The organism is Aquirhabdus sp., from assembly GCF_046462495.1.
Classification (GTDB): Bacteria; Pseudomonadota; Gammaproteobacteria; order Pseudomonadales; family Moraxellaceae; genus Aquirhabdus.
In genome coordinates this window covers 115,343-173,013 of sequence record NZ_JBKGVE010000002.1, presented here as the reverse complement: position 1 = coordinate 173,013, position 57,671 = coordinate 115,343, and the positions used below count along the sequence as shown (strand labels likewise).

The 57,671-nt window shown below is 43.6% G+C and carries 56 protein-coding genes (2 of these 56 running past the window's edge); 35 read left to right on the top strand and 21 right to left on the bottom strand.

Features of this window, described 5'->3' with window-relative positions:
* The 8 genes from dusB to trxC all read left to right on the top strand — a co-directional run.
* On the top strand, nucleotides 1–948 hold the 3' portion of the coding sequence (dusB, locus tag ACLHG7_RS00975) for a tRNA dihydrouridine synthase DusB (protein WP_410209219.1). 69 nt of this gene lie to the left of the window's left edge; the window shows 948 of its 1,017 coding nt (coding positions 70–1,017); the start codon falls outside the window, past its left edge; its stop codon occupies nucleotides 946–948.
* 82 nt (nucleotides 949–1,030) lie between these two features.
* Entirely contained in the window at nucleotides 1,031–1,285 is a 255-nt protein-coding gene (locus ACLHG7_RS00970) for a DUF1244 domain-containing protein (RefSeq protein ID WP_410209218.1), read from the top strand.
* A 149-nt stretch (nucleotides 1,286–1,434) separates the two neighbouring features.
* A complete protein-coding gene (locus tag ACLHG7_RS00965; protein ID WP_410209217.1) occupies nucleotides 1,435–2,907 on the top strand; it encodes a glyceraldehyde-3-phosphate dehydrogenase in 1,473 nt (490 codons plus the stop codon).
* Nucleotides 2,908–3,163: 256 nt separating this feature from the next.
* Nucleotides 3,164–4,360 carry a sialidase family protein gene (locus ACLHG7_RS00960; RefSeq protein ID WP_410209216.1) on the top strand — a complete coding sequence of 399 codons (1,197 nt, stop codon included), beginning with the start codon at nucleotides 3,164–3,166 and terminating at the stop codon, nucleotides 4,358–4,360.
* A 350-nt stretch (nucleotides 4,361–4,710) separates the two neighbouring features.
* Nucleotides 4,711–5,925: a sialidase family protein gene (locus tag ACLHG7_RS00955; RefSeq protein WP_410209215.1), complete on the top strand. Its 1,215-nt coding sequence runs from the start codon at nucleotides 4,711–4,713 to the stop codon at nucleotides 5,923–5,925.
* Nucleotides 5,926–6,197: 272 nt separating this feature from the next.
* Complete coding sequence (locus ACLHG7_RS00950; protein WP_410209214.1) at nucleotides 6,198–6,845, top strand: YidC/Oxa1 family membrane protein insertase; 648 nt, start codon at nucleotides 6,198–6,200, stop codon at nucleotides 6,843–6,845.
* A 170-nt stretch (nucleotides 6,846–7,015) separates the two neighbouring features.
* Nucleotides 7,016–7,270, top strand: coding sequence for a DUF6868 family protein (locus tag ACLHG7_RS00945; RefSeq protein ID WP_410209213.1), 255 nt, complete (start codon nucleotides 7,016–7,018; stop codon nucleotides 7,268–7,270).
* Between the two features lie 198 nt (nucleotides 7,271–7,468).
* Nucleotides 7,469–7,888, top strand: a complete 420-nt coding sequence (trxC, locus tag ACLHG7_RS00940; protein WP_114899071.1) for a thioredoxin TrxC — start codon at nucleotides 7,469–7,471, stop codon at nucleotides 7,886–7,888.
* Nucleotides 7,889–7,966: 78 nt separating this feature from the next.
* On the opposite strand, the gene dapC is transcribed toward trxC, so the two are convergent.
* From dapC to map, 3 genes are all read right to left on the bottom strand, one after another.
* Nucleotides 7,967–9,151, bottom strand: a complete 1,185-nt coding sequence (dapC, locus tag ACLHG7_RS00935) for a succinyldiaminopimelate transaminase (protein ID WP_410209212.1) — start codon at nucleotides 9,149–9,151, stop codon at nucleotides 7,967–7,969.
* A 47-nt stretch (nucleotides 9,152–9,198) separates the two neighbouring features.
* Nucleotides 9,199–11,877 carry a [protein-PII] uridylyltransferase gene (gene glnD, locus ACLHG7_RS00930; RefSeq protein ID WP_410209211.1) on the bottom strand — a complete coding sequence of 893 codons (2,679 nt, stop codon included), beginning with the start codon at nucleotides 11,875–11,877 and terminating at the stop codon, nucleotides 9,199–9,201.
* A gap of 167 nt (nucleotides 11,878–12,044) precedes the next feature.
* Entirely contained in the window at nucleotides 12,045–12,848 is an 804-nt protein-coding gene (map, locus tag ACLHG7_RS00925; protein ID WP_410209210.1) for a type I methionyl aminopeptidase, read from the bottom strand.
* A 348-nt stretch (nucleotides 12,849–13,196) separates the two neighbouring features.
* Here map and rpsB point away from each other — a divergent pair, with 348 nt between their 5' ends.
* Complete coding sequence (gene rpsB / locus ACLHG7_RS00920) at nucleotides 13,197–13,973, top strand: 30S ribosomal protein S2 (RefSeq protein ID WP_410209209.1); 777 nt, start codon at nucleotides 13,197–13,199, stop codon at nucleotides 13,971–13,973.
* 290 nt (nucleotides 13,974–14,263) lie between these two features.
* Nucleotides 14,264–15,154 carry a translation elongation factor Ts gene (gene tsf, locus ACLHG7_RS00915; protein ID WP_410209208.1) on the top strand — a complete coding sequence of 297 codons (891 nt, stop codon included), beginning with the start codon at nucleotides 14,264–14,266 and terminating at the stop codon, nucleotides 15,152–15,154.
* Nucleotides 15,155–15,260: 106 nt separating this feature from the next.
* Here tsf and ACLHG7_RS00910 read toward each other — a convergent pair whose 3' ends face one another.
* The 12 genes from ACLHG7_RS00910 to ACLHG7_RS00855 all read right to left on the bottom strand — a co-directional run bounded on the left by ACLHG7_RS00910 (nucleotide 15,261) and on the right by ACLHG7_RS00855 (nucleotide 23,161).
* Nucleotides 15,261–15,581, bottom strand: coding sequence for a hypothetical protein (locus ACLHG7_RS00910; RefSeq protein ID WP_410209207.1), 321 nt, complete (start codon nucleotides 15,579–15,581; stop codon nucleotides 15,261–15,263).
* A gap of 134 nt (nucleotides 15,582–15,715) precedes the next feature.
* On the bottom strand, nucleotides 15,716–16,300 hold the full coding sequence (locus tag ACLHG7_RS00905) for a TetR/AcrR family transcriptional regulator (protein WP_410209206.1): 585 nt from the start codon (nucleotides 16,298–16,300) through the stop codon (nucleotides 15,716–15,718).
* 87 nt (nucleotides 16,301–16,387) lie between these two features.
* Entirely contained in the window at nucleotides 16,388–16,846 is a 459-nt protein-coding gene (locus ACLHG7_RS00900) for a hotdog fold domain-containing protein (RefSeq protein ID WP_410209205.1), read from the bottom strand.
* 139 nt (nucleotides 16,847–16,985) lie between these two features.
* Complete coding sequence (locus tag ACLHG7_RS00895; protein WP_410209204.1) at nucleotides 16,986–17,585, bottom strand: short chain dehydrogenase; 600 nt, start codon at nucleotides 17,583–17,585, stop codon at nucleotides 16,986–16,988.
* Nucleotides 17,586–17,758: 173 nt separating this feature from the next.
* Nucleotides 17,759–18,670: a LysR substrate-binding domain-containing protein gene (locus ACLHG7_RS00890; RefSeq protein WP_410209203.1), complete on the bottom strand. Its 912-nt coding sequence runs from the start codon at nucleotides 18,668–18,670 to the stop codon at nucleotides 17,759–17,761.
* Between the two features lie 143 nt (nucleotides 18,671–18,813).
* Nucleotides 18,814–19,227, bottom strand: coding sequence for a DUF6691 family protein (locus ACLHG7_RS00885; RefSeq protein ID WP_410209202.1), 414 nt, complete (start codon nucleotides 19,225–19,227; stop codon nucleotides 18,814–18,816).
* A gap of 13 nt (nucleotides 19,228–19,240) precedes the next feature.
* Nucleotides 19,241–19,651, bottom strand: a complete 411-nt coding sequence (locus tag ACLHG7_RS00880) for a YeeE/YedE family protein (RefSeq protein ID WP_410209201.1) — start codon at nucleotides 19,649–19,651, stop codon at nucleotides 19,241–19,243.
* 82 nt (nucleotides 19,652–19,733) lie between these two features.
* Nucleotides 19,734–21,011, bottom strand: coding sequence for an OmpP1/FadL family transporter (locus ACLHG7_RS00875; RefSeq protein ID WP_410209200.1), 1,278 nt, complete (start codon nucleotides 21,009–21,011; stop codon nucleotides 19,734–19,736).
* Between the two features lie 115 nt (nucleotides 21,012–21,126).
* Entirely contained in the window at nucleotides 21,127–21,507 is a 381-nt protein-coding gene (locus ACLHG7_RS00870; protein WP_410209350.1) for a VOC family protein, read from the bottom strand.
* Between the two features lie 29 nt (nucleotides 21,508–21,536).
* Nucleotides 21,537–21,752 (bottom strand): hypothetical protein, encoded by a 216-nt coding sequence (locus ACLHG7_RS00865; protein ID WP_410209199.1) that lies wholly within the window; start codon nucleotides 21,750–21,752, stop codon nucleotides 21,537–21,539.
* Between the two features lie 275 nt (nucleotides 21,753–22,027).
* Entirely contained in the window at nucleotides 22,028–22,402 is a 375-nt protein-coding gene (locus ACLHG7_RS00860; protein WP_410209198.1) for a thiol-disulfide oxidoreductase DCC family protein, read from the bottom strand.
* Nucleotides 22,403–22,459: 57 nt separating this feature from the next.
* Nucleotides 22,460–23,161 (bottom strand): TetR/AcrR family transcriptional regulator, encoded by a 702-nt coding sequence (locus ACLHG7_RS00855; RefSeq protein WP_410209197.1) that lies wholly within the window; start codon nucleotides 23,159–23,161, stop codon nucleotides 22,460–22,462.
* 228 nt (nucleotides 23,162–23,389) lie between these two features.
* On the opposite strand from ACLHG7_RS00855, the gene ACLHG7_RS00850 reads away from it, so the two are divergent.
* The 12 genes from ACLHG7_RS00850 to lpxA all read left to right on the top strand — a co-directional run bounded on the left by ACLHG7_RS00850 (nucleotide 23,390) and on the right by lpxA (nucleotide 35,964).
* Nucleotides 23,390–24,025 (top strand): glutathione S-transferase N-terminal domain-containing protein, encoded by a 636-nt coding sequence (locus ACLHG7_RS00850; RefSeq protein WP_410209196.1) that lies wholly within the window; start codon nucleotides 23,390–23,392, stop codon nucleotides 24,023–24,025.
* A 442-nt stretch (nucleotides 24,026–24,467) separates the two neighbouring features.
* A complete protein-coding gene (gene pyrH, locus ACLHG7_RS00845; protein ID WP_114899053.1) occupies nucleotides 24,468–25,199 on the top strand; it encodes a UMP kinase in 732 nt (243 codons plus the stop codon).
* 163 nt (nucleotides 25,200–25,362) lie between these two features.
* Complete coding sequence (gene frr / locus ACLHG7_RS00840) at nucleotides 25,363–25,917, top strand: ribosome recycling factor (RefSeq protein ID WP_114899052.1); 555 nt, start codon at nucleotides 25,363–25,365, stop codon at nucleotides 25,915–25,917.
* Between the two features lie 22 nt (nucleotides 25,918–25,939).
* Nucleotides 25,940–26,728, top strand: a complete 789-nt coding sequence (gene uppS, locus ACLHG7_RS00835) for a polyprenyl diphosphate synthase (RefSeq protein WP_410209349.1) — start codon at nucleotides 25,940–25,942, stop codon at nucleotides 26,726–26,728.
* Nucleotides 26,721–27,536 (top strand): phosphatidate cytidylyltransferase, encoded by an 816-nt coding sequence (locus ACLHG7_RS00830; protein ID WP_410209195.1) that lies wholly within the window; start codon nucleotides 26,721–26,723, stop codon nucleotides 27,534–27,536. Before uppS ends, ACLHG7_RS00830 begins: the two co-directional genes overlap by 8 nt.
* Before the next feature lies 1 nt (nucleotide 27,537).
* Nucleotides 27,538–28,794 (top strand): 1-deoxy-D-xylulose-5-phosphate reductoisomerase, encoded by a 1,257-nt coding sequence (ispC, locus tag ACLHG7_RS00825; protein WP_410209194.1) that lies wholly within the window; start codon nucleotides 27,538–27,540, stop codon nucleotides 28,792–28,794.
* 45 nt (nucleotides 28,795–28,839) lie between these two features.
* A complete protein-coding gene (gene rseP / locus ACLHG7_RS00820; RefSeq protein WP_410209193.1) occupies nucleotides 28,840–30,204 on the top strand; it encodes an RIP metalloprotease RseP in 1,365 nt (454 codons plus the stop codon).
* Between the two features lie 78 nt (nucleotides 30,205–30,282).
* The gene (bamA, locus tag ACLHG7_RS00815) at nucleotides 30,283–32,712 is read left to right on the top strand and encodes an outer membrane protein assembly factor BamA (RefSeq protein WP_410209192.1); all 2,430 of its coding nucleotides are present in this window, start codon (nucleotides 30,283–30,285) and stop codon (nucleotides 32,710–32,712) included.
* Between the two features lie 77 nt (nucleotides 32,713–32,789).
* Entirely contained in the window at nucleotides 32,790–33,293 is a 504-nt protein-coding gene (locus ACLHG7_RS00810) for an OmpH family outer membrane protein (RefSeq protein WP_410209191.1), read from the top strand.
* The gene (gene lpxD, locus ACLHG7_RS00805; protein WP_410209190.1) at nucleotides 33,294–34,376 is read left to right on the top strand and encodes a UDP-3-O-(3-hydroxymyristoyl)glucosamine N-acyltransferase; all 1,083 of its coding nucleotides are present in this window, start codon (nucleotides 33,294–33,296) and stop codon (nucleotides 34,374–34,376) included.
* 230 nt (nucleotides 34,377–34,606) lie between these two features.
* Nucleotides 34,607–35,083: a 3-hydroxyacyl-ACP dehydratase FabZ gene (fabZ, locus tag ACLHG7_RS00800; RefSeq protein ID WP_210009114.1), complete on the top strand. Its 477-nt coding sequence runs from the start codon at nucleotides 34,607–34,609 to the stop codon at nucleotides 35,081–35,083.
* Between the two features lie 80 nt (nucleotides 35,084–35,163).
* On the top strand, nucleotides 35,164–35,964 hold the full coding sequence (gene lpxA / locus ACLHG7_RS00795; protein WP_410209348.1) for an acyl-ACP--UDP-N-acetylglucosamine O-acyltransferase: 801 nt from the start codon (nucleotides 35,164–35,166) through the stop codon (nucleotides 35,962–35,964).
* 75 nt (nucleotides 35,965–36,039) lie between these two features.
* Here lpxA and ACLHG7_RS00790 read toward each other — a convergent pair whose 3' ends face one another.
* Nucleotides 36,040–37,341 (bottom strand): YhjD/YihY/BrkB family envelope integrity protein, encoded by a 1,302-nt coding sequence (locus tag ACLHG7_RS00790; RefSeq protein ID WP_410209347.1) that lies wholly within the window; start codon nucleotides 37,339–37,341, stop codon nucleotides 36,040–36,042.
* Nucleotides 37,342–37,589: 248 nt separating this feature from the next.
* On the opposite strand from ACLHG7_RS00790, the gene wrbA reads away from it, so the two are divergent.
* The 3 genes from wrbA (at nucleotide 37,590) to gspG (ending at nucleotide 40,097) form a co-directional block, all read left to right on the top strand.
* Nucleotides 37,590–38,195 (top strand): NAD(P)H:quinone oxidoreductase, encoded by a 606-nt coding sequence (wrbA, locus tag ACLHG7_RS00785; RefSeq protein WP_410209189.1) that lies wholly within the window; start codon nucleotides 37,590–37,592, stop codon nucleotides 38,193–38,195.
* Between the two features lie 164 nt (nucleotides 38,196–38,359).
* Nucleotides 38,360–39,571, top strand: coding sequence for a type II secretion system inner membrane protein GspF (gene gspF / locus ACLHG7_RS00780; RefSeq protein WP_410209188.1), 1,212 nt, complete (start codon nucleotides 38,360–38,362; stop codon nucleotides 39,569–39,571).
* Nucleotides 39,572–39,647: 76 nt separating this feature from the next.
* On the top strand, nucleotides 39,648–40,097 hold the full coding sequence (gene gspG, locus ACLHG7_RS00775; RefSeq protein WP_410209187.1) for a type II secretion system major pseudopilin GspG: 450 nt from the start codon (nucleotides 39,648–39,650) through the stop codon (nucleotides 40,095–40,097).
* A gap of 61 nt (nucleotides 40,098–40,158) precedes the next feature.
* On the opposite strand, the gene ACLHG7_RS00770 is transcribed toward gspG, so the two are convergent.
* Both ACLHG7_RS00770 and ACLHG7_RS00765 read right to left on the bottom strand, forming a co-directional pair.
* The gene (locus ACLHG7_RS00770) at nucleotides 40,159–40,572 is read right to left on the bottom strand and encodes a DoxX family protein (protein ID WP_410209186.1); all 414 of its coding nucleotides are present in this window, start codon (nucleotides 40,570–40,572) and stop codon (nucleotides 40,159–40,161) included.
* 47 nt (nucleotides 40,573–40,619) lie between these two features.
* Complete coding sequence (locus tag ACLHG7_RS00765; RefSeq protein ID WP_410209185.1) at nucleotides 40,620–41,342, bottom strand: pirin family protein; 723 nt, start codon at nucleotides 41,340–41,342, stop codon at nucleotides 40,620–40,622.
* Nucleotides 41,343–41,551: 209 nt separating this feature from the next.
* On the opposite strand from ACLHG7_RS00765, the gene ACLHG7_RS00760 reads away from it, so the two are divergent.
* Nucleotides 41,552–42,613 (top strand): CobW family GTP-binding protein, encoded by a 1,062-nt coding sequence (locus tag ACLHG7_RS00760; protein WP_410209184.1) that lies wholly within the window; start codon nucleotides 41,552–41,554, stop codon nucleotides 42,611–42,613.
* A 47-nt stretch (nucleotides 42,614–42,660) separates the two neighbouring features.
* Here ACLHG7_RS00760 and lnt read toward each other — a convergent pair whose 3' ends face one another.
* Entirely contained in the window at nucleotides 42,661–44,160 is a 1,500-nt protein-coding gene (gene lnt, locus ACLHG7_RS00755; protein ID WP_410209346.1) for an apolipoprotein N-acyltransferase, read from the bottom strand.
* A gap of 184 nt (nucleotides 44,161–44,344) precedes the next feature.
* Nucleotides 44,345–45,199, bottom strand: a complete 855-nt coding sequence (locus tag ACLHG7_RS00750; protein WP_410209183.1) for a transporter associated domain-containing protein — start codon at nucleotides 45,197–45,199, stop codon at nucleotides 44,345–44,347.
* A 154-nt stretch (nucleotides 45,200–45,353) separates the two neighbouring features.
* Here ACLHG7_RS00750 and tusA point away from each other — a divergent pair, with 154 nt between their 5' ends.
* The 6 genes from tusA to ACLHG7_RS00720 all read left to right on the top strand — a co-directional run bounded on the left by tusA (nucleotide 45,354) and on the right by ACLHG7_RS00720 (nucleotide 51,922).
* Nucleotides 45,354–45,602 (top strand): sulfurtransferase TusA, encoded by a 249-nt coding sequence (tusA, locus tag ACLHG7_RS00745; protein WP_410209182.1) that lies wholly within the window; start codon nucleotides 45,354–45,356, stop codon nucleotides 45,600–45,602.
* A gap of 136 nt (nucleotides 45,603–45,738) precedes the next feature.
* A complete protein-coding gene (locus ACLHG7_RS00740) occupies nucleotides 45,739–46,998 on the top strand; it encodes an NADH:flavin oxidoreductase/NADH oxidase family protein (protein ID WP_410209181.1) in 1,260 nt (419 codons plus the stop codon).
* Between the two features lie 1,471 nt (nucleotides 46,999–48,469).
* Nucleotides 48,470–49,087, top strand: a complete 618-nt coding sequence (locus ACLHG7_RS00735) for an alpha/beta hydrolase (protein ID WP_410209180.1) — start codon at nucleotides 48,470–48,472, stop codon at nucleotides 49,085–49,087.
* 2 nt (nucleotides 49,088–49,089) lie between these two features.
* Nucleotides 49,090–50,211: a cell division protein ZapE gene (zapE, locus tag ACLHG7_RS00730; RefSeq protein WP_410209345.1), complete on the top strand. Its 1,122-nt coding sequence runs from the start codon at nucleotides 49,090–49,092 to the stop codon at nucleotides 50,209–50,211.
* Between the two features lie 108 nt (nucleotides 50,212–50,319).
* The gene (locus ACLHG7_RS00725) at nucleotides 50,320–50,538 is read left to right on the top strand and encodes a DUF6500 family protein (protein ID WP_410209179.1); all 219 of its coding nucleotides are present in this window, start codon (nucleotides 50,320–50,322) and stop codon (nucleotides 50,536–50,538) included.
* A 25-nt stretch (nucleotides 50,539–50,563) separates the two neighbouring features.
* Nucleotides 50,564–51,922: a leucine-rich repeat-containing protein kinase family protein gene (locus ACLHG7_RS00720; protein WP_410209178.1), complete on the top strand. Its 1,359-nt coding sequence runs from the start codon at nucleotides 50,564–50,566 to the stop codon at nucleotides 51,920–51,922.
* Between the two features lie 49 nt (nucleotides 51,923–51,971).
* Here ACLHG7_RS00720 and ACLHG7_RS00715 read toward each other — a convergent pair whose 3' ends face one another.
* Nucleotides 51,972–53,093, bottom strand: coding sequence for an aminotransferase class I/II-fold pyridoxal phosphate-dependent enzyme (locus ACLHG7_RS00715; protein WP_410209177.1), 1,122 nt, complete (start codon nucleotides 53,091–53,093; stop codon nucleotides 51,972–51,974).
* A gap of 279 nt (nucleotides 53,094–53,372) precedes the next feature.
* On the opposite strand from ACLHG7_RS00715, the gene ACLHG7_RS00710 reads away from it, so the two are divergent.
* The 3 genes from ACLHG7_RS00710 to nirB form a co-directional block, all read left to right on the top strand.
* Nucleotides 53,373–54,668, top strand: coding sequence for an NAD(P)/FAD-dependent oxidoreductase (locus ACLHG7_RS00710; protein WP_410209176.1), 1,296 nt, complete (start codon nucleotides 53,373–53,375; stop codon nucleotides 54,666–54,668).
* Nucleotides 54,665–57,406 (top strand): molybdopterin-dependent oxidoreductase, encoded by a 2,742-nt coding sequence (locus ACLHG7_RS00705; protein WP_410209175.1) that lies wholly within the window; start codon nucleotides 54,665–54,667, stop codon nucleotides 57,404–57,406. The genes ACLHG7_RS00710 and ACLHG7_RS00705 overlap by 4 nt, the downstream gene beginning before the upstream one ends.
* 80 nt (nucleotides 57,407–57,486) lie before the next feature.
* Nucleotides 57,487–57,671, top strand: the 5' end (the start) of a protein-coding gene (gene nirB / locus ACLHG7_RS00700; protein ID WP_410209174.1) for a nitrite reductase large subunit NirB. The gene runs 2,371 nt beyond the window's last position; 185 of the gene's 2,556 nt are visible here — the first part of the coding sequence; it begins with the start codon at nucleotides 57,487–57,489; its stop codon lies beyond the right edge, outside the window.

Here is a 57,671-nt window from a genome sequence, read left to right as displayed (position 1 = left end):
CCGTTTCGTCAACTCTGTAAGCATTTCGGAGCAGGTCATGCGGTCAGCGAGATGATTACGGCCGATAAGTCATTGCATGCCAGTAAGAAGTCACTGCGTCGCGCAGACTTTACAGGGGAGCTTGCACCTATTTCAGTTCAAATAGCCGGCTCTGATCCAAAGCAAGTGGCGGAGGCCGCGCGCTATCAGGTGGCGAATGGTGCGCAAATCGTCGATATCAATATGGGGTGCCCTGTTAAAAAAGTCTGCAATAAACTTGCAGGCTCGGCACTCTTGCAAGATGAGGTTTTGGTTGGTGAGATTCTTGATGCTGTGGTCAATGCCGTCGATGTGCCCGTAACGTTGAAAACACGTCTTGGCTTTATTAATGGCGCTGAAAATATTCATCGCATTGCAGAGCGCGCACAGCAAGCGGGTATTGCTGCATTAGCCATTCATGGACGAACGCGTGAGGATATGTATTTAGGTCAAGCCCGTTACGCATTGATCCGAGAAGTAAAACGCAATGTGCGGATACCGATTATTGCTAATGGTGATATTGATAGTCCTCAAAAAGCGGCGTACGTTTTAGCAGAAACTGGCGCGGATGCCATTATGATTGGGCGGGCGGCTCAAGGGAGACCGTGGATATTTCGTGAGATTGCGCATTATCTTGCGACGGGGGAGCTATTGCCTTTGCCAGAAGTGACCGAAATCAAAGAAGTACTTCTCGGGCACTTAGATGACTTGTACCAATTCTATGGTGAGTATTCAGGTTGCCGTATTGCTCGGAAGCATATTGCTTGGTATACCAAAGGGCTGCATGCCAGTAATGAGTTTCGCCAAGCCATGTACGCAGTGGAATCGACTGTAGAGCAAGCGACTATTACGCGTAATTATTTTGATCATTTATTACAACGTGGCGAGCGCTTGATCTATGAGAGTGATCTTGTGGCAACAGAGGATTGAGCCGTTATTATCATATTTACAATTTTTGAATCCCTTTAAGGGACTACATTTTTAATGTGTCATTATTTATAAGGAATATTTTATGTCAAATTTAACACCAGCACAGCAAACTGAGCTTGAAGCCGCCGCATTTCGCCGACTTATGAATCATCTACAAACCCACACAGAGGTGCAGAATATCGACTTAATGAATATCGGTGGTTTCTGCCGTAATTGTTTATCAAAATGGATGCGTGAAGAGGCTGAAAAACAAGGAATCGCATTAACTGATCCAGAAGCTCGTCAGCATATTTACGGTATGCCATATGAAGAGTGGAAAAGTAAATATCAGAAATAATATCGTCATATTATCCTTCTCTATACACATTTCATCGCAAAATGATGACATTCACAGGCAAAACACGTCGTAGTTTGTTAGAATATGCGCCTCTAAACATTTCCCCCAGTTTGCCCAAATAAAAAAGGGCCTCAATGAAGGAATTATCCGTGACTGACTCGACACAACCAAACAATACCGTAGCACTGACTCAAGAACATTGGGGTCGCTGGAAAAATCGTGAAGAAATAGCCGAACGGATGATTGCGATTATTGGTCGCTTGTATCGCGAAAACGATGTTGTTGTTTCAGTTTATGGTCGTTCTTTGGTTAACATGTCTGTGATTCAGATTCTTAAAGCGCATCGTCGCGTACGGATGATCGCTGGTGATTTGTCTGTCGTTGACACTATGCCGATTCTTGAAGCTTTAGCAGAATGTGGCAAACTGACCTCATGTGAAGTTGACCTTGGTAAACTGGCTCGTGCAGCAGGCGAAACAGGCACCGCAGCGAAAGAATTACTCAGTGCTGCTTTAGCCGTATTACCCGCGCAGGGCGAACGTGCTGAACCTAAAGATGTTGTGCTTTACGGTTTTGGTCGTATTGGTCGTATTTTGGCGCGCTTAATTATTGAACAAGCGGGTCTTGGACGTGGTCTGCGTCTGCGTGCAATCGTCGTACGTAAATCTTCTGAAGGCGATTTGCAAAAGCGCGCATCACTTTTGCGCCGTGACTCTGTACATGGTTCATTCCAAGGTACGATTTCTGTTGATGAAGAAAACGAAGCGATCATTGCAAACGGTAACTATATTAAAGTGATCTATGCTGGTAGCCCATCAGAAGTTGATTACACCGTTTACGGCATTAAAGATGCGTTATTGATTGATAACACCGGTAAATGGCGTGATGTTGAAGGTCTGTCTGTTCACTTAGCCTGCCCTGGTGTAAAACGAGTCATTCTCACTGCACCAAGTAAAGGTGAGATGAAGAACGTAGTGTATGGTGTAAATCATACGGATATCATTGATTCAGATCAGATCATCAGTGCAGCAAGCTGTACAACCAATGCGATCACACCGATCCTCAAAGTGATTCATGATAAATTCACCGTATTAAACGGTCATGTAGAAACTGTTCACTCATTCACCAATGACCAAAACTTGACGGATAACTACCATAAAGCAGATCGCCGTGGTCGTGCTGCAACATTGAATATGGTTATTACAGAGACCGGTGCTGCTAAAGCGGTGGCAAAAGCATTGCCTGCGTTAAAAGGCAAGTTAACAGGCAACTCTGTGCGCGTACCTACACCAAACGTGTCTTTAGCGATTCTCAATCTGAATTTAGAAACCGAAACCACACGTGAAGAAATCAACGAATATATTCGTCAGATTTCTATTTACTCAAATCTGCAAGGTCAAATTGACTATACCAACTCGAGTGAAGTGGTTTCATCAGATTTCATTGGTTCACGTTCAGCAGGTGTGTTTGACGCACAAGCAACGATCGTCAGCGGTAACCATGCAACGCTTTATGTCTGGTATGACAACGAAGTTGGATATAGCTGCCAAGTTCTGCGTATCGTTGAGCAAATGGCAGGTGTACAGTACCCGCACTTTCCATTAGAGACGGTCAGTGCATAATTACTGAATGAATAAAGAAAACCGACATGTAGATGTCGGTTTTTTTTTAGATGATCATTGAAGGTCAGCTAATTTTAGTTCATATGTGCTTTTTAGAGGATTGATTTAGAGTTACATACGGATATATTTCATACACATAATAGAGATAAACTCTGGCTAAGCTAATGTAGGCAGCAAAAAAATTATTTATTGTATCGATAAGCTGTGTCTGTATAACCGTTACATCCATTGTGTTTAATTCACGGGAGCTGGTGCTATGAGATTTATTTCTTATTTTCTTATCTTGATGGCGATGTTTTTTGAGCAAGAGGTCTATGCGGATGGAATCCCGCTTCCGAAAGTTATCGTTAAACCGGGAATGCAATATAGTGATTCAGCACGTTCTTGGCAGGGGATTCCAGGTGTTGAACATTCACCAAGTGGGCGACTCTGGGCGACTTGGTATAGTGGTGGTCCAGTTGAAGGGCCGGGAAATTATGCAATGCTGTCTACCAGTAATGATCAAGGACAATCTTGGTCTAAAGCTAAAGTTGTTATTCAAGCTGCGCAGGGTTTCCGTGTTTTTGACCCGCTACCTTGGTTAGACCCTAAAGGAAGATTATGGATATTCTTTCAACAACAAGCGGCAACCCCACCGGGTGTTCCTACAACGTATGGCTGTTATGCGATACGTACAGATGATCCTAATAGCGATAATCCAAAATGGTCTTCACCGTTTTTGGTTGCTGAAGGGGGAATATTATTTGGTAAACCTATTGTTCAATCGAATGGCGGTTGGTTAGCTCCATTTTTTGTGATTGGTCAACCGTCTTGGATACAGAAGATCAATGGCAAAGAAACCGGCACGCTCTTATCTACAGATCAAGGCGAGTCATGGAATTGGCGGGGAGGAACGACGATTCCACAACCCATTCGAGAGTTTAGTGAAGCGACCATAGCTCAACGAAAAGATAATAGCCTGTGGATGGTTATTCGTACTAAAAAAGGTTTGTATAACAGCACATCAAATGACGGGGGAGTGACTTGGACTGATGCCGTGTCCATTCCAGGTTTTGAAGGACCATCTACTCGCGCAGCGATGAGACGCCTAGCGTCTGGTTCTTACTTGCTGGTTTATAATGATGCTTTGAAGTCACATCTACGTGAACGCCTCACCGCTTGGCTTTCAGACGATGAAGGTCGGACTTGGAAATCCAAGTTATTACTTGATGAGCGGCAGAATGTTACCTATCCAGATACGACGCAATTATCCGATGGACGAATATTTATCGCGTATGACTATGGACGCTATATCACTGGGGAGAAGCAGATATTAGTCAGTGTTATTCGTGAACAAGATATACGTGCTGGAAAATTGATCTCACAGGATGCGCATACAAAGATTGTTGTCAATCAGGCAACTGATTATGGCAATAAATTTGAGCAAGCTAATGATGCTGCTAAAGTGAAATAAATTTAATGAAGCATTCTTAATATGACGAGAATGTAATATACAGCCCTTATTAATCGTTACTGTTGATTGAAATATAGTCACTTATTAAAACCGACATAAATATGTCGGTTTTTTTATTGTCAATTAACAGTAATTATTTTTACGTATTGGTAGGAGTATGATTTCTTTGACTCAGCCATAACTACATCTTAAATCCACAGAATCGCGATAAATGCTGGATATGATTAATAAATTGAACTATGGCTCATAGCATAGCTACTTTCAATCCAATTTTTATCGATAGTGTGAATCAGTTATTCATTAAATGAGTAATCCATTCATGATGATTTTGATTCGCTGGAGCTGATTTAATGAAGTTTATTTCTTATTTTATTTTATTATTGATGACGATTTGCCATCAAGTGTATGCAGGAGGGCTTCCTCTGCCAAGTGTCATTATCAATCCCGGAGCGCAATACAGTAATCCTGCACGATCTTGGCAAGGGATTCCAGGAATTGAGCACTCTCCAAAAGGTAGACTGTGGGCGACTTGGTATAGCGGTGGCAAAGTAGAAGGAGCAGGCAATTATGCATTGTTATCAACCAGTGCCGATCAGGGCCTATCATGGTCAAAGGCCAAAATAGTGATTCAAGGTGCAGCGGGGATCCGTGTTTTTGACCCATTGCCGTGGCTCGATCCGAAGGGAAGATTATGGATTTTCTTCCAGCAACAAACTGCAACCCCACCAGGGGTGCCGACAACTTATGGTTGTTATGCAATACGTACGGACAATCCTGATAGTGAAAACCCAACGTGGTCTCCTGCATTTTTAGTTGCTGAAGGTGGAATATTATTTGGTAAACCTATTATTCAGGATCGCGACGATTGGTTAGCGCCATTTTTTGTGATCGGAAAGCCTTCATGGATGTCTGAAACCAAAGGGAAAGAAACGGGAAGCCTTTTATCTAGAGATGAAGGACAATCATGGAGTTGGCAGGGTGGAACGACAATTCCTCAACCCATTCGCGAATTCAGTGAAGCTACTATTGCGCCGCGCAAAGATTTTGGCCTGTGGGATAATAGTTTATGGATGGTTATTAGGACAAAAAGAGGCTTATATAACAGCACTTCTAGTGATCAGGGGCTGACTTGGAGCAATGCAACACCGATCCCCGGGTTTGCAGGACCGTCTACTCGAGCATCAATGAGACGGCTTACTTCGGGCGCATATCTGCTCATTTATAATGATTCTTTAAAAGCGCATCGTCGTGAGCGGCTTACTGCGTGGCTTTCGGAAGATGAAGGGCGAACTTGGAAATATAAGCTGTTACTTGACGAGCGTCAGAATGTTTCATATCCAGATGTCACTCAATTATCTGATGGCCGTATATATGTTGCTTATGATTATGGACGTTATATTACAGGTCAGAAGCAGATTTTAGTCAGCACGTTTAGAGAACAAGATATTCGTGCTGGGAAATTTATTTCAAAAGATGCTCATGCAAAGATTATTGTTAATCAAGCTACTGAATACGGAAATATATTTGAGCTAGCTCTTGCTGCTGCGGCCAAAGCAAAGTCTTAAGAGTTCTTTTTTTAATAGAAATATTTGATTAATATAAGCCGACATTTGAATGTCGGTTTTTTTATTAATCAGAGAAAAATATTTTCATGATGCAAAAAACTCTATCGACTTATATGAAGCTGATGATGTATAGATATTAAGAGAAATTATTATGTGGGCATCATTCTTGCTTAGATAAAGAGAGATTAAAGGCTAATGAAGCATTGAAAATTCACTAAAAGTCACAACCTCTTAATTACGCATTCTTATTTTATTCCAGACTGGAGCCACTCATGGAATTTTGGACCGCTTGGACACATATTCTTGAAACGAGTTTGAGTTATTTGAGTGCAAATTGGGGTTTATCTGAAGCATTTTCGATTATTACGCTGACTTTGATTGTCCGTTTTGCATTGATGCCAGTGTCGTTGGCTGCCGCTTATAAAATGCAAAAGAATAAAGAAGCCATGAAACGTATTAAGCCTGAGCTTGAGGAAATCAAAAGAAATTTTAAAGATAATCGACCTGAACGCACAAACAAGACCATGGCACTCTACCAAAAGCATAGTATTTCAATCGTTGATAAGGTCTCTATATTTAATTTGAGTACGCAAGGATTATTTGGCATCGGCATATTTCATGTGCTTAAACATATGATGTTCCGTAGCAAGTTTTTATGGATCGCAACGCTAGCAAAGCCCGATATTTTGCTCACTATTTTGGTGGGCAGCCTGATGATGTTTGGCATGGTTCTCATGCCTAATGGACCTGAAAATATGTCGATGTGGCTGGTCCTGATGATTCCTGTAGCCATTTCTGTTTTTGCCATCATTGCATTACCTGCGGCTTTGGGCGTCTATTGGGCAACATCAAATGCAGTAACGGTTTTACAAATGCTGATTTTACGTGGAATTGTAACAAGGCAAATCCCAACTATCTGAGATGGACCTAATTGAGCCGATTCGATTACTGTGTCATCCATTGGAAGTAAAAAAACCGACATGAATTTGTCGGTTTTTTATTGAAGTAGCGGTAGCTATCCCAAATTAATTTGATACGTCTTGCATTTTTTTAAGGGTGTATAATGAGAGACTATTAAGGAGATCAATTGATGAATATTGAACTGATTCGCGGCTTGCTGCTTTGGTGCACAATCATCAATTATGGCGTGCTCTTAATATGGTTCATGGTATTCACTTTCAGTCATGAGTGGATGCGTCATCTGCATGGACGGTGGTTTCACCTTTCTGATGAGTCTTTCGATACTCTTCATTATGCAGGCATGACACTGTATAAAGTTGGCATTCTATTGCTTAATCTCGTGCCTTACATTGCGTTGAGTATCGTTGTGAAAGGTGGTTATTAACGACATTTTTCTAGATTTTTTATGCAATAAAGTAGCATGTTCATAATAAGCTATCCTGTTTTGTAAGCATTTCCAAAGCGTCTAATTCGTCGGCTTCTATGAACATAAATAGTTTATAAAACATCAAATATCGAGACCAGTCAAGTCGGTAAAATTTGATGAAAATACTTAATAAACATTGTAATAGGAATAAGAGATATGCTGATTGTTTGCCCACACTGTATGGCCAAAAATCGTGTCCCTGATGAGCGTTTGCAAGAGCATCCGACTTGTGGAAAATGCAAAAAAGAGCTGTTACCTAACCATCCTATCGCATTGAATGACCAGAACTTTGATCATTATGTGCAAAACACTGAACTTCCCATCGTAGTCGACTTTTGGGCAGAGTGGTGTGGTCCTTGCAAAATGATGGCGCCACAATTCAATCAAGCCGCACAAAACGCACCGCAATATCGTTTTATCAAGGTAGATACCGAACAAGCCCAACAGATTAGTGCACGATTTAATATTCGTAGTATTCCGACGATTGCAGTTTTCAAGCAGGGCAAGGAAGTAGCGCGGCAAGCAGGTGCTATGCAGGCATCACAATTGTTGTCGTGGCTGGGACAAGTTGTTTAATTTAGGAAGTTAATTGTCTTCAAAAGACGTGGAAATCAGTGATATCCACGTCTATGTTTTTTCACCTTGCAATAACGTTTAAATCAAACTTTTAATTCGGGCTACGGCAATTTCACACGTTGCCATATCGGCAACCAATGCCATGCGGACATGATTCATACCCGGATTAATGCCCTCTGATTCCCTAGATAAATAGCGACCAGGCAATACGGTAATATTCTGCTCAGCATATAAGCGCCGTGCAAAAGCTTCATCATCTGCTACGGGTAGCCAAAAATAGAATCCAGCATCTGGTTTTTTGAATGGAAGCTCTTGTCCAAGTTCATTCAGGAATAAATCAAACTTTTGACGATACAAAACACGATTCTGTTCAACATGCGCTTCATCTTGCCAAGCAGCAATCGATGCCAATTGATGTTGTACAGGCATCGCAGAGCCATGATAGGTACGATAGAGTAAATAGGGTGCAAGGAGACGCGCATCACCGGCAATAAAGCCAGAACGAAGTCCCGGTAGGTTTGAACGCTTAGATAGTGAGTGGAAGACGACACAATTGCGATAGTCATGTCGGCCTATTTCGGCACAAGCTTCAAGTAAGCCAATCGGAGCTTTATCAAAATACAATTCTGAATAGCATTCATCTGAGGCGATCACAAAGTTGTATTGATCGGAAAGTGCAATGAGTTTCTTCAGTTTCTCAGCAGGCATGACTGCGCCTGTTGGGTTGCCAGGTGTGCAAATAAAAACGAGTTGTGTATTTGCCCAAATTGACTCAGGAATGGCATCCCAGTCCCCCAGATAGTTATTTTCGGCAGTACAGTTTACAAAGTAGGGTGTAGCTCCGGCTAAAAACGCGGCGCCCTCGTAAATTTGATAAAACGGATTGGGCATGATGACATAGGGCTGCTGGTGGCCCGTTGCAGCGGGTTTAATCACTGCTTGCACAAATGAGAAAATCGCTTCACGAGTCCCATTAACGGGCAACACTTGCGACTCTGCATCAACATGCTCAAGCTTGAAGCGAGCGATTAACCAATCTGCAATCGATTGACGTAGCGCAGGTAAGCCTTTGGTCGATGGGTAGGTTGATAAATGCTTAAGATTGCTAACCAGTGCTTCTTTGACGAATTCTGGAGCCGCATGCCGCGGTTCGCCAATCGATAGCGCAATATTCGGCAAGTCTTTAGGTGGTGTGAGATCGCTAAATAAACGAGCAAGTTTTTCAAAAGGATAGGGATGTAAGCTGGATAGATTCGGATTCATAGAGATTTGGATTACATTTAAAAGTACAAAAAAAGGTTTTACAGAGCCTAGGCTTGGCTCTGTGCATCTAAATCATGTTTGAGTTCTTGAGCAAGTGCACTTGCTGCGGCATTATCGAGCGGTTTGCCCTGACTGTCGGTAATGAAGAACACGTCTTCTGCGCGCTCTCCCAAGGTCGCGATTCGAGCCGTTTGAATATCAATGTTCTTCTGGAAAAACAAAGCACCGATCTGCGCCAAGAGTCCCGGACGATCTAGTGAGATAATCTCAACGACATTATGCTGATGCACGATATCCAGTTTAATCGTGACTTCGCTGGGAACATTAAAGTGGCGTAGCTGACGCGGCATCCGTCGTTTGGAGAGATTCTGTGCTTTTTCAGGCTGAGCAAGCACCGCTTTCAGGCGAGACGTTACCTCTGCATTACGAACCGGATCGGTCAGCAAGGTGCCATATTTATCCAATACAACATAGGTGTCCACAGAGAAACCTGTTTTCGCCGTAATAATGCGCGCGTCTTGAACGTTGAGTTCCATTTGATCGAAAACTGCCACTGTTGCAGCAAACAGATTGGTCAAATCATGCGTATAAATAAAGATCTGTACGGCATCTTGATTGAGCTCACGATGCTCGCGCATCAGCACGAGCGGTGTTTCATGGCCGTGCAATAGAATTTCGCGCGTGTGCCATGCGACTTCGGAAGGGCGTTCACGGAGAAAATAATCATCGCCCATTTCTTGCCAAATTTTTTCAACGACAGGACGCTCGAAAGCTCCAGCCAGCAAGTCGAAGGATTGTTTTTTGGTATCTTCAATCCAAGATTGGCGGTCCATCGGGTTATCAAGGCCAGAGCGCAGTACTCGGCGAGTTTGATTATAAAGCTGACGGAGTAATGATGCGCGCCAAGTGTTCCAAAGCGTTGGATTCGTGGCATTGATGTCAGCAACAGTGAGCGTGTACAGATAGTCCAAATGCACCATGTCACCGACTTTTTGAGCAAATTCATGAATGATATCGGGATCCGAAATATCTTTCTTTTGGGCCGTCAGTGACATGAGCAGGTGGTTCTGGGTGAGCCATGCGACAATATTCGCTTCACGCTGCGTTAATCCGTGTGCCAAGCAGAATTCGGTCGCATCGATTGCCCCAAGTTCGCTATGGTCACCGCCGCGACCTTTAGCGATATCATGAAAAAGCGCAGCGAGATAAATAATATCTTTACGATCAAGACGTTTAAAGATTTGACTGACCACAGGGAAGTTTTCTTCTGACAGATCTTCCCCAAAACGTTGTAGATTGCGCAGCAAGATCAACGTGTGCATATCGACCGTGTAGATATGGAACAGGTCATATTGCATCAAGCCGATAATCTGTCCAAAAGCGGGTAAGTATTTACCTAACACGCCATAGCGCTTCATCGCTTGAAAGGTTTCATACAAACGATAGCGACCACGAATAATAGCCATAAAGAGCGCGCGATGCATCGGATTTTGACGGAAAGCATCATCAATGCCTTTGACGGCAAGCATCAATAGACGAAGTGTGCGCGCACGAATGCCGATGGCATCATTACGCGAAGCCATCAGAAAGAAAATTTCTAAAATGCTGCTCGGTGTCTCTGAAAATACACGATGATGACGCGCGGATATCTTGCCATTAATGAGCTCAAAACGATCATTAATCGGAGTGACGATCAGTGGAGATGTTTCTTTGAGTTTAGGTTCAATCGCCGTTTCATAGAAATACGCCAAAAGCATTTCATTAAAGCTTGAAACGCGCATCGCTGCACGATAGTAATCACGCATAAAGCGTTCAATTATCGCATTTTGATGATCACTTTCGTGACTATGATAATTCAGGCGTTCTGCAACAGCGCGCTGATAGTCAAAGAGTAAGCGGTTTTCATTGCGATTGGTAATACGGTGTAAATGATGACGAATCAGCCACAGAAAGTCCTCACAGGATTCCAGTTCGTTGTATTCAAACTCACTGATAAAACCCAAGTGAACCAAATCATAGAGTCTGACAACGCGATAGTAGCGCTTGGCGATCCAACCAATCTGGTTGATGTCGCGGAGCCCACCCGGCGCATTTTTGATATCCGGTTCCAGATTGTATTCAGTATTATGATGTTGACCGTAACGTACAGTCTGCTCGGCCATTTTTGCATTATAAAAGTCCAAGTCTGTCCATGTGTCGGATACGATGCGGCGAGGCAGAAGACTTAAGGATTTATCGCCAACAATTAAACGCGACTCAACTAAACTTGTGGCAACAGTAATATCTTGGGCAGTTTGGATACATTCCGAAAGTGTTCGTACACTTACACCCGGCTCAAGACCTGCATCCCAAAGACTTGCGACAAAGAGTGAAACTTGCCCCTCTTGTTCTTCGGTAAGCGGATTTTGACTCAGGATCATGACATCGACATCAGATTTAGGCAGTAATTCCCCGCGGCCATAACCGCCTACCGCGATGAGTGCAATGCCTTGATCGGAAAGATGCTGGTTATCCCAAAGATGTTGCAGGACGTCATCGATTGCATGGGTACGTGCGTGGACAACGCTACGAATGGACTCTCCCGCCTCTAATTTTTCGTCTAATTGCTTCTCAAGCAGTTGGCGCCACTGAATGAGGCCTCGACAATTATTCCCAGTACTACCCGTACTTGAAGAAGAGCTGTCTTTAGACGGGAGATAATCAAGCGGCGAGGGCAGAGCAGACATAAGGCGTAAGTCTCTCAAAGAATGGGTGAACAAAAAATAAGACTGAATCATAGCAGGAAGTCAGGTTCAGTGATAAAAAAGACCCTCGAAATGAGAGTCTTTTTTGAAAAATTCAATGTTAGATCAGTCTAAAAAGCAACTTCGATCATAGATGTGAAGTGTCTGCTTTAAACACCAAAGCGCGATAGGTCTTCGTTAGGGCGCGCCGTCAAAATCTCGATGCCTGTCTCAGTGACGAGAATGGTATGTTCAAATTGAGCCGACAATTTACGATCCTTGGTAATAACGGTCCAGCCATCATTCATTAGGGTGGTTTGCCAGACACCAGCATTCACCATCGGTTCAATGGTAAAAGTCATACCGGCTTCAAGCTTCATGCCTGTATTTTTCTTACCATAATGCAGGATTTGTGGGTCTTCGTGAAAGACGCGACCTAAACCATGACCACAATATTCACGGACTACACTGAAACGCTGACTTTCAACATAGCTTTGAATAGCGGCACCGATGTCGCCGACATAGGAGCCCGCTTTGACGGTTTGCATGCCGCGATACATGGCTTCTTGAGCGACATCACTTAAACGCTTGGCGAGGATTGAGGGTTCACCAATAAAGAACATTTCACTGGTGTCGCCGTGAAATCCATCTTTGATCACGGTGATGTCGATATTCATCATGTCGCCATTTTTCAAGACCTTGCTATCGCTTGGGATCCCGTGACAAACGACGTGATTGACTGATGTGCAAATGCTCTTTGGAAATCCACGATAGTTCAGTGGTGCTGGAATTGCGCCTTGAACATTGATGATATAATCGTGGCAAATGCGGTCAAGTTCAGCTGTGGTCACACCTGCTTTGACGAAAGGCGCAATCATGCCCAGCACTTCTGCAGCAAGTTTTCCTGCCACGCGCATTTTTTCGATGTCTTCTGCCGACTTGATCAGTGACGGCTGTTGAATAAAACTGTTCATATCGTGTCAATCTAATTGGAAAATATATTAAAACATGATATAAATACGCCCCCAATTTAGCAATCAGTTTTGTACTTCGTTTGGTAAGTTTGTATGTTGTTCATTTTTGAATGATTAGCATCAATAAATCAATCACTTATATTTCTTGTTGTTTGAGTTGAGGAAATAAATCCGCACATACGCCGACAATTCGTCTGGGTGCTGGAGCTGTGAAACAGTATTTTTAGTCAAATTTTCCTAAAAGATGATTAAAAAAGCATACTGGGTTTGCGTTCTAGTGGACGAATCGGGTGTATGGAGGCCTAACCCAAACTTGAAAAATGCACGTGGTGCATTAGGTAAATAGATATGGCATCTTACAACGTAGGAATGCGCGATCTGCTCACAGCAGGCGCACACTTCGGTCACCAGACTCGTTTCTGGAACCCAAAAATGAAACCATTCATTTTCGGCGCGCGTAACAAAATTCACATCATCAACTTGGAACACACTGTTCCAGCGCTAAATGATGCTCTGAACTATGCAAACCAAATTGCTAGCCGCAAAAACAAAGTATTGTTTGTTGGAACTAAACGTGCTGCAAGCGCGATTATTCGTGAACAAGCAATCCGTGCAGGCATGCCTTTTGTTGATCACCGCTGGTTAGGTGGAATGCTGACAAACTGGAAAACTCTTCGCCAGTCAATCAAGCGTTTAAAAGACCTCGAAATTCAATCACAAGACGGTACTTTCGCTAAGCTGACTAAGCGTGAAGCGTTGGAACGTACTCGTGAAATGGAAAAATTGGAAAAATCTTTGGGCGGTATCAAGGATATGGGCGGCTTGCCAGATGCATTGTTCGTGATCGACGTTGATCATGAAGCGATTGCAATCAAAGAAGCGCTGAACCTTGGTATTCCAGTGATCGGTATCGTTGATACAAACTCAAACCCAGATGGTGTTGATTACATCATTCCTGGTAATGACGACGCGATCCGCGCTGTGACTTTATACGCAAGTGCAATGGCTGATGCCATCATTGCTGGTAAAGAATATGCTGCGACTCAAGGTAATGCTGCTGCACGTGGTCAAGAAGCTGCTGTAGAAGCGCCTGTTGCTGCTGAAGAAGCTCCTGCTGCTGAATAAGCTGTAAAACTTCAGCGATTAATGTTTATTTGAAGATATTTTTCGTTGAAGTCGGTTTTAGTTTTGAGCTGTCACGATTCTGTCTAAGTTCTTCGTTATCCTGAATCTGACAGGTGTACAGCCCAATCTACTGATTGGGCTGTTTGATTTTGATGCCTCATTTTTTAAATACCTTTTGGGTATTGTGATGAGTGTATCTAACGAATTTGAATGCTGTTTTTGAAGATAGGCTTTCGGATTGAAAGTTTCGAATTGAGAGTCTTTAAGAATCAATTATTGAGGAAATGAAAATGGCAGAAATTACTGCAAGCATGGTTAAAGAGCTGCGTGACCGTACTGGTCTTGGCATGATGGATTGCAAAAAAGCCCTTGCTGAAGCAGGTGGTGATATCGAAGTTGCAATCGATAACATGCGTAAGTCAGGTCAAGCAAAAGCGGCTAAAAAAGCCGGTAATATCGCTGCTGATGGTGCGATCATTATTGCTCAAGCAGAAGGTCGTGCATTATTGGTTGAAGTAAACAGCCAAACTGACTTCGTTGCAAAAGACGAAAACTTCACTGTATTTGCAAACAAAGTTGCAGAAATCGCATTGGCAAATAACACTGCTGATGTCGTTGCAATCTCTGCATTGCCATACGGCGATGGTCAAACCATCGAAGAAGCGCGTGTTGCATTGGTTCAAAAAATTGGTGAAAACATCCAGATCCGCCGTGCAGTATTGGTTGAAGGCGCAACACTGGCGACTTATCGCCATGGCCTGAAAATCGGTGTTGTTGTTGGTTACACTGGTGGTGATGCTGAAACTGGTAAAGGCATTGCAATGCACGTTGCAGCGTTCAACCCATTGGCAATCAATGCAGAAGACGTACCGGCTGAAGTCCTTGAGCGTGAAAAAGAAATTTTCGCTGCTAAAGCACGTGAATCAGGCAAACCAGAAAACATCGTTGAAAAAATGATTACTGGTAGCTTGGACAAATACCTGAACGAAGTGACTTTGACCCGTCAAGCATACGTTATCGACAACGAGAAGAAAGTTGGCGATGTACTGAAAGCTGCTGGTCAAACTGTAGACACTATCGTTCGTTTAGAAGTTGGTGAAGGCATCGAGAAGAAAGTAGATAACTTTGCTGAAGAAGTTGCTGCTGCAACTGCTGCTGCATCGGCTGCTGCTGCGGGTTAATTTAACCCTCGTTGCTCTTATAAAAAACCTCGCATTTTGCGAGGTTTTTTTATAAGAGCAAGTTTGAGATATGCATATCGCCGATATCATTCGCAAAAGATGTTATTTATTGGGTGACTGCTTCTTCATAATCCCATTTGCTATAAATAAAGAGGAATATGCCTAAAACTGTCCCGATCGGGAATCCCAGAAGCATAAAGAAAGCCATGGCAATGGACGCATATTTAGCCCATTTTTTTCTTTTAACCAATCCTCTAGCAATGAGGAAATGTAAGTAAACTGGCAGGAACAAAATACAGAGAAGAATCACATGGGTGATTGAACCTAAATGGGAACTAACAGTATAAATGAGTATGAGTAGGGTCATGATTAGACCCAGCCAGCCCGAGAATCTATGAATCGCCGCTGCTTTTAAATTGTTTTCCATGTGGTTGATGCCTTTAAGTTCTATATTCACAAAGGGGAAGTAAATCTATTATTAAGTTTCCAACACTTTTGAAACTATGTTGAGAATATCAAAAGATGATTGCTAGTTACACTTTATGTGGATCTAGAGCAATATTATTCTAATAAACAGCGACTCGCCATACTAATTAAATAATCCCCCATTTCTTTAGGCGAGGTCTCTGCACGCCCGCCAAGCCATTCTCTTGCATAATGATGCGTTGGACCGATCAGGATGGCTTGATAAACATCAAGAGGCATAGGCATTAAACGATCACTGTCGCTAAGCCTTCGCCACTGATTGGTCATTTCCAGATGCGCTGTTTTGACTTCGACTTTAAAACTATCCTCTTGCGCATTTTCTTTTAAAACGTGTCGATGATTAAAAATGAACCGTGCCCAGTCGGGGTTTTCAGCAATCCAGTCCAGATTAGAATGGATTGTTACGGCGATCATTTGCTCAATGGAAGTCACGGAGCGCATATGCTCAGAAAGGCCACGCATAAATTGTCGTAAACCCTCTTTATAGAGTGCTGAAGCGATACCTTCTTTATTACCAAAGTGATGATAAAGACTACCGACGCTGGTGTCTGAGAGGTCACGAATTTGCTCAATGGTCGTAGACTCTATGCCATACTGTGTAAAACACGATAACGCTGCTTTGAGTATACTTTTACGCTTATCACTTGTTCGTGGTGTCATTTCTCTCATAGCCCTGATAATCAATAGAAATTATATCACCGATAATTTCATTGATTGGTCAATGTTTTGGCATTCTGGTACGCTGTTTTACACCTTGGGTTGCTTAAGATTCATTGTAATCTGAGCAGTAAACACGACATTGTTCTGTGTATCTGTCACGGAGACTGGAACAACGATGTCGCCATTCGTACTCCAATCGACAGCATCTCCAACTGCGACAGCGACTAAATCTGTTGTGGCTTTCTTGACGTAAGCGACGGTCATCCCTGAGGGTATCCAGCGTGCGCCTTTAGGAATAGACGCATCGGTCATAAGTCCGCCTGCAAGTTCTGCCATATTGCACATGGCAATGGCATGAACAGTTTTCAGATGATTTTCAACGGAACGGCGCTTTTTCATGAAGACCCGTGCATAGTTTGGCTTTAGTTCCTCAATGGTCGGATGGATACTTGAAAAGTAGGGTGCCGTTTGGCAGATCGCTAAACTGAATAATTTACGGCCAGCTGGAATTTTTTTAAATTTCTCAAAAAGTTGTAATGCTTGCATAGTCAATGTGCTTCCATAGTGAGTAGTAGCGTGAAGGTTAGAACTTTATTCTAGAATATTATTCTAATTTTTACTTATGCAAAAGCCGTAACGATGACTAGTCAGTTTATTAATCGAACCAGAAATTGAAAAGCTGAATTTACCAAACGCGATAGACTTGCCCAGTTTGAATGCCATCGACACTACGGCTATAAGCCAGCGCTGCTCGACTTGCGGCGACAGGCTCAAAACCAATAAAGAATGAGCCATAGGATTTTAAAGACTCCTGCAATACTGTTGGACTGACAATATTGATGCGTATGCCATGACTGAATTCAGCAGCGGCAGCAAGAACAAAGCCCTCGAGCGCAGCATTAGCTGTGGTTGCATTGACGCCAAGGCGAATGGGTTGCTCTGTGAGTATCCCGCTGGTCAATGTAATTGATCCGCCTGCATTTAAGTAATGTTGTCCAATCAATACCAAGTCAATTTGACCTAATAATTTATCATGTAAACCAATTTTAAATTGTTCGGCTGTCATCTCAGTGAGTGGACCAAAATGTACTTTTCCGGTTGTTGCGATGATGGCATCAACTTTCCCTGTTTTTTCGAAAAGAGCTTTAATGCTTTCACTATTGGTCAGATCAACTTGATATTGCCCTTTATGCTTACCGACTTCGATGACGTCGTGGCGTGCGGCTAATTCATTCGATACTGCTTTACCCAGTGTACCTGTTGCGCCAATCACGATGACTTTCATTGAAATAATCCTTGGAATGTTTAGATAAAGACATTTTGCGGTTGAACAATAGGGGCTACAAAATGACTTTTGTCATCTCATGAAGTATTTCTGTAAGTGATGGTACTGCAAGACTTTTAACGAGGTATCGCATCGATGCATAGCGGATGATTTAAGCCAATAATATTTTCTATCTAGTAAGCAGTAGTCTCTAAATGTTTAAATTCCTCTTCGAGGAAGTCCAGTACTGAGCGCACAGATGGAAGTAGTCCTCGGCGGGAGGGAAATACTGCATGAATGATCCCACTGCGGGGTACCCAGTCGGGTAAGACTTCAATCAATCGACCTTCGCGGATATCTTTTTGGACGACCATGAGGGGGAGTTGCACAACACCTATCCCTTGGATTGCAGCAAATCGTAATGCCACCATATCGTCGGTAACAAAGCGAGGGCTGTGGGGTAAAGTGATTGATTGCCCATCGCGGTGTTCTAAACACCAAATATGCTCGGTTTGCTGTGTATTGAAGTCCAGACTTGGGAGCTGATTCAGGTCGAGTGGCAATAAAGGGGCATTGAATTTTGCTAAAAGCTGTGGGTTTGCAACGAGGCGTTGATGGCTTTCGCCAAAACATTTCATGACCAGATCGCTATTTTCAAGGGGAGGGAAGCGAACTCGCAGGGCGATATCTAATCCCTCTCGGATGACATCAACCCGACGATTGGTGCTTTCAAGATGGACTTGTACACGTGGATTTTCGGCCATAAATTTGGCGATCATTTCGCCGACTTGAAAATAAACCAAAGTGGAAGGAGCACTAATACGGACCAGACCCTGTGGCTCAGAATGCGTTCGTTCGATGACCTCTTGCGCCGCCTCGGCTTCGACAAGCATGGCTACACAATGACGGTAATACTCCTGACCAATCTCAGTTACTGAAAAGTGTCGTGTAGAACGCTGCACGAGTCGAACGCCGAGCCGTTCTTCAAGTCCTGCAATACGCCTGCTTAATTTTGATTTAGGAATATCAAGCGCACGTCCTGCAGGTGCAAAGCCTCGATGATCAACAACCTGAACATATAAGAATAGATCATTGAGATCCTGCATAACTGGAAGTTCCTGATAGAAATGGGTGCATACTGTCCTATATTTAGGACAATATGCGCTGATCATATCATCAGCTTCCTGATTGTCTCAATGAAGATGGTTTATTCTTCTGGATGTTCTTATGATTGTAATAACAACCACATTTAGCTGTTTTTGAAGCGCGATGAAAACCATAAACCAATTGTCATAGTAATGACAAAAATCAGAATATGGGCATTACCGCCTAAACCGGCAATGAGACTGGGTGCTGGACAAAGTCCAGATAGGCCCCAGCCCACACCAAAGAGGATTGCCCCGAAGATGAGGTTCTTATCCAGTGGTCGGCGATTGCTTAAGCTGACTGGGTCTCCAACTAAATTACGCTGACGTCGACGCACCCAAGTGAATGCAGGGAGGGTGACAATAATCGCGCTTGCCATAACGAGCGCTAAAGCAGGATTCCAATTCCCAGTTACATCAAGAAATGCCAATATATTTTCAGGGTTAGTCATTCCTGAAATGACCAAGCCAGATCCAAATAATAAGCCCGCTAATAGCGCTGTCAATATCGATCTCATTTGTGCCAGCTCCTTAGATCATGTGCCGAATCACAAAGACCGTCACGATTGCACTGATCATAAAAAGCAATGTGGCGATCAGTGAACGTGGTGATAAGTTTGCAATACCGCAAACACCATGACCGCTGGTACAGCCATTGCTGATCCCTGTTCCGAGACCGACCAGTAAGCCAGCCAAAGCTAAAACCCCAACGCTGACTGTTTTAACAGGTGTTGCTTGCTGGAGAAGGAGATAAATTGCAGGGATTAGCAGTCCGATTAAAAAAGCCAAGCGCCAATGTCTTGCCCCGAAGTCAGCGTGAATGAGGCGACCATAGATACCGCTGATCCCCGCTATTTGGCCATTAAATAATAACAAGACTGCCGCACCCAATCCAATGAGAGCCCCGCCTATAACTTGGGGGGCGAACTGTTGAAGGCTCATTACGCGATCCTCCTGAAAATGAGTACGTCATATGATTTAATCGGATTATGCTTGAGTCGTATAGATTAAAGCATGGTCTCCATCAAAATTTATGACTCCATGCGAGACCATATACATTTTCCTGCAGCTCAAGATCAGCATTACCTCCTCCAAATCCACTAGGGGGAAAGCCAGCAGGAATCGAGTTACTGCCATGTACTTTTTCGTCGAAAGCATGAATGTAAGAGGCACTGATTTCGTTGGCAGGATTGATTGCCCAACTGGCACCGACTGTTAAATGCTTCTTGACTACACCGGGTGCGAGGATATTTAGGAAAGTCTCACTATTCGGTACAGGTTGCTGGTTAATACTAAAGCCACCGCGCAATGTCAGTTGGGGCGTTGCTTGCCACACTGCGCCAAGTTTATACACATCAATATCTTTCCAACCAAAACCTGCACCGGTTTTTGCGCCAAGGGGTTGACCTTGTAAGAGTGCAGAGAATGGATTGCCGACAGCGGCAACATCATGATAGAGGATACGCTGCCAGTCGAAACCCACGGTAAGTGTGTCCAATGGCTTGACTGCAAAACCAACCGTATAGTTTTCAGGAATATCAAATCGACCGCTATCAGCAAATAGCCCTGCATATTTGTCAAATTTACTCATCCGTGTTTTGGTTTGCCAGCTTGCTCCAACTGAGACGTAATCATTGATTTTCCCTATCCAACCGAGACGAAGGCCCGCCCCATAAGAGGTATCTTCACCATTATCACTGACATGGCTTGGATTTTGAGAAAATGCACTAAAAGCCCCGATGCCTTTGGCTTTAAAGCTTTGATAGACCAAATTGACTGCTAAGCCTACGCTATTATGTTCATTGATTTTCCATGCGGCGGCAGGGGAAACAAAAAGCTGTTCTAAATTAACGCCAGCTTTGCCCGTGGCACCGAAGCGACTATAAGGATTGGTGGCATAGTCGGTATTCATGCCTCCATTACCATATACAGCGACGCCGAGTGTGACATTGGGGTCTATAGAGTGGCTATAACCCACATTGGGGATGTAGAAGAGTTTAGTGCGGTCTCCATTAAATTCAGCATTTGGACCAAATGCATTCCCTTGGATGCTGGAAGATCGTTCCGGTGCAAAGATATCCAAACCGATATTGAGTTGATGCCCTACTTCGGTGAGTCCGGCTGGGTTGACGGCGATGGTCAATGCATCTTGAGGAAGTGCCACTCCTACACCTGCTACTGCGTCATTTTTAATCCCATAACCACTTGCAAAGTAACCATTGGTTGCATGTGCAGCGGTTCCAGTCATGACGATGAACGCTATGCTGATGGGTACAGTAGATTGAACGAATATGCGTGACATCACAATGCCCTCATTGATATTTAAGAAATCTTGAGGGCAGTGTAGGACTGTATGGCTTATGTTAAAAAGTAATTATTTTGGATAATTTAAGCTGTTATAGAGATAAAAGAGTTCATTAATGATAGTTCGAGACTTCTATCAAATTTAAATCTGGATCGCGAAAGTAAACAGAAGTAATAACGCCGAGTGCCCCAGTTCTAAGTACAGGACCCTCTTCGATATTGATCCCTGATTGTTGAAGGTGGTTAATGACATCTGGTATTGGAGTCTGGGTAATAAAACACAGATCAGCAGAACCGGAAGTGGGATATTGTGCATGGGGCTGCAATGGCACGCTTAAGGGATGTAAATTAATTTTCTGTTGTCCGAATACAAGCGCATGGCGATTGTCGCCAAATGAAACATGCTGCATGCCTAATATGGTCATGTAAAAATCAATTGTTTTTTCGATGTTCTGAACGGTGAGAACCAAGTGATCCAGTCGTTCAACGGTCAAGGTCATTGCAATACTCTTTTGGGCAGTGGTTAGATTTCTTTGTCTTGAGGTTTCTTTTTGCGGTAGCGTAGATAGATGCCAGCAACCACGCAAAGAACCAAAGCAATCGTCAAAATGTGTGCTCGATTTGGCGCGAGGCTGTCATACCAGCGCATATAATCATCAATGGCAATAATCGCGACAAATAATGTGCCCGCGCTTAGCAGTGTCGCAAAGATAAAAATAATAATAAAACGGAGACTCATGCGATCATCCCGACGACTTCGTGAAAAGAGTTTATGAGTTGGGTGATTACCCTTGCGTATTTAGTGCGTATCTGGTTTTACAGTGAGTAAGCCTTTTGGAGGAGCTGGGAGATACGACTTATTTTTAAAGTAGAATTTTCAGAAAAAAAAGTCAATGCGAATTGGTAATGTTGTCGCGTGGCTTGAATGAGTCTTCAAATGTGGGAGATTGCGAGGAGGGTAAAAGAAAGAGGTCGTGGCTAAGGAGCACTTTTGACATTTTTAAGCCGGGTTCTTTAGAGAAATCGTTGTCGGTGTTTAGGGGGGGGCACTAAACATTGATCGTATTTGCCAAATAAACGATAGCGATTGAGAGCAACGCGGTCATAGCACCAATCGCGTAGAGATACTGGAATAAAACGTAAAACTTTAAGAAAGCTGAAGTGTGGGGGAAGTAAGCGCACAATATTTAAAAAAGCGGTACTTTTGCTGTATGCCGTATTATTTTCGATGAAGAGCATGGTATCAAAGTGGGTCGTTGGCATGTTGAAATATTTAAGAAGCGCCTGACCTTCAGGTGACTGGACCGATGCAAGTTTAAAGATATGTGCCTGATCATATTTAATGATGAAGATGCTCCACGCATTACAAATGCTTACAAACGCCGTCATAGAGGATGACTTTATCATTCGCATCCATATGGGGCGGCGTTTGTGGCATGTGATCAGTCATATTAATTCAGCGACTTGAGCCGTTTTGCTTTTTTCATGTGATGTTTCGAGCGTCAATGAGTCCCATGCCAGCATCGCTTGCTTTGCGATAGTGAGTAGGATGTCCTGACAAGCACCATCACGGGCTTGTATCGACATGCCATGTAAAATAGTCACATAAAACCGCGCGATATCCGCAATGTTTGCTTCACTTGAAATCTCACCGTCTTGTACGCCACGCAATAGGCGCTCATGGATCAGTACTTCGGTTTCGCGCCGTTTACTGCTCAGTTGCTCTTGGACCTTTTGATTTTCATTCGAGCAATGCAAAGCACTCAAGACGACCATACAGCCTGTCGGTTGACCTAAATCAGATTTGGCTTCACCATCATGACTTTGCAATGAGTCGTTATGTTTTTTGTGTGTAATACAACTGCTACTCGTTTCAAGCAGTGCTGCGATGGCTTCTTTTGCCGTTGTTCCAGCATCAAATGCTTGTCTAGTCGCGGCGCCATCAGTCTGGCGATACAACTCGACGGCTTCTAAAAAAAGTGTTTCTTTACTGCCAAAAGCGGCATAGAGGCTAGGCGAGTTAATGCCCATCGCTGTCGTCAACTCTGACAGTGAAGCGCCTTCAAAGCCTTTACACCAAAATACATTCATTGCTTTGCGTAGCGCGTCCTCGCGCTCAAAACAACGCGGGCGTCCTCGTTCCGCCATGACAATATCCTCGTTTTCAATCGTTGTCCGATTATAACATAGGCGAGTTTAACACGTGGCGGCCTTTCTGATAGTATATTTGTATCGTTTGATATGAAATTTGATGGTCACATATAGCAAATCTGCAACAAGGGTAATAGACTCTCTTCGGATAAGTAGGTGCACGCTCTTTTTCTTTGCAGTGAAAAAGTTATTTATATAATAGATTTTATGAGTTAAGGATTAGCAATGATTACGCTTTATACGTGGACAACCCCCAATGGTCGAAAAATTTCAATTATGTTGGAGGAGCTTGGTATTCCATACCAAGTCAAGACCATTAATATTGGAAAAAATGAACAATTTGCACCAAACTTTCTTGCTATCGCGCCAAATAACAAAATCCCTGCAATTGTCGACGATGAAGCGACCGACGGTGAATTAACGATTTTTGAGAGCGGGGCGATACTGACTTATTTGGCAGAGAAACACGGTCAATTTTTAGATCAGTTTGGGAGTGGGCGTTATAAGGCGCTGGAGTGGTTGAATTGGCAAATGGGTGGTTTAGGTCCTATGCTGGGTCAGCTTGGCTTCTTCGGGGTACGCTCTACAGAAAAGTCTCCGCTGGCTATTCAGCGATTCACTGAGGAGTCAGACCGACTATTAACCGTATTGGATAAGCGCCTCAGCGAAGCAACGTATGTCGCTGGTGATCATTATTCAATAGCTGACATTGCAATTTATCCTTGGGCATTGGCTGCAACGACATTTTTAAAAGACGTCCTTGCCGAAAGCCTCGCGACAAAGGTTGATCTATATCGCTGGCTTGCACTCATTGGAAGTCGCCCTGCAGTACAACGCGGGATGCAGATCCCAGTCATTTAGTTCTGGATTGTCTACTAATTGAGCATAGGGAAGTTGCCCTTTTTTCTACTGTATCTAATTTGATTTATTGATTATTTTTTAGAAAATCAAACAAATTGGGTTGTGTGGTGTTTATGTGCACCACCACTCTTATAAATATATAATTTAATCATAGGGTTGTATTGATAAGTTTGCGTTCGGGAGGAACCTGTTAAAAAAGAGCGATTAAGATTCATCATAAATACATAGAAAATCCCTCGCGGCGCTGCTTACGTTAAACGCGCCCTTTTGTTACCATGCCTCACCGTAAAGTGAATGCAGCGTGGTGTTAGTCGTATCTAAGGTATATTTAGCTTTAAATACTTGGTGCGATACTCTGTTCATGAGTTGAACTCCCCCCAACGTTTGCATTTAGATTTATTCTTCTCTTTTATCGTTTCTCATTTGTTTTGGAGTGTTTCTCATGACAGAAAAAAGCCCACGCTTTTCGCGGATTTTATTAAAACTGTCTGGTGAGGCATTGGCAGGAAACAAGGATATGGGAATCGACGCTAATATTTTAGATCAAATGAGTTTGTCGATTGCCCATCTTGTCGGTTTAGGTGTTCAGGTAGGCATCGTGGTGGGTGGTGGTAATCTCTACCGTGGCAGTCAGTTGCAAAAAGATGGCTTGGTTGGACGAGTAACAGGTGATCAAATGGGCATGCTCGCAACGGTCATGAATGGCCTTGCCATGCGGGATGCGCTTGAGCGTCGTAATATCAAAACCCGTTTGATGTCTGCAATAGCAATTAATGGCGTGGTTGAGCAATATTCAAGTCGCAATGCGATTCGTTTTTTGAAATCTGGTGACGTCTGTGTGTTTGTCGCTGGTACGGGTAATCCATTTTTCACTACGGATACTGCAGCTTGTTTACGTGGTATTGAGATTGAAGCCAAGCTGATTTTGAAAGCAACGAAAGTTGATGGGGTCTATAATAAAGATCCAAATAAATATGATGATGCGATTCGTTATGAGCATTTGACCTTTGATCAAGTGCTTGATGAAAAGCTAGAGGTAATGGACCTTACGGCGATCTGTTTGTGTCGCGATCATGATGTCCCGTTGCAAGTTTTTAATATGAATAAGGCAGGTGCATTGTTGAGCGTCGTGATGGATGGCAATGAAGGCACACGGGTGAGTAAGTCGCTCTGATTTTTAAGTTTCGTTCTCTGGAACGAGTTGAAAGTTGCATGTAACGTAGAGCAGTGATAAAAAGCGATATGGTTAAAGCTTGAGCTTTAGAATCAACGAGCAAAATTCATTACTTTGTTGATGTATTAATGTTCAAATATGTTGGAATTGAAGGGAAAAATTTATGTTAAATGATCTTAAAAAAGATGGCGAAATTCGGATGCGTAAGAGCCTTGAGTCATTGGAGTCAGGTTTTTCTCGCGTGCGCACAGGTCGTGCACATCCTGCCATGCTGAAAGACGTGATGGTGCCTTATTACGGTTCTGATGTGCCGTTAAATCAAGTCGCGAGTGTAGGGGTAGATGATGCGCGTACTCTGGTTGTGCAGCCTTTTGAGCGCTCGATGATCAGCACTATTGATAAAGCCATTCGTGAAAGCGATTTGGGTTTAAATCCAATTTCTGGTGATGTTATTCGCGTTCCACTTCCAGCACTGACTGAAGAAACCCGTAAAAATATGCAGAAGTTGGCACGCGGTGAGGCTGAAAACGCCCGTGTAGCGATACGCAATATTCGTCGTGATGTCTTGGGTGATGTTAAGGACCTTTTGAAAGAAAAAGAAATTACTGAAGATGATGAACGTAAAGCTACTGATGATGTTCAAAAACTCACAGATAAATATATTGCGGAAGTTGAAAAACAGTTAGCGGCAAAAGAAGCCGAATTATTGCAGGTTTAATATTTTGTCAGCGCCAGATTTGATGGATTACGATGCTGCAGGAAGCCTGCCGCGTCATGTTGCGATTATCATGGATGGTAATAATCGCTATGGTCGGCAGCATCATTTGCATGATGGCGGTGGTCATCGCGCGGGCAAAGATCAACTGGACGTGATCGCTCAGCATGCAAGACGACTTGGACTAGAAGTCCTAACGGTTTTTGCGTTTTCGAGCGAAAATTGGCGCAGGCCTCCAGATGAAGTGGCGCTGTTGATGAAGTTGTTTGAACAGGCATTGCTGGAGCAGGTTCCTCGAATGCTGGGTCAAAACATAGCAATGCGTTTCATTGGTGATCGTTCAAAAATGTCTGAACGTTTACAGCAGTTGATGCAAGATGCTGAAAGGCAGACGGCTCAAGATGCAAAAATGACCATGGTCATCGCCATTAGCTATGGTGGGCTATGGGATATGGCGCAAGCTGCACAGCGTTTAGCTGCGGCAGTGCAAGCGGGTCAGCTTCAAGTCGATCAGATTGACGAAGTGCGCATGCAGCAAGAGATTCAAATGGGGGATTTACCCCCTGTAGATTTGTTGATTCGTACAGGCGGTGAATATCGTTTATCCAACTTCGTACTTTGGCAAGCGGCCTATGCCGAGTTGTACTTCACCGATACGTTATGGCCGGCGTTCAATGAAGCTGAATTTGATCGTGCGCTTGGGCAGTTTTCCTTCCGTGAACGTCGATTTGGACGTACCAGTGAACAGGCTTTGGCATACCAGTCCGAAACATCAAATATAGACAATAAAAATAAAGGTGATCGTCATGTTTGAACGGATTCGGACAGGACTGATTCTTATCGCCATTGTACTCTTATGCCTTTTTGCCACGAAAAGCCCGATCCCGATTGTCATCCTCATGATCGTCACACTGGCCGTAGGGGCCAATGAATGGACTAAATTTGGTAAGGGGGCTGGTAAAGCTTATAGCCATCCGATTCAGTTTGTCTTGATCACTTTTGGGCTTGCTGTCGTTGCCTATAACATCCAACCTTATTATGCCAATCTTTGGCCAATTATCTGGGGCGTTGCTTCGGTATTCTGGCTCTCGGCATTGGTAACGGTTCGTCGATATCCACTTGAGGGAATTACTTCTGAACGCTGGTTACCACAGATCGGTATTTTATTATTGATTGCGACGACCTTGGCGATCTACAGTCTTTGGTCTGACTCACCGTGGTGGCTCATGTATTTATTTGCCTTGGTGTGGGTTGCGGATAGCGGTGCTTATTTTACGGGTAAATTTTTTGGCAAACATAAATTAATACCCGATGTCAGTCCCAATAAAACGGTAGAGGGGTTGATTGGTGGGCTAGCACTTGCCTGTGTGGTTGTTTTCGCGGTTGCTTATGATCGACAACTCGTTGGCTTGCACTTGGTGGGTTTTATCGTTTTATCCGTGATCACCATGCTGGCATCGGTGTTGGGTGATTTATTCGAGTCATTATTAAAACGTAAAGCCAATATTAAAGATTCAGGGACACTTTTACCTGGTCATGGTGGTGTATTGGATCGTATTGATTCCTTGCTTGCAGCAGCACCCATTTTTGCATTTGGTTTTTGGTTAGCTGGCGGATTCTAATATGCTAACGGTAAACAGTTCATCAGTTCATCAGTTTCATGAGAAAGCGCGTCAACGCGTTTGCGTTTTAGGCGCGACGGGTTCGATCGGTGACAGTACATTTAAAGTGCTCAATAAGCACTTAGATGGCTATGAAGTGTTTGCGTTAAGTGGTCATGCACGCTTGGATAAGTTGATACAACTTTGTGCAGTGTATGAGCCGCAATATGTTTGTGTTCCTGAAGGCATGGCTGAGCGGTTTAGTCTGAATCTGAAGCACCAATTTCCTGATGCACGTCTCCCAAATATTCTGGAAGGTGAAGATGGTCTTGAGCAGATAGCTTCTCATCCAGAAGTCGATATTGTGATGGCTGCAATTGTAGGCGCTGCAGGTCTAGCTCCAACGCTTGCTGCGGTTAAAGCGGGGAAGCGTGTATTACTGGCTAATAAAGAAGCTTTGGTGATGGCTGGCAGTCTTTTTATGGACTGTGTTCGTCAGTCGGGGGCAACACTTTTGCCCGTCGATTCTGAACATAATGCAATTTTTCAGTGCCTACCTACTGAATATTTCCAAAGCTCAGAAAACTTACATCAGGATACCTCTCGTGCCGGTGTTTCTCAGATTTTATTGACGGCTTCTGGCGGGCCATTTCGTAAGTTTAGTCTTGAGCAACTTGAGCTCGTGACACCTGAACAGGCTTCTAAACATCCCAATTGGGTGATGGGAGCGAAGATTACAGTTGATTCTGCTACGTTGATGAATAAAGGACTAGAGCTTATTGAAGCTTGTCATTTGTTTGATTTACCGCCTGAGCGTGTCACGGTGGTGATACATCCGCAAAGTATCATTCATTCAATGGTGCAATATGTAGATGGTTCGACACTTGCGCAAATGGGTAATCCTGATATGAGCACGCCGATTGCGCATGCATTAGCATGGCCAAAGCGAATTGATGCAGGTGTTGCGCCGCTGGATTTGTTCTTGAATGCAAGTTTGAATTTCGAACAACCTGATGAGGTACGCTTTCCGTGTTTACGTTTGGCGCGCGAAGCCATGGAGGCGGGTGGTACCACGCCAGCGGTACTCAATGCAGCAAATGAAATCGCTGTTGCTGCTTTTCTCGCCAATAAAATAAAATTTACCGACATTTCTCGCATAATTCAGGCAGTTATTACACAATTACCGATGATTGCTGCGCATGACCTTGCCACAATCCTACATTATGATGAGACTGCTCGAAAAATAGCACGTTCGATTTTAGCCGAAAAAGTTGCATAGCGTTAATTTTAATCTCGTTTGAAAAAGCATTTAATATAGGTATACATGAGTTTTATCCAGATCATCTTTGCAGCACTACTTCTCTTGGGTCCATTGGTGGCAATCCATGAGTTTGGTCATTTTTGGGCTGCAAGACGTTGTGGCGTAAAAGTTTTAACTTACTCAATAGGCTTTGGACCCGCGCTATTTAAATGGCGAGGCAAAGATGGGGTTCAATATCAGTTCGCTGCTATACCACTCGGTGGTTATGTACGGATGGTTGACGAGCGCGAGGGCGAGGTTGCTGCAGCAGATCTCCCTTTTGCATTTAATCGTCAATCGGTCTGGGTACGCATGGCGATTGTCGCTGCTGGGCCATTGATCAACCTTTTGTTTGCCGTACTTCTGTTTTGGATATTATTTTTACCCAAATCTGAGCAGTTGAATACCCGAATTTGGCAAATCGAGCCGCATTCACCTGCAGCCATTGCTGGGCTTCAATCTGGGGATTTGGTTACCGCGATAGATGGAAAACCCACACCCGATTTAGAGAAGCTCAATTACGCTTTAATTGATCGTATGGGTGAGACTGGTCAGCTTACGATAACGACGAATCGTGCAGGTCAAGTCGAGACTCATCAGCTAGCCATACAGAGTTTTATGCGATCTAATGGGGCCGACCCACTGGCAACTTTAGGTTTTTATCCGTATTCTCCTCGGATTGATGCGGTAATCGGTGAGATTCAGCCAGACGCAGTGGGTGCTAAGCAAGGATTGTTGGTTGGCGATCGTTTTATCAGTGTGGATGGCAAGCCTATCAGCGATTGGATTGCTTTGACCCGGATTATTCATGCGAGTGCAGATCAGAAATTATCCGTGATCATTGAGCGACAGGGTAAACTTCAGACACTTGCACTCACACCAGCTGCAAAAAAAGATGATTTTGGTACAAAAATTGGGTTGTTGGGCTTAAAACCCAAAACAGAACAAACAGAACGCTACGAAATTCCTGCGGAATATAAGCAAATTGTCCAGCATGATCCATTGTCGGCCTTATCGCTTGCATTACAAAAGACATGGCATCTCTCCACATTGACTGTCAGCTCTTTTGGCAAAATGTTGAGTGGGCTAATTGGGCTAAATAATATTTCAGGTCCGATTACCATTGCCAAGGTTGCGGGTCATACGGCTGATATCGGTTGGCAGGCTTTTTTTAGCTTTATGGCCATCATGAGTGTGAGTTTGGGTGTACTGAATTTAATGCCTATTCCAATTCTTGATGGGGGGCATTTAGTGTATTACGCTATTGAAGCTTTGATTGGGCGTCCGGTTTCGGAACGCATCCAACAGGCAGGGTTTCGAGTGGGTGTTGCCATGCTTGGCATGTTAATGATCGTTGCAATATTTAATGATCTAACACGATTATTTTAACGTCAAAATCGAGACAGCGTTAATTCAATTGATGGTAGGTTTTCTTAAAATTTTTAGTTTGAAGTGGATAATGTTGGCATGAAGCATCCTTTAGCACTACTGCCCCTAGCAATTGTCACCAGCTTGACGGTGACGGCGACGACTTCCAGCGTTTTCGCTGCAACATCGTCTGTCGCGAGTGGTTTTGCCGCGCGAGATATTCGTATAGAGGGGTTGGTTCGCTTATCTCCTGCGAGCGTATCTTCACTATTACCGATCGCGAGCGGTGATACGATTACTGAACAAAAGTTGGCTGAGGCGATTCGCGCGCTTTATGCTAGTGGTAATTTTGATGATGTACAGGCTAGTCGCGACCAAGATGTTTTATTGTTCAAGGTAGTTGAACGTCCGGTCATTGCTTCGATGACCATTACGGGCAATAAGCTGATCCCAACGGACTCTCTCACCAAAGGTCTCAAAGGTGGTGGTATTAGCGAAGGTGAGGTGCTGAAACGTTCGTCTTTACAAGTAGTTAAAAATGAACTTGAGCAGCAATATGCCCAACAAGGTCGCTATGATGCCGAAGTTAAGATCGAAACAGTCCCCAAGCCAAATAACCGCGTAGATTTGGCATTTAAAATCTATGAGGGCAATGCGGCTAAAGTTGTCAATATTCGTGTATTGGGTAACACTGTTTTCTCTGATGATGAAATTAAAAAAGCATTTCAGGTTAAATCCAGTAATTGGTCTTCTATCGTAACGCGTGATGATCGCTATGCACGTGAGAAAATGACTGCCAGCTTAGAAAGCTTAAGATCATTATATTTAAACAAAGGGTATATCCATTACGCACTCAATAGTGCACAGCTGAATCTTAGTGAAGATAAAAAGAATATCTTTATTGAAGTCAGTGTGAATGAAGGCGCTCAGTATAAATTTGGCGAAAGTAAGTTTGTTGGTGATCCACTTTATAAGAACGAAGATCTGAAACAACTGGTTATTTATAAACCGGGAACGACATACTCTCAGGCCGAAGTCACCGCAACGACTCAACTCCTCAGCAAGAAATTTGGTAATAGCGGTTATTATTTTGCCGAAATCAATCCGATTCCTGAGATTGATGAGCCGACTAAAACTGTCACAATGAACTACGCTATTAATCCAGGCAAGCAGGTCTATATACGCCGGATTAACTTCAAAGGGAATGATAAGACTGCTGATGAAGTCTTACGCCGTGAAATGCGTCAGCTCGAAGGCTCTTTGGCTTCAAACGAGAAGATCGACCTATCGAAAGTACGCTTAGAGCGCACAGGTTATTTTAAAACTGTCACGATTGACACACCACGCGTTGCAAATAGCAATGACCAAGTCGATGTCAATGTCACTGTAGAAGAGCAGCCTTCAGGGACGAGTAGTATCTCCGTGGGTTATTCGCAATACGGCGGTGTCACGTTCCAGTTTGGTTTGAATCAAACGAATTTCTTTGGTACTGGTACGCAGGTTGGTTTAGATGTTTCGCGCTCGGAAACACTTGAAAATTATAATATTAATGTTCTCGATCCTTACTATACGGTCGATGGTGTGAGTCGTGGTTTCAATTTCTATATGAGAAATACCAAACTCGACAGCACCTATAATGTTCAGCGTTATTACTCTGATGCACTCGGTGCATCGATGACGTTTGGCTATCCCGTTGATGAGAACAAAAGTGTCGCTGCGACTTTAAACGTTGATAATACAACGATTAAGACTTCTTCTTTTGTATCGCAAGTTGCGCAGAACTACTTGCTGTCGCATGGTGCCGTGAATAAGTCGGGTGATAGTGCAAATCCTCTTTATGATAAAGATTTCTTGACGTATAACCTGAATTTATCGTGGGCATACAATACCTTGAATCGTCCGGTACTTGCGACACGGGGTATGTCTCATCAAATTGCCTTGGATACCACGCTTCCGGGCAGTGATGTTCAGTATCAACGGATCACCTACACTGGACAGGCATTTTTTCCATTGCCAACCCATTTCTTGGATAAGTTCCTGATTCGCGCCTATACCAAGCTCGGTTATGGTCATGACTTGCCATTCTGGAAGAACTTTTATGCGGGTGGCTATGGTTCAGTTCGCGGATACCGCGACTATACACTGGGACCTTTAAGTCCTGGGATTGGCTATTGTAAAGGCGCAGGAACAACTTGTCCTGATCCTGATCCAGAATCCGTTGGTGGTAACGGCTTGATTACAGGTGGTCTTGAGTTGATTCTGCCAATTCCTTATGCCGGTGATTGGGCTAGCCAGATCCGCCCGGTTTTGTTTGTTGAAGGCGGGCAGGTGTTTGATACCACTGGTGTCGCAGATACAGGAACCAACAGCTATAAATTCAGTGCCCATAATTTCCGCTATAGCGCAGGTTTTGGATTCACCTGGATTACGATGATTGGTCCGATCGCACTGAGTTATGCGCAGCCAATCGATTCTAAACCCGATGATCAGCTTAAACGGGTTCAGTTCGCCATTGGCCGGGTGTTCTAACTCCCGAGTTTAAAATTTATTTACTTTACGTTAATCGCTTTTGCGTTAGCACTTTTTTATGTACAAGGAGAAACATAATGCGTTCATTATTCACAGGTTTAAGTCTTGCAGCGGCCATGGTTCTTTCGCCATTGGCTCATGCGAATAACGTGGCTGTTGCTGATTCACAAGCCGCAGTTTTGGCATCCAATGTGGCGAAACAAACAATTGAAGGACTCAATACGAGTTTGAAAAGCCAACGTGATCGCTTAGAGCAGTTGCGTAAAGAAATCACAGGTTTTCAAGAGCGCTTTCAAAAAGACGGTTCTGTGATGAGTGATAAAGACAAGCAAGCATTGCAAACACAAGCACAGTCTAAATTGAATGAATACAACAGTACTGCTGAAGGCGTACAGCGTCGTATTGAAGAAGCGCAATCCAATATGCTGAAAACATTGATGCCTAAGCTTGAGGGCATCATCGAAGACTTGCGTAAAGAAGGGAATTACGATGTCATCGTTGAGAAGAAATATGTGATTTGGGCTGCACCAACTGCGGATCTCACTAAAAAAATCACTGATCGTTTGAATGCAGCGAAGTAAATGTCATCTTTGACACTTGGTGAAATTGTTAAGCACCTGAATCAGCGTATTGCTGAGGGTGCTTTTCCATTATCTACACCTGCAGCCGTCTCAGGTGATGAGAGTCTAGTCATTACTGGACTCGCCTCGTTGTCACAAGCAGGCCCTACTCAGTTGAGTTTTTTAGCGAATTCTCAATATCGTGGCCAATTGCAGACAACAGGTGCGGGTGCCATGATTTTAACAGAAGCAGACCGCGAGGCATTTGTGGGTTCTGCTATTGTTGTTTCCGACCCCTATTATGTTTTTGCTCAATTAACGCATCTATTTGACCCGTTTAATGCGGTTGAAGTCGGTATCCATCCTACGGCGGTGGTTTCCCCACATGCCACGATCGGTGAGAACGTTTCGATCGGCCCATTTGTCGTTATTGAAGATCATGCACAAATTGGTGATGGTGCGGTGCTCATCTCATCAGTACACATTGGAAGAGATAGTGTCATTGGTAATAAATGTTGGTTGGGTCACGGGGTAACGATTCATCATGGATGTATTCTGGGCCAACGCACACGTATACATGCGGGTGCTGTGATCGGTGCTGAGGGGTTTGGCTTTGCAACCGCAGAAGGTCGTTGGCATCGGATTGTGCAGCTCGGTCGTGTGGTGATTGGTGATGATGTTCGTATTGGAGCCAATACCACGATTGATCGTGGTGCGCTTGATGACACGATTATCGCTGATGGCGTGATCATTGATAACCAAGTACAGATTGCCCATAACGTTAAGATTGGTGCGCATACCGCCCTTGCTGCTGGAACGGGTGTGGCCGGAAGTACAACAATCGGTTCGCATTGTATTTTGGGTGGATTGGTTGGTGTTGCTGGGCATCTCGAAATTACGGATCGTGTTCATATTACAGCCATGAGTATGATTACACGCTCAATTAAAGAGTCCGGAAGTTATTCTTCTGGTTCGGCATTTGAAAAAACTGCGGATTGGCGTAAAAGTGCGGTCAGAGTGAGGCATCTTGGGGAGATGGCAGCGCAAATCAAAGGTTTGCAACTGGCGCTGGAAAGGTTAGAATTACAACTTGGTAATCAATAGTTACATCTTGAGCCTGTTGATGAGCAACAAGTATAGAAAAGCAAAGCAATATCAAATACTTGTTAAAAACTTTACTCAAGTCCTACTGATCTGATATTGTTTGTTGAATATTAAATATCTCATGCTTCAAGTCTATTAGGCTGTTTTTTACAGCAAAGCTTGTCGCTTTAGGTCAAAAATGTTCTAAATAGCATGCAGAATAAGTAGACATAGCCCAGAAGTTTGTTTTTATGAGTCTACCTTTTTCAGTCAATATTCCGATGCACATTGAAGAAATTCGGGAGTTTTTGCCTCAACGTTATCCTTTCCTGTTGGTGGATCGTGTTTTATCCGTCGAAGCAGGAAAATCAATTGTTGGGATCAAAAATGTCACGATTAATGAACAGTTTTTTCAAGGACATTTTCCTGAAACTCCCATTATGCCTGGTGTTATGATTCTTGAAGCGATGGCTCAGATTTCTGGCATATTGGGTTTCATTACTGAAGGAAAACGACCTGTTGATGGTTATATGTATTTATTTGCGGGTGTCGATAAGTTGCGTTTCAAGCGCCGCGTCGTTCCCGGTGATACATTGACATTAAGTGCTACAATATTGACTTCAAAACAAAAAATATACAAGTTTGCATGTCAAGCGAGAGTTGGTGATGAGCTTGCGGCCAGTGCGGAAATTTTGGTTATTGAACAATATATGGAGATTGTGAAATGAGCCTTGCGTCAGGTCAGGCAAACGATTTGGCTCCACACACTCGAACGCAAGTTCGTAGGACTAATCACGCTAAGACGACAATGAGCATTGACACAACAAGCCATCCTTTTATTCATCCGACTGCAATTATTGATCCGACTGCGCAAATTGATCCATCCGTGAGTATTGGTCCATACAGTATTGTTGGACCTCAGGTTACAATTGATGCAGGTTGCGTAATCGGTCCTCATGTTGTCATTAGTCGTTGGACGCGCATTGGTGCTCGTAATCGTATTTTTCAATTCGCGACCATCGGTGAAGATTGTCAGGATTTGAAATATCAGGGTGAAGAAACTTGGCTTGAGATTGGCGATGACAATGTCATTCGTGAGTCATGCACGATTCATCGTGGCACGACACAAGATGAAGGCTTAACTAAAATTGGAAATCACAATCTCCTGATGGTAAATACGCATGTGGCTCATGATTGTGTCATTGGTAGCCATTGTGTATTTGCGAATAATGTTGGCATTGCGGGTCATGTTAAGATCGGTGATACGGTGATTGTTGGTGGTAATTCAGGTATTCATCAGTTTTGTCGCTTGGACTCATATTCGATGGTGGGTGGCGCGAGTCTTATTCTAAAAGACGTTCCAGCATATGTCATGGTTTCGGGTAATCCTGCGAAAGCGCATGGTATGAATTTTGAAGGGATGCGCCGCCGTGGTTGGCCGTCTGAAACGATTACTGCTTTAAAACAAGCATTTAAAGTTGTTTATCGTCAGGGTTTGACCAAAGAGCAGGCGATTCTTGAGCTTACTCGAGATATTTTGCCTAAGCATCCAGAAGTACAGCTGTTGATTGATTCACTGATCCGTTCAGATCGTGGTATTACTCGGTGATGGATCCTCAAACAAAAAGGGCAATCAAAGCTGAATGGATTGCCCTTTTTTATGCTTGTTGTTCTGATCAGTTCCTCACAATGTCGTCGCTTTGGGTTCTATTGATGCTGTTGAGTTTAACGATTTTACCTCAAAGAGCTGAGATAGAGGAATACTGAGATGACCCGCCAGAAAAGCATTTGATTCTGTCAAATAGGGAACGATTCGCATGCTCCATTCGTCGCCTGTCGACATATGTGCGTTGCAGTTCTCAAGCTCTTCGAGGCGTGGTAATGGGTAGGGTAGTGTTTGATAAAATGTCCAGAAATCAACTTGGTCTAAATTACGGCAGAGTACATAATCGCCTTGATCAGTCTTTCTCACTAAGTTTTGTTTCTGTAAGAGTTCGATAAACTCTGGCCATATTTCAACCTCACCTTTCCCTAGTAAAGACATCATGTTTGCCTCAGTGACAACGGAACCTGTTTTTTGGCTTACGTAAAATAGATGTAAAATATAAAGTATGGAGAGCAGAGGGTGGCGAGGTAGATGATCTGAATAGCGAAACATTGTTAATGCATAGCTCATCTCAACGCCGAGTAGAACAATGTTCCATGACAAGTATATCCATAATAAAAAGACGGGAAGAGCGGCAAATGCACCATAAATAAGTTGGTAGCTGGTAAAGTTCTTCATTAAAAAGCCAAAGACCATTTTAAGAAGTACAAAGAGCAAACCTGCAAAGATACCCGCAAGCACTGCATTACGAACAGGAACTTTACGGTTGGGAATCATCCAATACATGAATGTAAACGCGAATAATGTCAGCGCAAGCGCTGTCAATTTTAGCCAGACTGACCAGTCGATGGAGTATCCGGCAAAATTACTGTTTAGTAGATCGATAGACGTGATTGCCGATGACAACGCAAAGGCTGCCCCCATAAACAGGGGGCCCAATGAAATCACCATCCAGTAACGCATCAATCCAATTGCACCACCACGCAGGTTACCCACACGCCATATTTTATTAAAAGCTTCTTCGATACTCGAAAGCATCATAATAGAAGTGACAAATAAGAATATAATACCAATAATAGTCAAATTAGCAGATTTTTCTGAAAATTCATTAAGATACTGTGTAATTGTTGAACTGGATTCAGGCAGTAAATAACCGTAAAGCGTGCCTTGAATTTTATTTAGTGCAGGCGCGAAGGCAGGGATAGATGATAAAACAACGACAAAAACGGTTAGCATGGGAATTAATGACAACATCGTCGTATAGGTCAATGCGGCAGCACGATCCCGACAATTGTCTTTCTCATAGCGTGTCAACAAAAACACGAGGAATTGAAACCACTGGCTTTGATAAAATGGCAGTTTTTCTATTATTTTATACATAGGCATACCTAGATCATATCGAACGAATTAAGCTTAGAAGTCAGGAGTAAAATAACTAAACTATCGCGATATGAATAAACAATGATTACATGATTAAATATGAATAATACAGGATAGCATAAGCATGTGATGCTATCTCAAGCAGTGCCACTGTATGGCGTTAATAGTGAATGTGTAATAACTCTATGAATAAATTGACAACATTGGGTTCATTATGAGTGAGATTCGGTTTGGTGAGTGGATGAGTTATGAGTGAGCCTTATGTATTAGTGCTGTACTACAGTAAATATGGAACAACTCGTCAAATGGCGCGAGCAATTGCGGCAGGTCTTGAGAATGTGGGTGTGAAAGCTAGGATTCGCACTGTGCCTGAAGTTGCTGTCGTCACGAGTGAAGTACTGCCAAGTATTCCTTTGGACGGGGATTTATATGCGACTCAAGAGGACCTGCAGGATTGTGCGGGTTTGGCGTTAGGAAGCCCTACGCGCTTTGGCAATATGGCGGCGCCGATGAAATATTTTTGGGATCAAACCGCAACGATTTGGTTGTCCGGCAGTTTGCAGGGCAAGCCAGCTTGCGTGTTTACAGCTTCAGGATCGATGCATGGGGGCCAAGAAACAACTTTGTTGACCATGATGGTGCCTTTGCTTCATCACGGCATGCTCTTGCTGGGAATCCCATATTCTGAGGTTGCACTATCACAGACTATACGGGGTGGTACGCCTTATGGCGCTTCTCATGTCAGTGGCACAGCCCATGATCAGCCGATGAGTAATGATGAAAAGACGCTGTGTATTGCTCAAGGCAAACGCTTGGGTTTGCTGGTTCGTCAGCTTGGGACTACAGTGAGCTAAGCGAATATTCCTGAGTTTTTAAAGTGCTTTTTCATCATATCCTCACGTGAGGCGTTTATGATTACAGGAGTGCTATAAAAGGGTCTTCCCATTCCACACCAAACTGTTGATAATTATTCAGTTGATTATCCTATATCTTTAAATTTTTTAATTGAGTCAATGTGATGCCTGCTTATCAGTTTACCGCTATTGATGCCACAGGCAAACAGCACAAAGGCGTGCTTGAAGGAGACTCTGCACGTCAGATCCGTCAGCAGTTACGTGATAAAACGTGGATGCCTGTTCAGGTCGAGCCAGTTGAAGAAACCAAAACTGCCGCGATGGGTAAGAAGTGGTTTCAACGGGGCTTAAGTGCTTATGAGCTTGCGCTTTTGACCCGTCAACTTTCAGTACTGATTGCTGCAGGTATTCCCCTTGAGGAAACCTTACGTGCGGTTGCACGCCAAGGGGATAAGCCGCATGTGCAAAGCCTCATTTTGTCAGTTCGTTCTAAGGTCATGGAAGGACATTCCTTGGCGCAGTCCCTGCGCATGTCGGGTAACTTCCCTGCGTTGTATATTGCAACGATTGCTGCAGGGGAGAAGTCGGGTCATTTGGATCTCATTCTGAATCAATTAGCCGATTACACCGAAAATCGTTTTGCGATGCAGAAGAAGATCCAGGGGGCTTTAATTTATCCGATCCTGCTGATGTTAATGTCATTTGCAATAGTCATGGGGTTAATGACTTTTGTCGTTCCTAACATTGTTAAAGTGTTTGAGCATTCAGATCAAGCATTGCCATTTTTGACCCGCATGTTGATGGGAGCCAGTGGCTTTATTAAAGCCGCGTGGCCCTTTATGACCGTGGCTATCGTTGGTGGTGGCTATTTATTCACTCGCTTTATTCGTACCGAAACAGGGCGCTATGCATTGGATCGCTTTGTACTGCGTATGCCGCTATTTGGCAAGTTAAGCCGTGGTATCAATTCAGCACGGTTTGCGAGCACGCTATCTATTTTATCGCAGTCAGGTGTGCCGCTTGTCGATGGATTACGCATTGGTGCGGCGGTATCCAGTAATTGGATTATTCGTGATGCGATTCTTTTAGCTGCCGAAAAGGTGACTGAAGGGGGCGCCTTGGCCACACAGCTTGAGCGTTCAGGTTTTTTCCCACCGATGATGGTCCAAATGATCCGCAGTGGTGAAACGTCCGGAGAAATGGAAAATATGCTGGCTCGCGCAGCAACAATGCAGGATCGCGAGGTGAGTACGCTGATCTCAACGTTGCTCTCATTACTTGAGCCATTGATGCTGATTTTTATGGCCGGTATTGTTTTGATGATTGTATTAGCGGTCATGATGCCGATTATAAACATGAATAGTCTGGTTAAATAGCGCTGGATATGCTTGAATCCAGCAATTAAATACTGATGCACCGTTTTATTATTAAGCTTATTGATAAAGGTTTTAAATGAATATTCAACGTAACGTAACAGGGATAAAGCGTAAGTCTCAATCAGGATTTACATTGATTGAAGTGATGGTCGTGATCGTGATTTTGGGTATCCTCGGTGGATTAGTTGTCCCCAAACTTTTTGGCCAATTATCCAGCTCCAAAGTGAAAGTCACCAAAATTACTTTATCGAATACGGCTGGTGCACTCAAATCATTTTATTTAGATAACAATCGTTTCCCTACGACACAGGAAGGTTTGGATGCATTGGTCCATAAACCTGCGAATGTCAAAGTGTGGAGAGAGCCCTATATTGAAGGGGGGAAAGTTCCTCAAGATGCATGGGATAATGACTTACAATATCTCGCTCCAGGCAACGATGGCAACCCTTACGATCTATACTCTTTCGGTGCGGATGGTAAAGATGGTGGTGAAGGTGATGATGCGGATCTGCATTATCAGCATTGATTTTGTATCATTCCCAAATAAAAAAACGCCTATTGAATAGGCGTTTTTTTATTTGATAAATTTATTTACGATCAACGCTATAGCGACCGGCACCAAAGAGCATGAGTGATAGGAAACCACCTGCGATGGCAACATTTTTCATAAACATGAGATGACTATTCATGTCACTTCCATCGTGAAAAAGCAGTGCAGTCAATACTGTAAAACCCGCTAATAAAAATGCGACGAAGCGTGTTTGAAAACCAATCAGGATTGCAATTCCACCACCCAGTTCTGTCAGGATCACGAGCGGAAGCAGTGCACCAGGGACGCCTTGTGCAGCCATATAAGCAGCCGTTCCTTCATAACCGGTAATTTTCCCCCAGCCTGACACAATGAACATAAACGCGAGCATGGCACGCATCAATACCGATGTGATCCCAGCCAGAGCAGGATTACTTAAAACACGTTCTACAATTTGATTAGGACTTAACATTGTGCTTCTCCAAAAATAAAAAATATTGCTTCGTGTGACATCAAAAGTTATGGAAGATCGAACCAAATGAGCTGTGCATCAGTATCTGCAATCACTGTGCTGGACGGCGTACTATTGTCAAAATAGATCGCATCACCTTCAGAAGCGATTTGCTCTTCTGTACCGTTGGTGATGCGAATATTTCCACTGACTACGTGAACATAACTGGTTTTTTTCTCTGCGTCCAAAACTAATTCATGTCCAGTTTGTAGAAAGGTAGACAAGATTCGAGCATCTTGACGAATAACCATGCCTTTAAAGTCAGTGAGATGATTTTCTGTTGGGGCAACAATCAGATGCCACTGATTCGGTTGTTCTTTAACATTGAGAGCTAGCTCCTGATAGGTCGGCTCAGGATTTTTTATGTTGGGAAACAACCAAATTTGCAATAAATGAACGGGGATATCGCCCTCATTCATTTCACTATGCGTAACACCAGTTCCTGCACTCATTAATTGCCAGTCACCTGCTGCAATATGACCAATATTGCCCATGCTATCTTTGTGGGTTAGTTTTCCTGACAAGACGCAAGTCAGAATCTCCATATTGTCATGTGAGTGCATGCCAAAGCCACGATGCGCGGCTACACGGTCTTCATTAATCACACGAAGTGCGGATACACCCATATAACGTGGATCTTGCCAACTTGAGAACGAAAAGCTGTGTTTAGCCTTCAGCCAGCCATGATCCGCCTGACCACGATTTTCACTTTTATGTATGACATAACTCATGATCTGCTCCTAAAGTGCAAGCTGGGCTTGCGTGTCGTTGAGAGCATATTAGGTGAATTAATTGATGAATTAAATATCGATTAAGTACTATTACTTATTAGATTAACTTAATAATATGTACCTTATGTTCACCGAGGTCGATATCAATCGGGTGCTTTGGAACTATAAAATGCTTACAATGACTTTCTTCTGCGGAGTTTTAAATCATCATGGCAAGTATTTCCCCGGTGCAATCATTGATTGCAGATCGCGTTCCCACGCATGTGATTACTGGCTTTCTTGGCGCGGGTAAAACGACGTTGCTTAAACATCTGCTTTCACAAAAGCTTGCGGATGAGAATTGGGCGATATTGGTCAATGAGTTTGGACAAATTGGCCTTGATGGTGCGCTCTTAGAGGCAGAAGCCGGGGTGTCCATTTACGAAGTCGCTGGTGGCTGTTTATGCTGTACCAGTCAACTCCCTATGCAAGTTGGCTTAGCACGGTTATTAACTAAAGCCAAACCCACCCGTTTATTTATAGAACCAACAGGCTTAGGACATCCACTACAACTGATTGAGCAATTGACTGAGCCGCATTGGGCCCGTGCCTTGGATCTCCGTGCAGTCGTATGTGTGGTTGATGGAACGCGATTGTTCGATGAGCGGCTAACTGGTCACGAAACCTATCAAGCCCAATGGGCTCTGGCCGATGTACTGAGTATTTCTCACCATGATCAAATGTCTGATGCAGATCAGATTCAACTGCAAACAATGCTGGATGATCTTGCAGGAAAACACGATATAGCACCAATTATTTATAAAATTAATCATGGGCAATTAGATATTATTGACATCGATTTGCCGCGCAGAGCAAATCGTCAAACTCGGCGTTCGCTTCTGCATCTTGTTCCGCCAAAAACCGCAAGCATAATCAATGATCCAACTACTCTAGAAGAGCAAGAGGCACCGTTACCTTATCATTATCATGAACAGGCATTGGCGCAATCTGTCGGAGGTTGGCGTTTACCCGCAGAGTGGTTATTCAATCGCGATCAGTTACTAACATGGTTGCTGTCTCTGCAGGGGTGGCTGAGGATCAAAGGTGTGATCCATGTACAGAATCATGCGCTAGAGACGGGGTCCGAGTGGTTGGCACTCAACTTGATTCCTGGCAAAATTAGCTTTACCAGTCACGCGGGGCATGATGATAACCGTTTAGAAATTATTACAGAGCCAGATGTCGATTGGGAGCGATATGAACAAGCATTGATGGCCTGTTTAGTTGCATAAAGAGGATGTAAGCCGCTCAACAATGGAGCGGCTTAATATCGAATCGATTAGCGTTGATAACGCAACTTTGTCCAAAGTCCAATAAGCATCAGCAAAGCACTGATCAATAGAATAGGGAGATCGCCCCAACGCATGTAGGGTGTTTCACCTGTCATGGCTGGTAAATTGCCACGTAGTACCGCGGTTTTAAATTGTGGCGTGCGTTTAACGATTTCACCTTGATCGTTAATAAATGCACTTACCCCCGTATTGGTTGCTCGAATAAACCAACGACCTGTTTCTTTAGAGCGCATTTGCACCATTTGCAGGTGCTGCAAAGGTCCAGCTGATGTGCCAAACCAGGCATCATTCGATAAGGTCACCAAAAAGTCACTGTCTTGCGCATTGAGGCGGGTGAGATTGGGGTAAGCAACTTCATAGCAAATCGCAGCAGCCAATGCGTGACCTTTAACATGTAGGGGAGCTTGTCCAGCAGGACCTGCAGTAAAACTTCCTGTTTTGCTTAAACTGGGCAGTATCCAGTCTAGGGTGCCTGCAAAAGGAATATATTCTCCAAAAGGCACGAGGCGTTGTTTTTTATAAAGACCTGACCCATGATCTCCAAGCCCTCCAATGGCATTGTAAAAAGGCGGATCGATTGTGGATGTCGAAGTCTGATTGCTGAGATCCAGATAAGGAATGCCCATCACCCATGCCGAATGATGCGCTAAAGCAATCTCATGCGTTTCTTCAATAAATGGGGCGGCTTCTGGTTCATTTTGAAACATGGGAATAGCCGATTCAGGCCATACGATAAGGTCTCGTCCCCATTCACTTTTACTTAAGTGAGCGTAAATCTGTAAAGTCTTCTCACGATACTCTGTTAACCACTTGAGGTCTTGGGGAATATTTCCCTGAATTAGTGAAACTGAAAGCACAGGTGAGGCTTTAGGTTTGGTCCAGCGGATTTGATTGAGACCAATTCCGACTGCGATCAATATAATGATAGGGACTAGCCAGAACCAGCGACGACGGAGTAACTCTGCAAATGCACACCCGATGAATACCACGATCACAGAAACTGCAAATACGCCAGCAACAGGGGCATAGCCATCTAACCCATGACTAATCAGCGCATAACCCACAAAGAGCCATGGAAATCCCGTAAACAACCACGTTTTAACCCATTCTATAACAATCCAAAGCGGAGCAAAGGTGAGCGGTGATTCGGGCAGAAAACGCCGATAGAACCATGCACCAATTGCATTGAAGAGGCCCATAACGAGTGCTACACCCGCAATCATGAGCAGTGCAAGAGGGGCTGAGGTATCACCGTATTCATGAATTGAGGTATAGAGCCAGAATCCCCCGACTGCCCATAATCCAAACCCATATACCTCACCCAATAGAAAAGCCTGTGCAGGTGAGCGTTGATTGAGTAGTAAGTACAGCAGTGCTGGCGAAATAAAAGCAATGAGCCATAGATTATAAGGAGCAAAGGCAAGAGGAAGTATTGCGCCTGCAATAAGACTGGCTACACCAGCTACGAAAAGAGGTAGATTGCTCAAAGACCATGTCGCATTGCGACGATCAGAGCGATGAGCTGTGTAGTTCGCTGTTGCACTCGCAGTTTTCTTTATGCTCAAAAGATTGTCCTCTGCCCATTGTCATGAGAGTATGAGTTGGCTTTAAATTTGAAACTGTATTTTTAAAAAGGAGTATATTTTTAATCACATACTCCTCATGGGTCGGTTATTCTATTATTAGAGCAGGTGCACGGCGTGCACGCAGCAAGGTTAAACTACGACGATCGGCCGCTAATACTGTGAATTCCCAGTCCTCGATTTCAACCGTTTCACCCGTTAACTCACTGACTAAACCGGTCTTTTCAAGCAATAACCCGCCAATGGTATCAACACCTTCGCCTTCAAGTTCAGCGCTCAGCTCTTCATTAAAGTGATCAATCGGTGTCAATGCTTGAACAAGCCAAGCTTCCTTAACATCAGGGTCGGGAATAATGCAGTCTGCAAGCGGATCGATTTCATCATGTTCATCTTCGATTTCGCCTACAATTTCTTCGAGCAAATCTTCCAGTGTGATCAATCCAGCAGTCGCGCCATACTCATCAACCACGACCGCCATGTGCGTTTGAGTATGCTTTAACATCCCGAGCAATTGGTCTGAACGCGCTGATTCAGGGACAAAAACGGGTTGACGAAGCAGCGTATGCAGATCAAAAGACACATTGTTGCCGGGTTGAATAAAGCGTAATAGGTCTTTTGCCAGCAAGACGCCTACAACGGTATCGCGTCCATCCCGTGAGAATACCGGGAAGCGTGAGTGTGCGGATTCAATCAAAACAGGAAGGATTTCCATCAGTTCATCATCTTCAAACAAACCGACTACGGATGGCCTAGGGGTCATGACTTCTCGTACAGGGGTTTTGGGTAATCCTAATACACCTGTCAGCATATCAACCGTATCAGGTTCTAAAAAACGTCTAGAATCCTCAAGTAGTCGTACTAAATCATCTCGTGTTTCCGGCGTAGCCGATAGCCAGCGTTTAAGCCCGCGCACCGTCCACGCCGAACCAGATTCGCCACTCATATTTAACCTTTAAAATTAAAAAACAGTCTGCATAATAGCCTAAGCTAGGCGACAGATACATGAATCATTATCACTTTTGGTGAGGTTTGTTTTAAATAGATGAAAATTTTTCTGCTAGGCTTAGCATTGTGATGACTAGAGGAGAGCGTTAATCGTGTCAGCGCCGCACTTTTTAGATACCAAAGGCTTAATTTGTCCCGAGCCTGTGATGCTGTTGCATCGCGCGATACGAAAAATCGCGACTGGTGAAATACTTGTGATCGAGTCTACTGATCCTTCAAGCATGCGTGACATCCCGAAATTCTGTATACATCTCGGACATGAACTGCGTAGTCAAGCGCAAATTACATCAACCAATAGTACTGAAAAAGAGATTTATCGCTTTGAAATTATTAAAGGTTAATGAGTCGGGCGGTTTAATATTAAGTAGGTTAGAGTGTTGAGTATTTAATATTTTGACATTAGGCATTGTCAAAATTAGTTTTTAGCGTAAAATCGGTGCACGTTTTTAATTCTTACTTGCACACGATGGAGTCCCCATGTCGGTCAATATCAGCCAGCCACTCAAGATCAATAAACAGATCTTTAAAAATCGAATCATCAAAGGTGCAATGAGTGAAGCGCTAGCAACACCCGATGGAAAAGTGACTCCGGCACTCATCAAACTTTATGATACGTGGGGTAAGGGCGGCTTGGGTTCGTCAATCACTGGCAATGTGATGATTGATCATCGTGCTAAAAACGAGCCAGGGGTGGCCATCGTTGAAGATGAAAGCGATTTAGCACGTTTAACCGAATGGGCGAGTCTGGGAAAAAAATACAACACCGCACAAATTGTGCAGCTCTCACATCCGGGTAAACAATGTCCAAAGGGACTTAATCGTGAAACCGTTGCACCATCAGCGATCGGTTTTGGCCCAGCCATGGCGCCTTTGTTTGGTGTGCCTCGCGAACTGACGGAAGCAGAGATTTATGACCTGATCCGTCGTTTTGGTGAATCAGCACGGATCTGCGAAAAGGCAGGCTTTCAAGGGGTACAAATCCACGGTGCGCATGGATATCTGGTCAGTGCTTTTTTATCTCCAAAGCATAACCATCGTACCGATCAATGGGGCGGTAGTTTAGAAAACCGTATGCGTTTTTTGCTTGAAAGTTTTAAAGAAATTCGTAAACAAACCAGTGCAGGTTTTGTCGTTGGTGTGAAATTGAATTCTGCGGACTTCCAAAAAGGGGGATTCACTGAAGAAGATTCTGTTGCTGTATTTAAAGCATTGGATGCTTTAGGGGTAGATTTCATTGAAATTTCAGGGGGTACTTATGAAGCACCCGCTATGGCTGGCGCTAAACGTAAACAACCTGCAAAAGAGAGCACTATTCAGCGAGAAGCTTATTTCTTAGAGTTTGCAGAAAAAGTACGTAAGGAAGTAAAGACCGTTTTAATGGTGACGGGGGGCTTCCGCACCCGCGCAGGGATGGATGCGGCACTGGCTTCAGGTGCTTGTGATTTAATCGGCATTGCCCGTCCATTGGCGGTGGAAACAGATGTGACGGATAGTCTGATCGCCGGTTCAAACGTGAAATATGCAACTCAGCCGATTAAAACGGGAATTGCACCGATCGATAAATTGGCGATCATGGAGGTGATCTGGTACGCGGCTCAGTTTAGAGCGATTGGGCAAGGTAAAGCGCCGAATCCAAAATTGTCACCACTTGGCGTATTTCTGCGTTATATGAAAGGCAGTATTCGAGAAATGATTTTAAAACGTAAGCCGATCATCACAAAATTACGCGCAAGCTAAAACCGTGATAAATTGGCATGATTGAATAAGTCTTTCGATTAAAAAAATATTGTCGCAAATTTTATCAGCTCATTTTATATGGGCTGTTTTTTTGAATATTGAAAAGTCTGAATTTTAAAAAAGAGTAAGTCCATCTGCGTTCTTTTAAGAGAGGTTATCTCTCGCACCATCTCAATTCGTTTCATGCACTTTGTTTTATCATTTTGCTAAACGGAAATTCTAAGAAAAAATAGCAGATAGCGTTTGTCCATTTTTACTTACAACGAATTCCGCTTTATGTCTGTACTTCAATAATCGATTGTTGGTCAGAAAGTAATCTTTTTTTCTAAATTCATCGTACTGTAATCTTCCTCTGCGTGTCGTAGCAAGGGTTTAGCCAGTTGTCCACAAAAGCTGTGGATAACATTGTGGGCAACCATGGTATTGACAGCGTAAGTGGGCGCTCAGTAAGGCGCGGCAACAAATTGTACATTTTTTGATCTATTAAAATAACAATATAATACAACAAGTTATATAAATCAAGAATTAAATATAAATAAAAAATGACAAGTTTTTTCACTATGCTTATAAAAAGATTATGGAGGGAGCCTGTGGGCAATTTATGTGCATAACTCGAATGCAACTCAACCTAAGTATGCACCAAAAATAACCAACCGTTGAGCATGTCTTGATTGAAGGTGAAATAATTGTCTGACAATTTCGTATGCTGTACTTGAAGGATATTGTCGACAAATTAATCGGGGTTCCAGATAGAGCAATCGCGCCGTTGATGTATCAATATGGCAGACAAAATCAGAAGAGTGATCAAGTGCCACTTTAGCTTCTAGCCATGCCTAATAGAAGTACAACATAGGTTATCTTAGCGTGTTAGAAGACGTTCTTTATCAAAATTGCTCTCCTCAAGCAGAATGTTTTTAAAGATGGCAACAAAAAATATATTTTCCAATTGATTAATTCGTAGCATTTATGATTCGCGGTGTATGTTAGTTTTTCAAGCGTCATGGCTCGCTAAGCCAATTGCTATAAGGCTTTACCTCGTTGTCCACAAAAGTTGTGGATGGTGTTGTGGACAACTATAGGGTTGACAGGTCTAAGCCACCAAATATAAAGGTGCGGCATCAAATTGATTAAAATTTAGCCATACATTAAATTTTATTAAAAACAATGGCTTAAATAAATCAAGTTTTGATAAAATCAATAAAATGCAGAGAGCGTACTGTTTGTTCATGAAAAGCGCAGTTGTGCATGATGTGGATAAATTTTGGTGCATACCGAATATAAGATTTGAGCCGAATTAAAGCAAAGAGAGTCTGTATATCTTCGCTTAATAATTAGTCGGAAGGGTGTTGATTTAATTACATATCGATGACTCAAATGATACATCTAAACGTCTTGAGACATTTGATATTGGCATTTTAGGGCTCAAAAATGATAGGCTTTGTGCCACATTTAAACGTATATATCAGCTAATATGGCAGACCAACTTATTCAAGGTAATGCAGGTAGTCTTCAGATTCGCCCAGTTTGGCAAGAATCTGACGCAATCGCAGTTATTTGTCACCCTCATCCGCTGATGGGTGGGACTATGGATAATAAAGTGGTAACGACACTTGCGCGTTTTTTCCGTAATAGCGGCATCTCTGTGGTGATTTTTAATTTCAGAGGTGTTGGGACAAGTACCGGTGTACACGCACAAGGTATCGGTGAAATTGAAGACTTGTTATCTGTATTGGATTGGGTTGCAGGCCAAAGTTCGGCAAGAAAATTATATATTGCGGGGTTTTCCTTTGGTGGTTATATCGCTGCCGCAGGTTTTAGCGAATTAATGCAATATAATCCGCACCAGTTTGTTTTGCAAAGACTCTATTTAGTAGCGCCCGCAGTTAAAAACTACCCCATGGGTGATTTGGTTCTCCCTGACGATACCTTTGTCATGGTTGGTGCAGAAGACGAGGTTGTTCCACCTCAAGATATTATCGATTGGGCAAATAACCGTAATTTTGATTTAGCAGTCATCGCAGGAAGCGGACATTTTTTCCATGGGCATTTGCCTGATATTGGATCGCAATTAGAGAGCCGTTTTCCATGAATATGTCAGTAAATCCATCTACAACGCACGCTACTCCAAATGTTTTAACGCCCTCAGAGCGATATGCAGCAGCACTGAGTAGTGGCTCCTTTGTACATGATGATGAACAAGCCAATGCAGTATATGCGCTCGATGAGCTCTATCAGCAACTGATGCAGCGTTATCAACAGGCCCAAGGCTTCCGTTTACGCCGTCCTGCTGCGCCTAAAGGGGTTTACCTCTGGGGCGGTGTAGGTCGTGGGAAAACATGGCTTATGGATCAGTTCTTTGAGGCTGTGCCATTTCGTCGCAAGATGCGCATGCATTTTCATCATTTTATGCAGCGTGTACATCGTGAGCTGAATCAACTACAGGGCCAGACTGACCCTCTAGAAAAAGTTGCGGATATTATCTACAAAGAAGCGGTCGTGATTTGCTTTGACGAATTCTTTGTCAGCAATGTTATTGATGCGATGATTTTGGGTGATTTATTTGGCATGTTATTCAAACGTGGCATCACGTTGGTGGCAACATCCAATATTGCCCCAGAAGGTCTGTATAAAAATGGCATCCATCGTGATCGTTTTCTGCCAGCAATTGCCGCTGTACAAGCAAATTGCACGGTCTTGAATGTGGATTCGGGGATTGATTATCGTCTACGTGTGCTTAAGCAAGCGAATCTCTATCGCTCGCCATTAACCCATGAAGCGGAAAACTGGATGGCAGTGCGTTTTTGTGCATTAACAAAGAACCATTTGGTGTCGCAAGAAGACATTACCATCAATGACCGATTGGTTGAGGTAGAAGGGCGAACTGATGACTTGCTCTGGTGTCACTTTGATGAGTTATGTATGAAGCCGCGCAGTGCCGCAGATTTTATTGAATTGGCAAAGCTGTATAACACCGTTCTGCTGAGTAGCGTACCTGTACTCAATGATCAGATTGCAGACGCAACACGACGTTTAATCTATCTGGTTGACGAGTTTTATGATCGTCGGGTAAAGCTGGTTGTTACTGCACAACAACCGATTCTCGAACTCTATAGTGGTGAGAAGTTGGCATTTGAAATTCAACGGACTCGCTCAAGGTTACTTGAAATGCAATCTGATGATTATCTAATGGAAGCGCATCGGCAGTCGGATTGAATTTATGGGCTTTGCTGCCGTAGTTATAATGAATAATCATTAAAATTTATGATCAATGAATCGTAAAAGAGTAAACACGTTTTTAAAGATGAATGATGAATTAAGCTGATGAGAGAAATGTTAAGGCGCAAAATCATTGCTGTTTGCAATCAAAAAATCCAGCAGAAGGGAGAGAGCGTTGGATTATCGTTTTATGCTTTTTTTGCGAATAAGAATGATAATTCAGAATTGCTTATGGAGGCTGCGGAGTGGTGGATTATGACGCATCAGCTTGATCATTTTGAGAAAGCGATAAAGATTAAGAAAATGGTAGAAGAGATGAAATGAGTTTTGTTTAAAAGATTAAATCACTATGCCCACAATAAATACTCTAGAAGAACTTCGAAGTCGTAATATTCAAAACTGTCGCCGGATTAATCTTTCATGTGGACTGACTGCTTTCCCTTCTGAAATTTTCGAATATGCGGAAACTTTGGAGGTTCTGAATTTAACAGGTAATGCATTAACGTCGCTACCTGATGATTTATATCGACTAAAAAAGCTCAAGATTCTGTTCTGTTCAAATAATCTCTTTAAAACGCTTCCTCGGGTATTGGGTCAGTGTCAAAGTTTGAGCATGATTGGCTTTAAGAGCAATCAAATTCAACATGTCCCGGCAGAAGCATTGCCAAGCGATTTGCGCTGGTTGATCTTAACGGACAATCAAATTGAAGAGATACCTGAAAGTATCGGCAAGTGCTCCAAGATGCAGAAACTGATGCTTGCTGGCAACAGACTGACGCATTTACCCGATACCTTAGCCGCCTGTCAAAATCTGCAATTACTACGTATTTCCTCAAACCAATTAACGGCACTACCAAATTGGTTATTAACATTACCGCGACTCGCATGGCTCGCCTATGCTGGAAACCCCTGCGCTGAGTTGAAATCAGATTTTGCATCAATACGTGATATAGCGTGGCATGATTTGCATATCCAACATCTACTCGGTGAAGGTGCCTCAGGGCATATTTATCAAGCAAGACTAAGTGACCCATCATCACATGAACCTTTAGAGGTTGCGGTTAAAATCTTTAAGGGTCAATTAACCAGTGATGGATTACCACAAAATGAAATGGCCGCCAGCATAGCGGTTGGGCAACATGCCAATCTTATTTGTGCGTTGGGTAGAATTACCGGACATCCAGATTCAGCACTGGGTCTGGTCATGCCTTTAATTGATCCTCTTTTTAAAAATCTAGCCGGACCTCCGAGCTTGGAATCCTGTACACGGGATGTTTACTCTGCCGATGATCGATTCAGCATACTTAATATGCTGGATTTAGGATATGGTATTGCCAGTGCGATGACTCATTTACATGCACAAGGGATTTTGCATGGCGATCTGTATGCGCACAACATTTTATATAACGCGCATGCCCTTGATCATCATAATTGTTTGCTCGGTGACTTTGGTGGCGCAACATTTTTTACTGCGATGGAGACTCAAGCGCAAGATTCATTACAGCGTATCGAGGTCTTGGCTTTTGCTTATCTTTTAGAGGAGTTACTTCAACGTTGTGAGACGTCAGACATATCTATTCTTGCGGAGCTGTGGGAATTACAGCGATGCTGCGCTGATCACAATGTCGCGACACGTCCTTTATTTAATGAAATCACTGCAAAGATTGAATCCATTCGCATAAAATACAGTTTGCGTGGCAAGCATTGAAGCACTGCAAGTGATTCAGTGATTACATGCAAAGCGGATTCATGAGAATTTACCCTTCACCATGAATCTTCCGCATAATCTCTGCTAATAGCGCTCGCTCTAGGCGCGTCCCCACAGTAATGCGGATACACTGACTCAGTGCACCTATCCCAGGACGGCGAATAAAGACCCCTTCTTCTGCAAGCCGTTTGACCCACCAGATCGACTTCTCAATACTCCCCACATCAATCGTCACGAAGTTAGTCGAGGACGGTATGGCTCTTAGACCCAATGATTCGGCTAATTGATAGTATTCAGCACGACCTACAGCAACCTCTTTGGTGACCTGTTCTATATAGGCAGCGTCACGTAAAGAAGCCGCACAGAGTACTTGACCTGCGAGGTTCACCCCAAAATGTTGGCGTATCTTATGAAATGCAGCGATAAAGTCTGGATGGGCGAGTGCATAACCGACACGTGCTCCAGCAAGCCCATGGGCTTTAGAGAAGGTACGTAACCGAATGACACGTGACGTGTGGACGTTGATCTCTGCTAATTGATTACTCGGCAGAAAGTCTGCGTAGGCTTCATCTAGAATGAGGAGACAACCTTCAGGAATTTTTGCGATAAATGATTCTATCGTTGGTCGATCATATGCCGTACCACTGGGATTGTCTGGATTGGCCAAATAAATCAGTTTTGCATGATATTGAATGGCAGCCCTTAAAAGTCCATCTAAATCAATTTGATCACCCGCATAAGGAATTTCAATCAAGCGTGCACCAAAACCGTTCGCATGAAAATTGAACGTTGGGTATGAACCATGCGTTGTGATGACATGGTCATTTAGGTTGATGAATGCACGAATGACCAAACCAAGAAGACCATCAATTCCTTCACCAATCAGAATCGAATCTATTGAATAATTAAGCTTTTTTGAAAGCAGCGTACGAAGTTCAACGCTTTGGGGATCCCCATATTTAAACAGATGGGACGCGATATCTTCTGCGGCACGTTGCGCCAGTGGTGAACAACCCCAATTACTTTCGTTTGCACCAAGACGTAGCAAGAAAGTGCGTCCCAGTTCTGCTTCGATCGCTTCTGGTGCTTTAAAAGGGGTCGTGTGCGGAAGTGAATCGATAATTTCGGCTAACAGACCAGTATTTGAGGGGATGTTTGAATCGCTAGACATGGCATTGATAAATTATTAAATATAATTGTTTTATAACATGTTTTTATAATTATTTACATGCTGTTGTTATGGGGAAATGTGCTAATCATATTAAATATAGTGATGTTGGCATGGTTTATGCTTTATCTAGATCATGATGCAAGGCAAGGCGATTTGCCAAGCGATCGACAACTTATTTTAACTGCAGCATTGAAACGTTTTTAGTTTCGTGCGGCTTTGAGCAAAGGCGCTCATACCGATTTTTAGGTATGGGCGCTTTTTGTTTTTTGGGATACTGACATGCAAGCACAGATTCTGCCAGCAACTCCAGAAAATTCTAGCCCTAAACGTGCGCGTTTGGTGGTGATCGGTAACGGTATGGCTGCTATGCGTACTGTAGAGGAGCTACTGCATTTAGAGCCTGATCTATACGACATCACGGTCATTGGACGCGAGCCTCACGGTAATTACAACCGCATTATGTTATCACCTGTACTTTCAGGTGAAAAATCATTTCAAGACATCATGTTGCATACCCCAGAGTGGTATGTGATGCATGGGATCAAACTCATCTCAGGCATTGTTGCGGAGTCAGTGCATCGTAAGCGTCGTGAAGTGACATTAAGTAATGGCGATGTTGCAGGGTATGACCGTCTATTGATTGCGACTGGTTCTAATCCTTTCGTGATTCCTATGCCCGGTCATCAGCATCCAGCTGTGATCCAGTTTCGCGATATTCAAGATGTTGAAAAAATGGTCGAGGCCGCAGCAAACCTATTGGGTCAACGTGCCATTGTACTCGGAGGTGGCTTGCTGGGTCTTGAGGCCGCCAACGGATTAGCGAAACGTGGTGTAAAAGTGACCGTGGTTCATGACATTGATTATTTGTTGAATCGTCAATTAGATCGTGAAGCTGCCAATTTGCTGCAAGCAGCTTTAGAGCGTCGCGGCATTGAGTTTGCCATCGGTGTCAAAAGCGATCATATCGTGATTGATGAAGCGGGGAACATGCGTGGTTTAGCGTTCAAAGATCGAGAAATGATCGAATGCAGCATGCTCGTGATGGCGGTTGGTGTGCGCCCGAACGTTGCTTTAGCAAAATCTATGGGTTTGCACGTCGATAAGGCTGTACTAACCGACGATACGATGCAAACCTCAGATCCTCGGGTTTATGCAGTCGGCGAGTGTGTTCAAAATCGCGGTGCGCTTTTTGGTCTTGTTGCACCGCTCTTTGATCAAGCCAAAGTCTGCGCTAGCCATTTGGCTGAGCATGGTATTCGTCGCTACATACAAAAGGCGACAGCGACAACGCTTAAAGTCACAGGGGTGAATTTGTATTCAGCCGGTGATTTTAGTGGTGAGGGCAGTGAAACCTTGGTCATGCGCGATCACAGTAATGCAGTCTATAAAAAACTCTTTATAAAAAACAATAAATTAGTGGGTGCCGTGCTCTATGGTGATATTCAGGATGGCGTTGCTTACTTTGATTTGATTCAGCGTGGCGCTGATATCTCGGCGCAACGTCATACGTTGATTTTTACGCCAGACCATACATCAAGTGACTCATCTGCCAAAGAATTACAGGGAGCCGCATGATGACCGAGAGTACCCTAAATGCCTCATTGAGTGGCGAAGCCATTAAAACAACCTGTGCATATTGCGGCGTGGGCTGTGGCGTGCTTGCAACAGTGGATGCTGATCGTCATTTTTCAATTTCTGGAGATCCAGAGCATCCCGCTAATTTCGGTCGCTTGTGTGTCAAGGGCTCTGCTCTGGGGGAGACGGTTGGCCTTGAGGGTCGTTTGTTATATCCAGCGATTGGCGGCGTCCGCGCTGATTGGGATCATACAACCACATATATCGCAGCCCAGTTGCAAGACATTATCGCGGAATATGGACCAGAGGCTGTTGCATTCTATGTATCTGGTCAGTTTTTAACTGAAGATTATTATGTGGTAAACAAGCTTGCCAAAGGCTTCATCGGTACGCCAAATGTTGATACCAATTCGCGTTTGTGTATGTCATCTGCAGTGGCTGGGCATAAACGTGCTTTTGGTACAGATACCGTACCTAATAGCTATGAAGATTTTGAACATGCTGATTTATTAACTTTTGTCGGATCGAATGCGGCTTGGTGTCATCCGATTTTATATCAACGCATTAAAAAAGCGAAAGTCAGTAATCCTGCGATGAAAATCGTATCAATTGATCCCCGTAAAACGGATACCAATGAAATCGTTGATCTGCATTTACCGATTAAATCGGGTACGGATGTTTTGCTGTTTAACTATCTATTGGTTGAAGTTGCAAAAAGCCCAGCACTCAACACTGCATATATTGATCAATTCACTGACGGTTTAGCGGATGCACTTTTAGCAGCACAGCAAGATGTCGCTTCGGGTGATGTTGCTGAACGCTTAGGTGTTGATGGGATCGATTTGACTCGGTTTGTGGATTGGTTTGTTGCAACACCAAAAGCCATGACGCTATTTTCGATGGGAGTCAATCAAAGTGGTCAGGGTACAGACAAAGTTAATGCCATTATTAATGTGCATTTAGCGACTGGTCGTATCGGGAGTGAAGGGGCTGGTCCTTTCTCTTTAACGGGGCAGCCTAATGCGATGGGTGGGCGTGAGGTTGGTGGACTTGCCAATATGTTGGCAGCGCACTTGGAGATTAATGAACCTTCTCATCGTGCTTTGGTGCAGGATTTTTGGCAGTCGCCAACCATGATCGAGCAGCAAGGTCTAAAGGCTGTTGATTTATTTGATGCCGTGGCTACTGGCAAGGTTAAAGCAGTTTGGATTATGGCAACGAATCCCATTGTTTCGATGCCGAATGCTGATTGTGTCCGTGAAGCGTTAGCCAATTGCCCGTTGGTCATCGTATCCGATGTTATCGCAGATACCGACTGTACACGTGTCGCTGATGTTGTATTGCCTGCTTTAGGTTGGGGTGAGAAAGACGGCACGGTGACGAATTCTGAGCGCTGTATCTCCCGTCAGCGCGGTATTTTGGCTGGTGCGGGAGAGAGTCGGGCAGACTGGTGGGCACTTGCCCAAGTTGCTAAAAAAATGGGATTTGAAGGTTTCGATTATCAAAGCGCACGTGATGTCTTTGTTGAGCATGCCGCACTCTCGGGTAAAGACAATCAAGAGGGTCGTGTCCTCCGTGACTTTGATATCTCTGCATTATCGACGCTTACCCAAGATGAATATGATGCACTGAATCCGATTCAGTGGCCTATCCAGCTTGAGAAGCAAAAGCTTGTAGGAACTAAACGTTTGTTTGAACAAGGCGGATTTTTTACCTCAAATCGCCGTGCGAAAATTGTTCCCGTCCAAAATGTTTCAACAGGAAATGTTACAAGTAACGATTTTCCATATGCATTGAATACAGGCCGTATACGTGACCAATGGCACACGATGACTCGCACTGGTTTGGCCGCACGCTTAACCCGTCATATCGGTGAGCCATTCGCTGAACTCAATCCCAAAGATGCTGAAAAGTTACATGTATCATCTGGCGATATCCTGCAGATTAATAGCCAATGGGGGCAAGCGCTTGCTCGCGTCATCATCAGTGATGGTCAACAGCGCGGCATGGTTTTTGTGCCTATTCATTGGAATGGTATTAATAGCACTCAAAGTCGCATTGGTGCAGTTGTGAATCCAGTGGTGGATCCATACTCTGGTCAACCTGAATGTAAACACACGCCAGTAATGCTGAAAAAAGCGGCTCTAAACACACATGGCTTTATCATGTCATTGAATAGCTTAAAACTTATGAACACGGACTATGCCGTAAATGTACGAAGCTTAAATGGCTTTCGTCATGAGTTTGCATTAACTGATGATAGGTTACATGAAACAAATGCAAACCTATCTGAATGGCTTTTAAGTCAAATAGACGTCCCTGTTCAAGCTGAGCGCATGGAGTACATCGATCTTGCACAGGGGATTGTCCGATTTGCTTGGATCCTCAATCAGCAGCTCATCGCATTTGCCGCAATAGCATCTAATCCTGATGCGCGAGCAACGTTGCCGCCACGCTCTTGGTTAGACGATCAACTGGGCCAAGAAGTGAGCAATGTTACCCGTCGGACATTGCTCTCTGGTTTGGCTGCCGACCCGAATTCCGATGTTGGTCCAATCGTATGCTCTTGTTTTAGCGTGGGTAAAAATACAATTACCCGAGCAATCCATGCCCAGAATTTGACAACCGTTATGGCGGTTGGTCAATGCTTAAAAGCAGGAACCAACTGTGGTTCATGTCAAAGCGAAATTTTTAGATTGCTTGAACAGGAGTGTAAACCTGTGGCAAGTGCAGTTTAGTGCTTAAAACGTTTCTGTAACGATTTTTTGATAATTGATTTCCAAATTTAATGCGTTTTTATAGTGGTGAGGAGTGAGATATGCGTATCGTCGTCGTTGGTCATGGCATGGTGGGTCATCGTTTCGTTGAAGTGCTTGCGCGTGATGCGTCGGCAGTCAGTTTAGACACACCTATCGATGTAACGGTGCTTTGTGAGGAGCATTTACCTGCATATGACCGGGTACAGCTCACCTCTTATTTTTCTGGCAAAACAGCTGATGATTT

Coding starts and splice junctions, on each gene's coding strand:
- bamA (WP_410209192.1), top strand. CDS start 30,283: ATGAAGCATCCTTTAGCACTACTGCCCCTAGCAATTGTCACCAGCTTG.
- ACLHG7_RS00860 (WP_410209198.1), bottom strand. CDS start 22,402: ATGACGGCGTTTGTAAGCATTTGTAATGCGTGGAGCATCTTCATCATT.
- rseP (WP_410209193.1), top strand. CDS start 28,840: ATGAGTTTTATCCAGATCATCTTTGCAGCACTACTTCTCTTGGGTCCA.
- ACLHG7_RS00770 (WP_410209186.1), bottom strand. CDS start 40,572: ATGTTAAGTCCTAATCAAATTGTAGAACGTGTTTTAAGTAATCCTGCT.
- map (WP_410209210.1), bottom strand. CDS start 12,848: ATGAACAGTTTTATTCAACAGCCGTCACTGATCAAGTCGGCAGAAGAC.
- ACLHG7_RS00715 (WP_410209177.1), bottom strand. CDS start 53,093: ATGTCTAGCGATTCAAACATCCCCTCAAATACTGGTCTGTTAGCCGAA.
- ACLHG7_RS00760 (WP_410209184.1), top strand. CDS start 41,552: ATGGCAAGTATTTCCCCGGTGCAATCATTGATTGCAGATCGCGTTCCC.
- ACLHG7_RS00830 (WP_410209195.1), top strand. CDS start 26,721: ATGTTTGAACGGATTCGGACAGGACTGATTCTTATCGCCATTGTACTC.
- ACLHG7_RS00885 (WP_410209202.1), bottom strand. CDS start 19,227: ATGAGATCGATATTGACAGCGCTATTAGCGGGCTTATTATTTGGATCT.
- ACLHG7_RS00880 (WP_410209201.1), bottom strand. CDS start 19,651: ATGAGCCTTCAACAGTTCGCCCCCCAAGTTATAGGCGGGGCTCTCATT.
- ACLHG7_RS00850 (WP_410209196.1), top strand. CDS start 23,390: ATGATTACGCTTTATACGTGGACAACCCCCAATGGTCGAAAAATTTCA.
- dapC (WP_410209212.1), bottom strand. CDS start 9,151: ATGAATCCGAATCTATCCAGCTTACATCCCTATCCTTTTGAAAAACTT.
- tsf (WP_410209208.1), top strand. CDS start 14,264: ATGGCAGAAATTACTGCAAGCATGGTTAAAGAGCTGCGTGACCGTACT.
- trxC (WP_114899071.1), top strand. CDS start 7,469: ATGCTGATTGTTTGCCCACACTGTATGGCCAAAAATCGTGTCCCTGAT.
- pyrH (WP_114899053.1), top strand. CDS start 24,468: ATGACAGAAAAAAGCCCACGCTTTTCGCGGATTTTATTAAAACTGTCT.
- ACLHG7_RS00810 (WP_410209191.1), top strand. CDS start 32,790: ATGCGTTCATTATTCACAGGTTTAAGTCTTGCAGCGGCCATGGTTCTT.
- ACLHG7_RS00970 (WP_410209218.1), top strand. CDS start 1,031: ATGTCAAATTTAACACCAGCACAGCAAACTGAGCTTGAAGCCGCCGCA.
- ispC (WP_410209194.1), top strand. CDS start 27,538: ATGCTAACGGTAAACAGTTCATCAGTTCATCAGTTTCATGAGAAAGCG.
- ACLHG7_RS00890 (WP_410209203.1), bottom strand. CDS start 18,670: ATGCAGGATCTCAATGATCTATTCTTATATGTTCAGGTTGTTGATCAT.
- fabZ (WP_210009114.1), top strand. CDS start 34,607: ATGAGTCTACCTTTTTCAGTCAATATTCCGATGCACATTGAAGAAATT.
- ACLHG7_RS00735 (WP_410209180.1), top strand. CDS start 48,470: ATGGCAGACCAACTTATTCAAGGTAATGCAGGTAGTCTTCAGATTCGC.
- wrbA (WP_410209189.1), top strand. CDS start 37,590: ATGAGTGAGCCTTATGTATTAGTGCTGTACTACAGTAAATATGGAACA.
- ACLHG7_RS00960 (WP_410209216.1), top strand. CDS start 3,164: ATGAGATTTATTTCTTATTTTCTTATCTTGATGGCGATGTTTTTTGAG.
- ACLHG7_RS00875 (WP_410209200.1), bottom strand. CDS start 21,011: ATGTCACGCATATTCGTTCAATCTACTGTACCCATCAGCATAGCGTTC.
- ACLHG7_RS00955 (WP_410209215.1), top strand. CDS start 4,711: ATGAAGTTTATTTCTTATTTTATTTTATTATTGATGACGATTTGCCAT.
- ACLHG7_RS00765 (WP_410209185.1), bottom strand. CDS start 41,342: ATGAGTTATGTCATACATAAAAGTGAAAATCGTGGTCAGGCGGATCAT.
- lpxD (WP_410209190.1), top strand. CDS start 33,294: ATGTCATCTTTGACACTTGGTGAAATTGTTAAGCACCTGAATCAGCGT.
- ACLHG7_RS00710 (WP_410209176.1), top strand. CDS start 53,373: ATGCAAGCACAGATTCTGCCAGCAACTCCAGAAAATTCTAGCCCTAAA.
- ACLHG7_RS00725 (WP_410209179.1), top strand. CDS start 50,320: ATGAGAGAAATGTTAAGGCGCAAAATCATTGCTGTTTGCAATCAAAAA.
- ACLHG7_RS00740 (WP_410209181.1), top strand. CDS start 45,739: ATGTCGGTCAATATCAGCCAGCCACTCAAGATCAATAAACAGATCTTT.
- frr (WP_114899052.1), top strand. CDS start 25,363: ATGTTAAATGATCTTAAAAAAGATGGCGAAATTCGGATGCGTAAGAGC.
- gspG (WP_410209187.1), top strand. CDS start 39,648: ATGAATATTCAACGTAACGTAACAGGGATAAAGCGTAAGTCTCAATCA.
- ACLHG7_RS00950 (WP_410209214.1), top strand. CDS start 6,198: ATGGAATTTTGGACCGCTTGGACACATATTCTTGAAACGAGTTTGAGT.
- ACLHG7_RS00720 (WP_410209178.1), top strand. CDS start 50,564: ATGCCCACAATAAATACTCTAGAAGAACTTCGAAGTCGTAATATTCAA.
- ACLHG7_RS00895 (WP_410209204.1), bottom strand. CDS start 17,585: ATGAAAGTCATCGTGATTGGCGCAACAGGTACACTGGGTAAAGCAGTA.
- ACLHG7_RS00705 (WP_410209175.1), top strand. CDS start 54,665: ATGATGACCGAGAGTACCCTAAATGCCTCATTGAGTGGCGAAGCCATT.
- ACLHG7_RS00910 (WP_410209207.1), bottom strand. CDS start 15,581: ATGGAAAACAATTTAAAAGCAGCGGCGATTCATAGATTCTCGGGCTGG.
- ACLHG7_RS00905 (WP_410209206.1), bottom strand. CDS start 16,300: ATGACACCACGAACAAGTGATAAGCGTAAAAGTATACTCAAAGCAGCG.
- rpsB (WP_410209209.1), top strand. CDS start 13,197: ATGGCATCTTACAACGTAGGAATGCGCGATCTGCTCACAGCAGGCGCA.
- ACLHG7_RS00900 (WP_410209205.1), bottom strand. CDS start 16,846: ATGCAAGCATTACAACTTTTTGAGAAATTTAAAAAAATTCCAGCTGGC.
- zapE (WP_410209345.1), top strand. CDS start 49,090: ATGTCAGTAAATCCATCTACAACGCACGCTACTCCAAATGTTTTAACG.
- uppS (WP_410209349.1), top strand. CDS start 25,940: ATGGATTACGATGCTGCAGGAAGCCTGCCGCGTCATGTTGCGATTATC.
- ACLHG7_RS00865 (WP_410209199.1), bottom strand. CDS start 21,752: ATGAGTCTCCGTTTTATTATTATTTTTATCTTTGCGACACTGCTAAGC.
- ACLHG7_RS00945 (WP_410209213.1), top strand. CDS start 7,016: ATGAATATTGAACTGATTCGCGGCTTGCTGCTTTGGTGCACAATCATC.
- lpxA (WP_410209348.1), top strand. CDS start 35,164: ATGAGCATTGACACAACAAGCCATCCTTTTATTCATCCGACTGCAATT.
- gspF (WP_410209188.1), top strand. CDS start 38,360: ATGCCTGCTTATCAGTTTACCGCTATTGATGCCACAGGCAAACAGCAC.
- glnD (WP_410209211.1), bottom strand. CDS start 11,877: ATGTCTGCTCTGCCCTCGCCGCTTGATTATCTCCCGTCTAAAGACAGC.
- ACLHG7_RS00750 (WP_410209183.1), bottom strand. CDS start 45,199: ATGAGTGGCGAATCTGGTTCGGCGTGGACGGTGCGCGGGCTTAAACGC.
- ACLHG7_RS00790 (WP_410209347.1), bottom strand. CDS start 37,341: ATGTATAAAATAATAGAAAAACTGCCATTTTATCAAAGCCAGTGGTTT.
- ACLHG7_RS00855 (WP_410209197.1), bottom strand. CDS start 23,161: ATGGCGGAACGAGGACGCCCGCGTTGTTTTGAGCGCGAGGACGCGCTA.